At 71.3% G+C, this 57,253-nt stretch carries 46 protein-coding genes (1 of these 46 cut by a window edge); 19 read left to right on the top strand and 27 right to left on the bottom strand.

Annotation, left to right across the window (positions count from 1 at the left end; translation table 11 throughout):
• The 7 genes from ACTOQ3_RS39395 to ACTOQ3_RS39365 form a co-directional block, all read left to right on the top strand.
• Positions 1-954: the 3' portion of an AraC family transcriptional regulator gene (locus ACTOQ3_RS39395; RefSeq protein WP_440088851.1), read on the top strand. It extends 24 nt beyond the left edge of the window; only the last 954 of its 978 coding nucleotides appear in the window; the start codon falls outside the window, past its left edge; the stop codon is at positions 952-954.
• A 192-nt stretch (positions 955-1,146) separates the two neighbouring features.
• Complete coding sequence (gene aroQ / locus ACTOQ3_RS39390) at positions 1,147-1,584, top strand: type II 3-dehydroquinate dehydratase (protein WP_440088849.1); 438 nt, start codon at positions 1,147-1,149, stop codon at positions 1,582-1,584.
• The gene (locus tag ACTOQ3_RS39385) at positions 1,584-2,429 is read left to right on the top strand and encodes a shikimate dehydrogenase (protein ID WP_440088847.1); all 846 of its coding nucleotides are present in this window, start codon (positions 1,584-1,586) and stop codon (positions 2,427-2,429) included. Before aroQ ends, ACTOQ3_RS39385 begins: the two co-directional genes overlap by 1 nt.
• A gap of 81 nt (positions 2,430-2,510) precedes the next feature.
• A complete protein-coding gene (locus ACTOQ3_RS39380) occupies positions 2,511-4,334 on the top strand; it encodes a TIM barrel protein (protein WP_440088846.1) in 1,824 nt (607 codons plus the stop codon).
• Complete coding sequence (locus ACTOQ3_RS39375; protein WP_440088845.1) at positions 4,331-5,011, top strand: TetR family transcriptional regulator; 681 nt, start codon at positions 4,331-4,333, stop codon at positions 5,009-5,011. Before ACTOQ3_RS39380 ends, ACTOQ3_RS39375 begins: the two co-directional genes overlap by 4 nt.
• Positions 5,012-5,180: 169 nt before the next feature.
• The gene (locus ACTOQ3_RS39370; RefSeq protein ID WP_440088844.1) at positions 5,181-6,488 is read left to right on the top strand and encodes an MFS transporter; all 1,308 of its coding nucleotides are present in this window, start codon (positions 5,181-5,183) and stop codon (positions 6,486-6,488) included.
• Positions 6,485-7,261, top strand: a complete 777-nt coding sequence (locus ACTOQ3_RS39365; protein ID WP_440088842.1) for an N-acyl homoserine lactonase family protein — start codon at positions 6,485-6,487, stop codon at positions 7,259-7,261. Before ACTOQ3_RS39370 ends, ACTOQ3_RS39365 begins: the two co-directional genes overlap by 4 nt.
• Before the next feature lie 28 nt (positions 7,262-7,289).
• Here the strand turns inward: ACTOQ3_RS39365 and ACTOQ3_RS39360 are convergent, their stop codons facing one another.
• From ACTOQ3_RS39360 to ACTOQ3_RS39330, 7 genes are all read right to left on the bottom strand, one after another.
• Positions 7,290-9,356 carry an outer membrane protein assembly factor BamB family protein gene (locus tag ACTOQ3_RS39360; protein WP_440088840.1) on the bottom strand — a complete coding sequence of 689 codons (2,067 nt, stop codon included), beginning with the start codon at positions 9,354-9,356 and terminating at the stop codon, positions 7,290-7,292.
• 315 nt (positions 9,357-9,671) lie between these two features.
• Positions 9,672-10,379 (bottom strand): ABC transporter ATP-binding protein, encoded by a 708-nt coding sequence (locus ACTOQ3_RS39355; RefSeq protein WP_440088838.1) that lies wholly within the window; start codon positions 10,377-10,379, stop codon positions 9,672-9,674.
• Positions 10,376-12,208 (bottom strand): branched-chain amino acid ABC transporter ATP-binding protein/permease, encoded by a 1,833-nt coding sequence (locus ACTOQ3_RS39350; protein ID WP_440088837.1) that lies wholly within the window; start codon positions 12,206-12,208, stop codon positions 10,376-10,378. Before ACTOQ3_RS39350 ends, ACTOQ3_RS39355 begins: the two co-directional genes overlap by 4 nt.
• Positions 12,205-13,074: a branched-chain amino acid ABC transporter permease gene (locus ACTOQ3_RS39345; RefSeq protein WP_440088835.1), complete on the bottom strand. Its 870-nt coding sequence runs from the start codon at positions 13,072-13,074 to the stop codon at positions 12,205-12,207. Before ACTOQ3_RS39345 ends, ACTOQ3_RS39350 begins: the two co-directional genes overlap by 4 nt.
• Before the next feature lies 1 nt (position 13,075).
• Positions 13,076-14,206: an ABC transporter substrate-binding protein gene (locus tag ACTOQ3_RS39340; RefSeq protein WP_440088833.1), complete on the bottom strand. Its 1,131-nt coding sequence runs from the start codon at positions 14,204-14,206 to the stop codon at positions 13,076-13,078.
• 153 nt (positions 14,207-14,359) lie between these two features.
• Entirely contained in the window at positions 14,360-16,102 is a 1,743-nt protein-coding gene (locus ACTOQ3_RS39335; protein WP_440088832.1) for a thiamine pyrophosphate-binding protein, read from the bottom strand.
• 50 nt (positions 16,103-16,152) lie between these two features.
• On the bottom strand, positions 16,153-17,601 hold the full coding sequence (locus ACTOQ3_RS39330) for an aldehyde dehydrogenase family protein (RefSeq protein WP_440088831.1): 1,449 nt from the start codon (positions 17,599-17,601) through the stop codon (positions 16,153-16,155).
• Positions 17,602-17,814: 213 nt separating this feature from the next.
• On the opposite strand from ACTOQ3_RS39330, the gene ACTOQ3_RS39325 reads away from it, so the two are divergent.
• The 4 genes from ACTOQ3_RS39325 to ACTOQ3_RS39310 all read left to right on the top strand — a co-directional run bounded on the left by ACTOQ3_RS39325 (position 17,815) and on the right by ACTOQ3_RS39310 (position 21,777).
• The gene (locus ACTOQ3_RS39325) at positions 17,815-18,585 is read left to right on the top strand and encodes an IclR family transcriptional regulator (RefSeq protein WP_440088830.1); all 771 of its coding nucleotides are present in this window, start codon (positions 17,815-17,817) and stop codon (positions 18,583-18,585) included.
• A gap of 15 nt (positions 18,586-18,600) precedes the next feature.
• Positions 18,601-19,758 (top strand): CaiB/BaiF CoA transferase family protein, encoded by a 1,158-nt coding sequence (locus ACTOQ3_RS39320; RefSeq protein ID WP_440088829.1) that lies wholly within the window; start codon positions 18,601-18,603, stop codon positions 19,756-19,758.
• Positions 19,755-20,519, top strand: a complete 765-nt coding sequence (locus tag ACTOQ3_RS39315) for a citryl-CoA lyase (protein ID WP_440088828.1) — start codon at positions 19,755-19,757, stop codon at positions 20,517-20,519. Before ACTOQ3_RS39320 ends, ACTOQ3_RS39315 begins: the two co-directional genes overlap by 4 nt.
• A gap of 247 nt (positions 20,520-20,766) precedes the next feature.
• Complete coding sequence (locus ACTOQ3_RS39310) at positions 20,767-21,777, top strand: ThuA domain-containing protein (RefSeq protein ID WP_440088827.1); 1,011 nt, start codon at positions 20,767-20,769, stop codon at positions 21,775-21,777.
• 144 nt (positions 21,778-21,921) lie between these two features.
• Here the strand turns inward: ACTOQ3_RS39310 and ACTOQ3_RS39305 are convergent, their stop codons facing one another.
• A complete protein-coding gene (locus ACTOQ3_RS39305) occupies positions 21,922-22,557 on the bottom strand; it encodes a TetR/AcrR family transcriptional regulator (RefSeq protein WP_440088826.1) in 636 nt (211 codons plus the stop codon).
• A 177-nt stretch (positions 22,558-22,734) separates the two neighbouring features.
• On the opposite strand from ACTOQ3_RS39305, the gene ACTOQ3_RS39300 reads away from it, so the two are divergent.
• The 3 genes from ACTOQ3_RS39300 to ACTOQ3_RS39290 all read left to right on the top strand — a co-directional run bounded on the left by ACTOQ3_RS39300 (position 22,735) and on the right by ACTOQ3_RS39290 (position 26,671).
• The gene (locus ACTOQ3_RS39300; RefSeq protein ID WP_440088825.1) at positions 22,735-23,946 is read left to right on the top strand and encodes a cytochrome P450; all 1,212 of its coding nucleotides are present in this window, start codon (positions 22,735-22,737) and stop codon (positions 23,944-23,946) included.
• A gap of 40 nt (positions 23,947-23,986) precedes the next feature.
• Entirely contained in the window at positions 23,987-24,187 is a 201-nt protein-coding gene (locus ACTOQ3_RS39295; RefSeq protein WP_440088824.1) for a ferredoxin, read from the top strand.
• A 240-nt stretch (positions 24,188-24,427) separates the two neighbouring features.
• Positions 24,428-26,671, top strand: a complete 2,244-nt coding sequence (locus tag ACTOQ3_RS39290) for a LamG-like jellyroll fold domain-containing protein (RefSeq protein ID WP_440088822.1) — start codon at positions 24,428-24,430, stop codon at positions 26,669-26,671.
• Positions 26,672-26,876: 205 nt separating this feature from the next.
• Here ACTOQ3_RS39290 and ACTOQ3_RS39285 read toward each other — a convergent pair whose 3' ends face one another.
• The 11 genes from ACTOQ3_RS39285 to ACTOQ3_RS39235 all read right to left on the bottom strand — a co-directional run bounded on the left by ACTOQ3_RS39285 (position 26,877) and on the right by ACTOQ3_RS39235 (position 43,604).
• Complete coding sequence (locus ACTOQ3_RS39285; protein ID WP_440088820.1) at positions 26,877-27,377, bottom strand: (2Fe-2S)-binding protein; 501 nt, start codon at positions 27,375-27,377, stop codon at positions 26,877-26,879.
• A complete protein-coding gene (locus ACTOQ3_RS39280; RefSeq protein ID WP_440088819.1) occupies positions 27,374-28,300 on the bottom strand; it encodes an FAD binding domain-containing protein in 927 nt (308 codons plus the stop codon). The genes ACTOQ3_RS39285 and ACTOQ3_RS39280 overlap by 4 nt, the downstream gene beginning before the upstream one ends.
• Positions 28,297-30,612 carry a xanthine dehydrogenase family protein molybdopterin-binding subunit gene (locus ACTOQ3_RS39275; RefSeq protein ID WP_440088818.1) on the bottom strand — a complete coding sequence of 772 codons (2,316 nt, stop codon included), beginning with the start codon at positions 30,610-30,612 and terminating at the stop codon, positions 28,297-28,299. Before ACTOQ3_RS39275 ends, ACTOQ3_RS39280 begins: the two co-directional genes overlap by 4 nt.
• 341 nt (positions 30,613-30,953) lie before the next feature.
• Complete coding sequence (locus ACTOQ3_RS39270; RefSeq protein ID WP_440088817.1) at positions 30,954-32,222, bottom strand: hypothetical protein; 1,269 nt, start codon at positions 32,220-32,222, stop codon at positions 30,954-30,956.
• Between the two features lie 198 nt (positions 32,223-32,420).
• The gene (locus ACTOQ3_RS39265) at positions 32,421-33,836 is read right to left on the bottom strand and encodes a glycoside hydrolase family 43 protein (RefSeq protein ID WP_440088816.1); all 1,416 of its coding nucleotides are present in this window, start codon (positions 33,834-33,836) and stop codon (positions 32,421-32,423) included.
• A 302-nt stretch (positions 33,837-34,138) separates the two neighbouring features.
• Positions 34,139-35,170 (bottom strand): LacI family DNA-binding transcriptional regulator, encoded by a 1,032-nt coding sequence (locus ACTOQ3_RS39260; protein ID WP_440088814.1) that lies wholly within the window; start codon positions 35,168-35,170, stop codon positions 34,139-34,141.
• Between the two features lie 121 nt (positions 35,171-35,291).
• Complete coding sequence (locus ACTOQ3_RS39255; RefSeq protein ID WP_440088811.1) at positions 35,292-38,543, bottom strand: discoidin domain-containing protein; 3,252 nt, start codon at positions 38,541-38,543, stop codon at positions 35,292-35,294.
• 45 nt (positions 38,544-38,588) lie between these two features.
• The gene (locus ACTOQ3_RS39250) at positions 38,589-40,472 is read right to left on the bottom strand and encodes a glycoside hydrolase family 127 protein (protein WP_440088810.1); all 1,884 of its coding nucleotides are present in this window, start codon (positions 40,470-40,472) and stop codon (positions 38,589-38,591) included.
• The gene (locus ACTOQ3_RS39245) at positions 40,465-41,253 is read right to left on the bottom strand and encodes a carbohydrate ABC transporter permease (RefSeq protein ID WP_440088808.1); all 789 of its coding nucleotides are present in this window, start codon (positions 41,251-41,253) and stop codon (positions 40,465-40,467) included. Before ACTOQ3_RS39245 ends, ACTOQ3_RS39250 begins: the two co-directional genes overlap by 8 nt.
• Positions 41,250-42,197: a carbohydrate ABC transporter permease gene (locus tag ACTOQ3_RS39240; protein ID WP_440088805.1), complete on the bottom strand. Its 948-nt coding sequence runs from the start codon at positions 42,195-42,197 to the stop codon at positions 41,250-41,252. The genes ACTOQ3_RS39245 and ACTOQ3_RS39240 overlap by 4 nt, the downstream gene beginning before the upstream one ends.
• Positions 42,198-42,329: 132 nt before the next feature.
• Positions 42,330-43,604 carry an ABC transporter substrate-binding protein gene (locus ACTOQ3_RS39235; RefSeq protein WP_440088803.1) on the bottom strand — a complete coding sequence of 425 codons (1,275 nt, stop codon included), beginning with the start codon at positions 43,602-43,604 and terminating at the stop codon, positions 42,330-42,332.
• Positions 43,605-43,808: 204 nt separating this feature from the next.
• Here ACTOQ3_RS39235 and ACTOQ3_RS39230 point away from each other — a divergent pair, with 204 nt between their 5' ends.
• On the top strand, positions 43,809-44,831 hold the full coding sequence (locus ACTOQ3_RS39230; RefSeq protein ID WP_362688915.1) for a LacI family DNA-binding transcriptional regulator: 1,023 nt from the start codon (positions 43,809-43,811) through the stop codon (positions 44,829-44,831).
• Between the two features lie 49 nt (positions 44,832-44,880).
• Here ACTOQ3_RS39230 and ACTOQ3_RS39225 read toward each other — a convergent pair whose 3' ends face one another.
• On the bottom strand, positions 44,881-45,645 hold the full coding sequence (locus ACTOQ3_RS39225) for an SDR family NAD(P)-dependent oxidoreductase (protein WP_440088802.1): 765 nt from the start codon (positions 45,643-45,645) through the stop codon (positions 44,881-44,883).
• A gap of 268 nt (positions 45,646-45,913) precedes the next feature.
• Positions 45,914-46,474 carry an NADPH-dependent FMN reductase gene (locus ACTOQ3_RS39220; RefSeq protein WP_440088801.1) on the bottom strand — a complete coding sequence of 187 codons (561 nt, stop codon included), beginning with the start codon at positions 46,472-46,474 and terminating at the stop codon, positions 45,914-45,916.
• A gap of 91 nt (positions 46,475-46,565) precedes the next feature.
• On the opposite strand from ACTOQ3_RS39220, the gene ACTOQ3_RS39215 reads away from it, so the two are divergent.
• The 3 genes from ACTOQ3_RS39215 to ACTOQ3_RS39205 all read left to right on the top strand — a co-directional run bounded on the left by ACTOQ3_RS39215 (position 46,566) and on the right by ACTOQ3_RS39205 (position 48,350).
• Positions 46,566-47,024, top strand: a complete 459-nt coding sequence (locus ACTOQ3_RS39215; protein WP_440088800.1) for a MarR family winged helix-turn-helix transcriptional regulator — start codon at positions 46,566-46,568, stop codon at positions 47,022-47,024.
• Positions 47,025-47,161: 137 nt separating this feature from the next.
• Positions 47,162-47,821 carry a DNA alkylation repair protein gene (locus ACTOQ3_RS39210; RefSeq protein ID WP_440088799.1) on the top strand — a complete coding sequence of 220 codons (660 nt, stop codon included), beginning with the start codon at positions 47,162-47,164 and terminating at the stop codon, positions 47,819-47,821.
• Between the two features lie 97 nt (positions 47,822-47,918).
• Entirely contained in the window at positions 47,919-48,350 is a 432-nt protein-coding gene (locus tag ACTOQ3_RS39205) for a VOC family protein (protein ID WP_440088798.1), read from the top strand.
• An 86-nt stretch (positions 48,351-48,436) separates the two neighbouring features.
• Here ACTOQ3_RS39205 and ACTOQ3_RS39200 read toward each other — a convergent pair whose 3' ends face one another.
• From ACTOQ3_RS39200 to ACTOQ3_RS39185, 4 genes are all read right to left on the bottom strand, one after another.
• Positions 48,437-48,961, bottom strand: a complete 525-nt coding sequence (locus ACTOQ3_RS39200) for a GNAT family N-acetyltransferase (protein ID WP_440088797.1) — start codon at positions 48,959-48,961, stop codon at positions 48,437-48,439.
• Between the two features lie 23 nt (positions 48,962-48,984).
• Positions 48,985-49,179, bottom strand: coding sequence for a hypothetical protein (locus ACTOQ3_RS39195; protein WP_440088796.1), 195 nt, complete (start codon positions 49,177-49,179; stop codon positions 48,985-48,987).
• A gap of 95 nt (positions 49,180-49,274) precedes the next feature.
• Positions 49,275-50,030: a response regulator transcription factor gene (locus ACTOQ3_RS39190; RefSeq protein ID WP_440088794.1), complete on the bottom strand. Its 756-nt coding sequence runs from the start codon at positions 50,028-50,030 to the stop codon at positions 49,275-49,277.
• 208 nt (positions 50,031-50,238) lie between these two features.
• Entirely contained in the window at positions 50,239-51,525 is a 1,287-nt protein-coding gene (locus tag ACTOQ3_RS39185; RefSeq protein WP_440088793.1) for a sensor histidine kinase, read from the bottom strand.
• Between the two features lie 259 nt (positions 51,526-51,784).
• Between ACTOQ3_RS39185 and ACTOQ3_RS39180 the strand changes: the two genes are divergently transcribed.
• The gene (locus ACTOQ3_RS39180; RefSeq protein WP_440088792.1) at positions 51,785-52,846 is read left to right on the top strand and encodes a hypothetical protein; all 1,062 of its coding nucleotides are present in this window, start codon (positions 51,785-51,787) and stop codon (positions 52,844-52,846) included.
• Between the two features lie 810 nt (positions 52,847-53,656).
• Here the strand turns inward: ACTOQ3_RS39180 and ACTOQ3_RS39175 are convergent.
• Positions 53,657-55,879, bottom strand: a complete 2,223-nt coding sequence (locus ACTOQ3_RS39175) for a cellulose binding domain-containing protein (protein ID WP_440088791.1) — start codon at positions 55,877-55,879, stop codon at positions 53,657-53,659.
• A 115-nt stretch (positions 55,880-55,994) separates the two neighbouring features.
• Positions 55,995-57,032 (bottom strand): LacI family DNA-binding transcriptional regulator, encoded by a 1,038-nt coding sequence (locus tag ACTOQ3_RS39170; RefSeq protein WP_440088790.1) that lies wholly within the window; start codon positions 57,030-57,032, stop codon positions 55,995-55,997.
• Positions 57,033-57,253: the final 221 nt, after the last annotated feature.

The raw sequence follows: 57,253 nt of genomic DNA, 5'->3' as shown, positions 1-57,253 counted from the left end.
GCCGCGATACGCGCGGGGGATCCCCGCTCGGCACGCGTCCGGTGGTACGCCCCCTGGGGGCAGCGTTTCCCCGCCGTGCGCGGCTCCGCCGGTTTCCAGGTGGTCCTGCAGGGGTCGTGCCGGCTGGTCCCCCCGGACGGTGGCGACCCCATCACGCTGAACGTCGGCGACGTGGTGTTCCTGCCGCACGGAGGTGGCTACGCGCTCGCCGACAGCCCCGCCACCCCGCTGACCGAGCCCGCCTGCGACCCGCTGAACGACTCCCGGTTCGAGGACCGCTACGCCTCCGCGACCGTGGGAGAGGCCGGGCGCGACGGCTCGCAGGCGGTCACCGTGACCCTCTGCGGTGGATACCGGCTCGATCCCGGCCGGGCGCACCCGCTCCTCGGCGACCTGCCGGAGATCGTCCATCTGCCCGCCCGTCTCGGGCACCGCCCCGAGCTGCGCGCCGCCGTCGACCTCCTCGGCGGCGAGCTCGACGCTCCCCGCCTCGGCGTGGACACCATCGTGCCCGCCCTGCTCGACATGCTGCTGCTCTACATCCTGCGGGCCTGGTTCGACGAGCAGTCCGCACGCGGTACGGCCACCGGCTGGGCGGCGGCCCTGGCCGACCCGGCGATCGGCGCCGCGCTGCACGCCCTGCACCGTGACCCCGCGCTCCCGTGGACGGTCGAGACGCTCGGCACCCGGGCGGGACTGTCCAGGGCGGCCTTCTCCCGGCGCTTCACCACCCTGGTCGGCCGGCCGCCCCTCACGTATCTGACCTGGTGGCGGATGACCACCGCCGCCCGGCTGCTCCGCGAGTCCGACGCCTCGCTCGGCGAGGTCGCCACCCGGATCGGCTACACCTCGGAGTTCGCCTTCGCCAACGCCTTCAAACGGGAGTACGGCACCGCGCCGGGCAGATACCGGCGGCAGGGCCGGACCGCGATCCGGAGCGGTGCCCGGGCGTAACACCAGCACGGCCGGCCGGTGGCCGGACGACTGGAAAGCCGGGATGTCATGCGCTATAACGAACTCACTAGTTCGTACATGAGGTGAGACGTGAACGGGAAGGGTGTCCCCGCCGCTGTCCGCGTGGCCGCTCCGGCCCCGTGCCCGCCCCTGTCTAGTCAGCTAACGTACTAGTACGTACATTGGAGGGCGATGCCCAGCGTCCTGGTCCTCAACGGGCCCAACCTCAACCTTCTCGGCCGCCGCGAGCCGCACCTGTACGGCGGCGCGACGCTCGCCGACATCCGGGCGCGCTGCCACGGCACCGGCGCCACGCTCGGGCTCGAGGTGGACTTCCGGCAGAGCAACCACGAGGGCGTGCTGATCGACGCCGTCCACGAGCCGGGCCCGGCCGCGATCGTGATCAACGCGGGCGGCTACACGCACACCTCCGTCGCCCTGCGCGACGCGTTGGCGGCCGTCGCCCTGCCCACCGTCGAGGTCCACCTCACCAACATCCACCGGCGTGAGCCGTACCGGCACACGTCGTTCGTCTCCGAGGCCGCCGACGCCGTGATCTGCGGCGCCGGGGCGCACGGATACGTCCTCGCGCTGACTCACCTGGCGCACCTGCTGAAGAGGGAGAACTGATGGCCTCGTACCTGACCGGGTTGATCGGCTCGGGCATCGGCCCCTCGCTCAGCCCTCCGCTGCACGAGCGCGAGGCCGCCCACCACGGGCTGCGGTACGTCTACCGGCTGCTCGACACCGACAGCCTGGGGCACGACGTGGGGGAGCTGGTCCGTACGGCCCGCCGGTTCGGCTATGACGGGCTCAACATCACCCACCCGTGCAAGCAGGCCGTCATCCCGCACCTGGACGAGCTGTCGGCGGACGCCCGCATGCTGGGCGCCGTCAACACGGTCGTCTTCGACGGCGAGCGGGCCGTCGGCCACAACACCGACTGGACGGGCTTCGCCGAGTCGTTCGACCGCGGTCTGCCGGACGCGCCCACCCGGCGCATCGTCCAGCTCGGCGCGGGAGGCGCGGGAGCGGCGATCGCGCACGCGCTGCTGACCATGGGCGCCGGCGAGGTCACCGTCGTGGACGCCGACCCCGCGCGGGCGACGGCGCTGGCCGCCCGGCTGAGCGACCGCTTCGGGCCGGAACGGGCCCGCCCCGCCACCCGGGACGACCTGCCCGGGCTGCTCGCCCGCGCCGACGGCCTGGCGCACGCCACCCCCACCGGCATGGCGCTCCATCCCGGGCTGCCGCTGCCGGTCGAGCTGCTCCACCCCGGGTTGTGGGTGGCCGACATCGTCTACCGGCCGCTGGAGACCGAGCTGCTCGAACAGGCCCGCGCCCTGGGCTGCCGGACGCTCGACGGCGGGGGCATGGTCGTCTTCCAGGCCGCCCACGCCTTCCGCCTCTTCACCGGCCGCACCCCGGACAGCGAGCGGATGCTCGCTCACCTGACCGACCTGGTCGCGACCTGAGACCTCGCCCACCCGACCGGCCCGGTCGTCACCCGAGACCTCGCTCACCCGAGCGGCCCGGTCATCACCCGAGAAGGAGCCATGCGCACGTCCATCGCCACCGTCTCCGTCAGCGGCATCCTCACCGAGAAGCTCATCGCGATCGCCACCGCCGGATTCGACGGTGTGGAGATATTCGAGAACGACCTGCTCGTCTGCCCGCACCCACCCGAGGAGATCCGCGCCCGCGCCGCCGACCTGGGCCTCGGCATCGACCTCTACCAGCCGTTCCGCGACTTCGAGGCCGTGCCCGCCCCCGCGCTGGCGGCCAACCTGGAGCGGGCCGAGCGCAAGTTCCGGGTGATGGAGCGCCTCGGCGCGGACCTGCTGCTGGTCTGCTCGAACGTCTCGCCCGCCACGATCGGCGACGACGCCCTCGCCGCGGAGCAACTGCGGCGGCTCGCCGAGCGGGCCGCCGAACACGGCATCCGGATCGCCTACGAGGCGCTGGCCTGGGGCCGGCACGTCAACGAGTACCTGCACGCCTGGCGGATCGTCCGGATGGCCGACCACCCCAACCTGGGCACCTGCCTGGACAGCTTCCACATCCTGTCGCGCGGCTCCGACCCGATCGGCATCGAGGCCATCCCCGGTGAGAAGATCTTCTTTCTGCAGCTCGCCGACGCGCCGATGCTGGCCATGGACGTGCTGCAGTGGAGCCGCCACTACCGCTGCTTTCCCGGCCAGGGCACCATGAACGTCGCCGGCCTGGTCCAGCACGTGCTGAACACCGGATACGCCGGGCCGCTGTCGCTGGAGGTGTTCAACGACCACTTCCGCCAGGCCGACACCGGCCGTACCGCCCGGGACGGCATGCGCTCGCTCATCGCCCTGGAACAGACCTTGCACGGCGCCGCGCACCCCGCCGTGCCCACCGGCTTCGCCTTCGCCGAGCTCGCCGACGCGGGCTCCCTGAGCGGCGTGCTGGACGCGCTCGGTTTCACCCGTACCGGCTCCCACGCCGGCAAACCGGTCGAGCTGTGGAGCCAGGGCGGGGCCCGGATGCTGCTCAACGCCACCGGAGCCGACCCCGCCCTGGTCGCCATCGGACTGGACAGTCCCGACCCCGCGCGGGCCGTCAGACACGCCGAGACGCTGCTGGCGCCGGTGCTCCCGCGCGAACGCGCCCCGCAGGACGCCTCGCTGGACGCGATCGCCGCCCCGGACGGCACCGCGCTCTTCTTCTGCGACACCGCCTGGCTCGGCGACTTCGGCGACTCCGGCGCCGTCGAGGCCGTCGAGGCGGTCCCCGGGCAGATCACCCACATCGACCACGTGGCACTCACCCAGCCCTGGCACCACTTCGACGAGGCCGCGCTGTTCTACGGCAGCGTGCTGGGCCTGCACCCGCAGGAGAGCCTGGAGCTGCCCGACCCCTACGGCCTGCTGCGCAGCCGGGCGATGTCCACGACACCGGTGTCCGGCGCGGGCGTCACGGACAAGGTCACAGAGGCTACAGAGGCCGCCGGAGCCGCCGGGGCCGCCGAACAGGTGCGGATGGTGCTCAACATCGCCCAGGTCGGTGCGGGCGACACCCCGTGGCAGCACGTCGCCCTGGCCAGCGACGACCTGCTGGCCGTCGCCCGCAGGCTGCGTGCCGAGCATCCGGAACTGTTGCTGCCCATCCCGGGCAACTACTACGACGACCTGGAGGACCGCCATGACGTCGATCCCGAGCTGCGCCGGCTGGGCGTGCTGTACGACCGGGACGAGCACGGCGAGTTCCTGCACATGTACACGGTCACCGTGGGACGAGTCTTCTTCGAGATCGTCCAGCGTGTCGGCGGCTACCGGGGCTACGGCGCCGTCAACGCCCCGATCCGGCTCGCCGCACAGCACGCGGGCCATCCTAAGATGGGCCAATGACCTCGCAGCCCGCCACCACCGAACGCCAGCGGGACGCTGACCGCACCAAAGCGGAGATCCTCAAGGTCGCCCAGCACGAGTTCGCGCGCCACGGCTACGCCGGTGCGCGGGTCGACGAGATCGCCGCCCGGATGCGCACCACCAAGCGCATGATCTACTACTACTACGGCAGCAAGGAGCGGCTCTACATCGCGGTGCTGGAGAAGGCGTACGCCGAGGTCCGCGCGGCCGAGCGCACGGTCGACGTCGAGCACCTGGCCCCGGTCGAGGCGATCCGCACGCTGGCCGAGCTGACCTTCGACCATCACGACGCGCACCGCGACTTCATCCAGCTCGTCGCCATCGAGAACATCCACCAGGCCGAGCACATCCGCAAGTCGCAGGCGCTGGCGGGCCTCGCGACTCCGGTGCTCGATCTCATCGGACGCATCCTCGACGCGGGCCAGGAGTCCGGCGACTTCGTCACCGAGGCCGACGCCATCGACGTGCACATGATGATCAGCTCGTTCTGCTTCTTCCGGGTGGCCAACCAGCACACGTTCGGCGCGCTGTTCGGCCGCGACATGACCGCGCCCGAGCACCGGGCCAGGCTGCGCCGGATGGTCGGCGAGATGGTCGTCGGCTACCTGCGCGGGGAGGGCGGGGAGGGGCGCCCGGCGCCGGCTTCCTCGGCGTGACGGTGTGACTCCGCGTCCGGCGTGACCCTGCGTCCGGGCGCCGCCGCGGACGAACGCGAGCACGGATCCGGCAGGTAACCGATCGGCAACACCCTTGTAACGTACGAACCAGTGAGTTAGTTTCCTGCCATCGCGCCATCCCCCTGATCTCCCAACGTGAGGAGCGCCCGTGACAGTGCAGGGTAAACCCCGCAAGGCGGCCGCGGCGGCCTGGATCGGCAGTGCCTTGGAGTACTACGACTTCTTCATCTACGGCACCGCGGCCGCGCTGGTCTTCAGCAAGATCTTCTTTCCGGCCTCCTCGCCCGCGACGGGCACGCTCCTGGCGCTGGCCACCTTCGGCGTCGGCTACCTGGCCAGGCCGGTGGGCGCCTTCGTCCTCGGGCACGTGGGTGACAGGTTCGGCCGCAAGAAGGTGCTGGTCGTCACCCTGGTGATGATGGGCGTGTCGACGTTCCTGGTCGGCTGCCTGCCCACCTACGACGAGATCGGCGTGCTCGCGCCGATCCTGCTGGTGCTTCTGCGCCTGCTGCAGGGCTTCTCCGTCTCCGGAGAACAGGCGGGCGCCAACTCCATGACGCTCGAGCACGCCCCCGAGGGACGGCGCGCCTTCTACACCAGCTTCACCCTCAACGGCACCCAGGCCGGGCAGATCATCGCCACCGCCGTCTTCCTGCCGATCGCCGCGCTGCCCGAGGAGCAGCTGCTGAGCTGGGGCTGGCGGGTGCCGTTCTGGCTGAGCATCGTGGTGGCCGTGGTCGGGCTGATCATCCGGCGCACCCTGGAGGAGACGCCCGCGTTCGAGCAGGAGGTCGCCGGCAACACCGTCGCCAAACTCCCGCTGGCCGTGCTCTTCCGCGACCACTGGAAGGACGTGCTGCGGGTGGTCGTGGCCGCGGTCATCGCCTCGGTGAGCACGATCTTCACCGTGCACGCCCTGTCCTACGCGGTCAACACCGTGGGGCTGGAGCGAGGCCCCATGCTGTGGGTGGGCGTCCTGGCCAACGTCGCGGCGGTGATCACCATCCCGCTGTGGGGCATGCTGTCGGACAGGGTCGGCCGCAAGCCGGTCTTCATCGGCGGGTCGCTGGGCTGCGCGGTGCTGATGTTCGCCTACCTGTGGTCGATCTCCACCGGCAGCTACGCCCTGATCTTCGTGCTGGGCATAGCGATGTTCGGTGTCGTGCACAGCGCCACCAGCGCGGTCTGGCCCTCCTTCTACGGCGAGATGTTCACCACCAAGGTGCGGCTGTCCGGCATGGCGGTCGGCACCCAGTTCGGCTTCGCGATCGCCGGCTTCGCGCCGACGGTGGCCACCGCGCTCGCGGGCACGGGCAAGGAGAGCTGGTTCGGCGTGTCGGTCATCGTGGCGGTGCTGTGCCTCGTCAACGTGGCCGCGGTGGCGACCGGCCGGGAGACCTACCGGGTCCCCACCGAGCAGCTCGGCCTCAAGCGCGCGGAGCCGTTGAAGGTATGAACGAGTTCCGCGTCCACGCCCTGCGCTACGCCGTACGCGACGCCCGGCGCGGGGAGCACTTCCACGGCTACGACGCCCGCGCGGGGCAGCCGCACCCCACCTCGTACTACGTGTGGCTCGCGGTCTCCGAGCGGCACACCGTCGTCGTCGACACCGGCATCGGCCGCACGCGCGCCCAGGACGTCGAGGGGCTGGACTACCGCACCTCGCCGGTGGAGGCCGTGGCCGCGCTGGGCGTACCCGCGGACTCCGTCGGCCACGTGGTGCTGACCCACCTGCACTACGACCACACCGGCACCGCGCGCGAGTTCACCTCCGCCCGCTACGTCCTGCAGCGGGCGGAGCTCGACTACTGGACCGGCCCCTGGGCGGACCGCCTCACCAGGGAACGCCGGCTGCTGAACGACGACGACCTGGCCCACCTGCTGGCCGCCCGCGAGGACGGGCGCGTGACGCTGGTGGACGGTGACGCCGACGTCGTGCCCGGCCTGAGCGTCCACCTGGTCGGCGGGCACACCGCGGGCATGCAGGTGGTGCGCGTCAACACCGCGCGCGGCGCCGTCGTCCTGGCCTCCGACGCCGCCCACTTCTACGAGAACCTGGAGGACGACCGCCCCTTCCCGATCCTGCACAGCATGACCGGCATGTACGGCGCCTTCGACAGGATCGGGCAGCTGGCCGGCGGCCCGCATCTCGTGGTCGCCGGCCACGACCCGGAGGTGCTGGAGCGCTTCCCGCAGCTGGGGCCCGACGTCGCGGTGATCTCCGGCTGAGCGGGCCGGCACCCGGCCGCCCGCACGGTCAACGGGGCAGGACCTCGATCTTGCCGGTGGGGCGGGCGCTGAAGGGGTCGTTGAAGAAGAACTCGCCCGGCCGGGTGAAGGTGTACCGGAACGACTCGCCCGGGTTGAGCCTGACGTCGAACAGTCCCTCGAAGAACTGGGTGGCGCCGTGGACGTTGACGTTGTCCGCGGGGTTGACGAAGGTGACCGTGGTGCCGACCGGTACCCGCAGGTGGGTGGGGGCCATCGCGTTCACCGCGGCGGACTCGGTGGCGCCGACCTGGCCGGTGGCGGCGTTGTAGGTGCGGGCGAGCACGACGGTGTCGTTCACGGCGCTCCCGTCGACCGGGCCGCCGGAGACCGGCCGCCGGACCACCGGTGCGGGCGGGGTGGCCGCGGGGGGCACGGTGCCGCCCAGCCTGAAGGCCCACAGGTGGTCGCCCCGGGTTGCCGAGTCGCCGTAGGGGATGCTGGTGCCGCCCGCGTAGACGGCGATGTACTGCTCCCCGTCGATCTCGTAGGAGATCGGGCTGCTGCTGACGGCGGCGCCGGTCTGCCAGCGCCACAGCTCGCGGCCGTCGCGGGCGTCCAGGCAGAGCAGGTTGCCGTCGGGCTGTCCGATGAACAGCAGGTCGGAGGCCGTGGTGAGGATGCCGTTGCCGTGCGCCAGCGAGTACGGCATGTTCCGCTTCCACCGGACCCGGTTGGTGCCCGGGTCCACGGCCACCACCCCGCCGGTCATGTACTCGCCGGGCGGCCGCAGCCCGTTGGACGGCTCGGTCAGCGAGTGCGCCGCCGCGACGTAGCCGAAGCCGGTGTACACCAGCCGGGTGCTGTGGCTGTAGGACTGGTGGTTCCAGTCGGCGCCGCCTCCGTGCCCGGGGATGGTGAGGATCGGCTCGTCCCAGTGCGGGGTGTACAGGGAGCCGATCCGGTAGTTCGGGACGGCGCGGTGCGGGAGTCCGGGGATCTCGGTGCCCAGCGGCTGCCGTGCGGGGGTGAGCTCGGTCCAGCCGCCCTGGCGGGGGAAGGGCTGGGTGGGCCAGGTCTTCTGCCGGGGCTCCTGGGGCACGGGCACCTCGTCGATGCCCAGCGGGGCCGAGCCGTCGGCCCGGTCGAGGATGTAGTACATGCCGGTCTTGCTGCCGTAGACGACGAGCTTGCGGGTCCGGCCGTGGACGCGCGCGTCGAGCAGGACGGGCGCCATGACGTTGTCCATGTCCCAGATGTCGTGGTGGACGGACTGGAAGTGCCAGCGGTGGGCGCCGGTCTTCAGGTCCATCGCCACGATCGAGTTGGCGAACAGGTTCTGGCCGCCGCGCTCCGAGCCGTCCTGGGAGGAGCGGGCGCCCCTGGCGTTGCCGAACGTCCAGTAGACCAGGCGCAGATCCGGGTCGATGGCGCAGTGCATCCACGGGGTGGCGCCGCCGGTCTGCCAGGAGTCGCCCTCCCAGGTGTCGTGGCCGAACTCGCCGGGGCCTGGAGTGCCCCAGAAGTGCCAGACCAGGTCGCCGGTCCCGGCGTCGAAGGCGAGCGCGGCACCGCGCGGGCCGTCGTTGGTGCCGCAGTACAGCATGCCGTCGTGGTAGGTGACCGCGACCTTCTCCAGGTTGCCGTAACCGTTGTGCTGCCGCTCCCAGACCACCTGGCCGGTGCGCTGGTCGAGGGCGATGAGCCAGTTGTCGTTGGCGCAGGTGTAGACCCGGCCGGCGCCGACCGCGACGCCGCGCCGGGTGACCGCCCCGCGGGTCTGCGGGTACTTCCATCTGACGGCGCCGGTGCGGCCGTCCACCGCGGTGACATTGCCCAGGGCCGACTCGATGTAGAGCACGCCGTCCACGGCCACGGCGGTGCTCTGGCTGTTGCCCGCCATGAGGCCGCCCTCGATGTTGTTGACCCAGGCGGCCCGTAACCGTTTGACGTTGCCGCGGTGCAGGTCGCGCAGCCCGCTGTAGTTCTGGTTCGCCAGGTTCCCGCCGATCTTCGGGAAGTCGGTGTCGCGCCGGTGGACGGTCGCGGTGGCCTGGTCTGCCGGGGCGAGCACGGCAGCGGCGGCGGCCATGAGCAGCTCTCTGCGACGGATCATGATCATCCTCTCACTAGTCCACCAGGTGGATTGATAGTTCCGAGTGATGGACGCACGATAGATCTTGCCTGTAGGGGGGGTCAATGCTTCTGGGGCCGGTATGCGGATCATTGGTTCCATCAGACGGACCATGGGTGATGCTTGGGCCGAGCACGCCGATCGGCGGGAGGGCGGAGACGGTCGGGCGAGCGGAGAGGGCCGGCCGGAGGAAGCGGCCGGCCGGGTGGAGACGGCCGGAGGCGGCCGGACGGGGGGAGACGAACGGCAGCCCGAACAGGGCCGCGCCCGTGGCCGGCAGCGCCTCCGGCCGGGCCGTCAGAGGCCCAGGTAGATACGCCGTACCTGGGGATCGTCACGAAGCTCGGCCGAGGTGCCGGTGGCGGCGATCTCCCCGTTCTCCATCACCAGGCAGGTGGTGGTGACGTCGAAGGTGAGCTTGGCGTTCTGCTCGACCAGCAGGATGGCCAGCCCGTCGGCGTTGAGCCGCTTGAGGACGCCGGCGATCTCCGCCACGAGAATCGGCGACAGGCCCATCGAGGGCTCGTCGAGCAGCATCATCTTGGGCCGGCACATGAGCGCCCGGCCGACGGCCAGCATCTGCTGCTGCCCGCCGGACAGCGCGCCGGCCAGCCGGTGGCGCATCTCGGCGAGGACCGGGAACAGCTCGAACACCTCGTCGATGGGCGTGCTCTTCCAGCTACTGGTGTAGGCGCCGAGCAGCAGGTTCTTCTCCACGGTGAGCCCGGGGAAGACATGCCTGCCCTCGGGGACGTAGCCGAGCCCGTGCCGTACCAGGGTGTGCGGCGCGGCGCGCAGCAGGTCGTGCTCGCCGAAACGGATCGCCGTGGCCCGGCGGGGCGCCAGGCCCATCACGGCCTTGAGGGTGGAGGACTTGCCGGCGCCGTTGGCGCCGATGATGCCCAGCGCCTGCCCCGGCCCGACGGTGAAGCTCACGCCGTGGGCGGCGCGGACGCCACCGTAGTGGACCGACAGGTTCTCGACGGTCAGTGTCGGGTTCGTCATCGGGTCGCCTCCTCGACGGCGGACTCGGTGGGTGCGGCCATGGAGTCGCCGAGGTACGCCTGCACGACGGCGGGGGCGACCGCGACCTCGGCGGGGGTGCCGTCGGCGATCACCTTGCCGCCGGACAGCACGGTGACGTGGTCGCACAGCGACATGACCAGTCCCATGTTGTGCTCGATCACCACCACGGTGACGCCGGAGTCCCTGATGGAGCGGACGATGTCGCCGAGCTGGCGGACCTCCTCGCCGTTCAGCCCGGCGGCGGGTTCGTCGAGCAGGAGCAGCGACGGCGACATCGCCATCGCGCGGGCCATCTCGATGCGGCGCTGGATCCCGTACGGCAGCGAGCGCGGGACGGCGGCGGCGTAGTCCGTCAGCCCGAACCTGGCGATGATCTCGTCGGCGCGTGCCCCGAGCGCCCGCTCGTAGCCGAACACCTTCCAGGGCAGCGCCAGGTAGCGCCAGATCCAGGAGGTCCTGGTGCGGTCGAGGCCGAGCAGCACGTTCTCCCGGACGTCGAGGTCCTCGAAGAGGCGCAGGTTCTGGAAGGTGCGGGCGACCCCGCGCTGGGAGAGCCGGTACGGCCTCGCCCCGGTCACGTCGTCCCCGTGCAGGCGCACCGCGCCCGCGCTGGGCGTGTAGAAGCCGCTGACGATGTTGAACAGGGTCGTCTTGCCCGAGCCGTTGGGGCCGACGACGCCGCGGATCTCGCCGGCGGCGACCGCGAGGGAGACGTCGTCGAGGGCGGTCAGCCCCTTGAAGCGCATCGTCACGCCCCGGACCTCCAGCACGCCCGCGCCGGCCGTTCCCTCCGCGCCGGCGGTTCCCCCCGCGCCGTCCGCACTGTCCGCGGCCCGGTCGTAGGGCTGGAAGGGGTGCAGCCGCACCCGCGTTCCCGGGTCGCGGCGCCGCAGCAGGGACCGGAGCCGGCGGGGCAGCCCGGCCAGCCCCGTGGGGGCGAAGACCACCACGAGGACCACCACGACGCCGTAGCCGAGCTGGGCGTAGGCCGAGGCGTCCAGCAGCGCCTCGCGCACCATGGCCAGCGCGACGGCGCCGACGACGCAGCCGAGGATGCTGGCCCGCCCGCCGATGATCACCATCGCGAGCAGCAGGAACATGTTGGCGATGTTGAACGACTCGGGCGCCACGAAGCGGATGAGCCCGGCGTACAGGACCCCGGCCAGGCCGCCGTACAGGCCGGACAGCACGAAGGCCGTCATGCGCAGCAGCGGGATCTCCGCGCCGAGCGCGCCGGCCGCCAGGTCGTCGTCGCGCATCGCGCGCAGCCTGCGGCCGAGCGGCGAGTGCGTGACGAACAGCGCGAACGCCAGCGAGAGGACGAAGACCACCAGCTCGACGTAGTAGAAGAGGTACGCGCTGGACAGGTCGAGCCCGAACAGCACCGGCGCAGGGATGTCGCTGATGCCCTCGGCGCGGCCCGCGATGTGGGCGTTGGTGACCCAGTTGGTGAAGGCCAGCGCCAGGCCGAGGGTGACGATGCCGAGATAGTGCGACTGCATCCGCAGCGCCGGGACGCCCACCAGTACGCCGAAGACCACGGACACGACCAGGGCCAGAGCCGCCGCGCTCCAGAAGCCGAAGCCCGCCCGCGTGCACAGGATGGCGACGGTGTAGGCGCCGACGCCGAAGAAGGCGACCTGGGCCAGGTTGATCTGCCCGGCCACGCCCATGGTCAGGCCCAGGCCGATGGCGAGGATCGCGAAGATGATCGCGACGTTCACCACGTGCATGGAGTAGCCGCCGAGCCCGTACGGCAGCAGCCAGGCGGCCACCGCGAGGGGGACGAGGTATGCCAGACGTCTCATGCGCGGTTCACCGTCGTCTCTCCGAAGATGCCGGTGGGGCGGATCATCACGATGACCGCGAACACCAGGAACGTGACCAGCTCGGAGTACTCCTGGAAGTTGCCGGCCGCGAAGGCGTCCAGCAGCCCGAAGGTCATGCCGCCGACGATCGCGCCGGGCATGCTGCCGAACCCGCCGAGCATGGCCGCGGCGAACCCCTTGATGCCCAGGGTGCCGCCCATGGTCGGGTTGACGTACAGCATCGGCCCGATCAGGCTGCCCGCCAGTGCCGCCAGGCCCGCGCCGATCGCGAAGGCCATCGCGTTGCTGCGGCCGACGTGGATGCCGACCGCGGTGGCCGCCTGGTGGTCCATGGCCACCGCCTGCATGGCCGCGCCGCGCTTGGTGCGCTGCAGGAACAGCGCGAGCAGGCCGGTGGCGGTCGCCGCGACGGCGATCACCAGCAGGCTGTAGGTGGGAATGCGGATCCCGCCCAGGTCCAGCGGCGCGGTAGGGACGGGGGAGGGGACCGCGTGCCCGGTCGCCCCCCAGACGAGCACCGCGCCCGCCTCCAGGACGGCGCCGAAGCCGATCGTGCCGATCAGCATCAGCGTGAAGTCCTTGTTCTCCAGCGGCCGCAGGAAGCGCTCGATGACCAGCCCGATGAGGCCGGTGACCCCGATGGCCACCGCGACCGCGATCGCGAACGGCAGCTGGGTGGCCAGGTAGAACGTGGAGGCGGCGTACGCGCCGATCATCACGACGCTGCCGTGCGCGAAGTTGACCAGCCCCATCGTCCGGTAGACGATCGAGAAGCCCATCGCCACCAGCGCGTATACCGCTCCGAACGTGACCCCGCCGATCAGGGTCTGGAGGAAGACCTGCACGTCAGCTCGCGTCCTCGGGAACGACCGTGCCGCCCTTGACCAGGCCGATCTTGGTGGCGTGGATGCCGACCCCCGACTCGTCGTAGTCGTAGTCGCCCAGCAGCCCGGCGCGCTTCACGCCGCGGATGGCGTCGGCGAGCGGCCGGCCGCCCGCGCCCTTGGTCTGCTTGAGCGCCTCGATCAGGATCGACGCGCCGTCGTAGGCCTTGGCGACGTGCATGCGGGCGTCCTCGTTGTAGGCGGCCTTGTACTTGGCGGCGAACGCCTTGATGGGCTCGCTGGCCTCGTTGCTCAGGTACGGCGAGCTCACGACGGATCCCTCGGCGTTGTCCAGGCCCGCGGTGGTCGCGTACACGTCGGTGCCCATCGGCGCGCCGCCCGCGAACAGCGCCTTCAGGCCCAGCTCGCGCGACTGCTTGGCGATCAGGCCTGACTGGACCTCCTCGGCGCCGATGAACAGCACCTCGGGTTCCTGCTCGCGGATCTTGGCGAGGTTGGCGTTGAAGTCCTTCTGGTCGGGGGTGACGACCTCGTCGGCGATCGCGGTGACGTTCCTGGACTTGAGCGCGGCCAGGAACGCGTCGTGCTCGCCGGCGCCGTACGCGCCGTTGTTGCTGATCAGCGCGATCTTCTTGTAGCCCTTGTCGTCCACCAGGTACTTGGCGAGGGTCTCGTCGAACGTGACGCTGGTCGGCGCGTTCAGGAACAGGAACGGGCTCTTGAGGTCGGCGAGCTTGGGCGACTGCCCCGAGGTGATGTTCGGGATCTCGGCGTCCTTGAGGATCGGGGCCATCGCCAGGGTGACCGCGCTCTCGGCGGTGCCGAGCATCGCGACGTAGCCCTCGCTGGAGATCTTCCTGGCCAGGTTGGTGCCCACCGTGGGGTCGCCCTGGCTGTCGAAGAGGTCGAGCTTGATCTGCCGCCCGTTGACGCCGCCCGCCTTGTTGGCCTCGTCGACGGCGAGCTTGACGCCCTTGTGCTCCCACTGGCCGAGCGGGCTCAGCTGCCCGCTCTGCGCGTTGATGTTGGCGATCTTGATGGGGCCGGTGGCGTCCGCCTCCTGGGCGGCCTGCTGGCCGGGGGCGGAACAGGCGGCGAGCGCCATCAGCGCCGTCAGGGCCGTCAGGGCCACTGCGGAAATGGAAACTCTTGCGGAGAACAAGTGATTCACCTCATTGGGGGGTGGAGGAAAGTGCGGTGATCGACACGGCCCCGTAATGCACGGACTAGTACGTTAGTTATACGGCCTGGCGAAACCCGGGGAAATACCGAACGGGCAACGGTTTCAGTCGGGGAAAACACCCTGATAGATGTCCTTGATGTTCCAGTGGCCGGGGGTCGGCACGGGCTCGTTGACCATCGGCACGTCGATGAGCGCGGGCCGCCGGTTCGCCACCGCCGCCCGCAGGGCCGCCCCGAACTCGTGCGGCGCGGCGACGGTGTGGCCGTCGGCGTCGCACGCGGCGGCCAGCGCCGCGAAGTCGGGACTGTAGGGGAGCCCGGCGGGGTCGGTGAAGTCGCAGCCGTGGCTGCGGCCGAAGTTCGCGGACTGCAGGTCGGAGATGGTGCCGTGCGCCCTGTTGTTCATCACCACGAAGATCACCGGTGCGCCCTGCTCGACGGCGAGTGGCAGGGCGGGCAGCTGGGCCCCCATGCCGCCGTCGCCGATGAGCGCGACCACGACGCCGTCGGGGCGGGCGAGCTGGACGCCGACGGCGGCGGCCGGGCCGAACCCCATGGTGGAGGCGCCGCCGGGGGCGATGAAGCGGCCCTCGGCCGGCAGCTCGTAGCACTGCGCGACGCCGTTCTTGTTCCAGCCCACGTCGGTCACCAGGGTCGCGCCGGGCGGCAGCGCGTCGCGCAGGTCGGCGAGGATGCGCTCGGGCCGCAGCGGGAAGGCGTCGCTGCGGCCCCGCTCCCGGCTCCCGGCGAACAGCTCCGTCCTGGCCTCGCGGATGCGCTCGCGCAGCTCGGGCCGGTCCGCCCGCGGATGTGACGTGACGGCCTCGGCCAGGGCCCGCACCGCGAGCCCGACGTCGGCGACGGCGCCGATCTCGACCGGGTAGTTGCGGCCGATCTCGGCCGGGTCGATGTCGATCTGGATCAGTTTGCCGCGGTCGCCGAGCGTCCAGGTGAAGCGGGGATCCCATGAGCTGGCGTCGGTCTCGGCGAACCGGGTGGCCAGCGCCAGCACCACGTCGGCGTCCCTGGCGTAGGCGTTGGTCAGCTCCAGCCCCCAGAATCCCGGCATGCCGAGCACCAGCGGGTGCGCGTCGGGGACGGTGCCCTTGGCCATCAGCGAGTGCGCGATCGGGATGTCCAGGTGCTCGGCCAGCGACAGCAGCGCCTCGGCGTCCTCGCGCAGGCCGCCGCCGACGTACAGCAGCGGCCGCTCGGCGCCCGCGAGGGCCTCGGCGATCCGCTCCGCCGTCGCGGCGGGCAGGCCGGGCGGCGCGGCGTGGGTGACCGGCGGGTACGGCGCCGCGGGTCGGGAGAGGACGTCCATCGGCACGTTGACCAGCACCGCCCCCGGCCTGCCCGTCGTCGCCGTCCAGAAGGCCCGCTCGACGGACCGGCCCACGTCCTGGGCCCGGCGCACGTTCCAGGCGCGCTTGACGAAGGGCCGGAAGACCGACGCCTGGTCGGCGTCGGCGTGCAGGTTGATCTCCTGGTGCGGGTGGCGGCCGTGGTAGTAGGACGGGATGTCGCCGGAGATCACCACCATCGGCACCGAGTCGAGCGCGGCGGTCATCACCCCGGTGGCGGCGTTGGTCAGGCCGGGACCGACGTGCACGAGCAGCACGCCGGGCCTGCCGGAGGCGCGGGCGTAGCCGTCGGCCGCGTGCGCCGCCGCCTGCTCGTGCCGGGCGATGACGAAGCGGATACGGCTGTCGGCCAGCGCGTCGAGCACGGCGATGTTGGTGTGCCCGCAGGTGCCGAAGACGTACTCGACGCCGAGCTCCTCGAGCTGGGCGACGAGCGCGTGGGCGACGGTGGTCACCGGTCTTCCCAGACGGTCGGCGGTCACTGCTCTCCCCGGATGGTCGGTGGTCACCGGTTTCCCCGGATGGTCGGCGGTCACTGGTCTCCCCAGATGGTCAGCCCGCGAAGGAGCAGGGTCTTGGTCACGGTGAAGTCCTCGATCATCCAGCGGGGCGACTCGCGGCCGATGCCGGAGTCCTTCACGCCGCCGAACGGGAGGTGGTCGAGGCGGAAGTTGGACGAGCCGTTCACGACCAGGCCGCCGACCTCCAGCTCGCGCCAGGCGGTGACGATGCGGCGCACGTCGTGGGTGAACAGCCCGGCCTGCAGGCCGTAGCTGCTGCGGTTGCACTCCCGGACGACCTCGTCGAAGGCGTCGTAGGGAAGCACGGCGACGAGCGCGCCGAAGACCTCCTCACGGACGACCCTCGCGTCGGCGGGCGGCGTGACGACCACGGTCGGTTCCATCACCGCGCCCGTCCGGCCGCCGCCGGTCGTCACGGTCGCGCCGCCGCGCGCCGCCTCCTCGGCCCAGCGCGCCACCCGCTCGGCGGCCTCGTCGTCCACCATCGAGCCGACGTCGGTCGCCGGGTCGAGCGGGTCGCCCACCGTCAGCGCCCGCACCTCGCCGGTCAGGGCACGGGCGAACTCCTCGAACCGGCTGCGCTGCACGTAGACGCGCTGGACGGAGATGCAGCTCTGGCCGGAGTTGCTGTATCCGGTGCGCGCGCAGATACGTGCGGCCTCCGCCACGTCGGCGTCCTCGCAGACGATGGTGGCGGCGTTGCCGCCGAGCTCCAGCAGCACCCGCTTGGGCCCGGCGGCGTGGGCGACGGCGGCACCGGCCCTGACGCCGCCGGTGAAGCTGATCACGGCGATCTCCGGCGCGGCGCACAGCCGCGCGCCCACGTCCCCGCCCCCGTGCAGGACCTGGACGGCCTCCTCCGGCATCCCGGCCTCCAGCAGCAGCCGGACCAGGGCGGCCGAGACGGCCGGGGCCTGCGGCGGCGGCTTGACGACCGTGGTGTTGCCGGCCGCGAAGGAGGCGGCCAGCTTGTGGGCGAGCAGGTTCGCCGGGGCGTTGAACGGCGTGATCGCGAGCACCGGGCCGGCCGGGGCGCGCTGCGTGATCGCGGTGTTGCCCACCCCGCGGGCCCAGCCCGCCACGGGCAGGACCTCGCCGCCGATCGCCCTGGCCTCGGCCGCCGCGACGGCGAACGTGTCGGCCACCCGCAGCATCTCCCCGCGGCCGTCCTTGAGCGGCTTGCCCAGCTCCAGGGCGAGGAGCCGGGCGAACTCCTCGGCGCGGGCGGTGACCGCGGCCGAGGCGCGCTCCAATATCGTCGCGCGGGTGGCCGGGGCGAGCCGCGCGACCGCCCCGGCACTCCGGCGCGCGTAGTCGAGCGCGGTGGCGATGTCGTCGGGACCGGCGAGCCGGGCCCGGCTCACGACCCGCCGCACGTAGGGGCCGACGCGGTCGGAACGGGGGCCCGCACCCAGCCACTTCCCGGCGATCAGGCATTCGGCTTCCTGGACTGCGTCCATGTCATCTCCATAGAGATCCGCTTGGCGGTTCTCAAGAACCGCACTGTGGATTGCCTCACGGTATGAGGAGGGTAAAGGTTCTGGCAAGGGGCAATTGATCCGCATAGTGGTTCATCTGGACCGCTGGGCGGACTGGTGTTAGCGTACGGACCGCATGCGAGAGTGAGCGGAAAAGGTTCACCTTCGACTCACAAGTGAGGACCCGTGCCTTCGATGAACAACCCGGCGGTCTCCGGTGACAGCGGTGGCGGCGTGCGCAGCGTCCAGCGGGCGTTCGACATCCTGTCCCTGCTCACCGACGACCGCCGGACGCTGACGATCCGCGAGGTCGTCGACGAGACGGGGCTGGCCAAGACGACGGCGCTGCGCCTGCTGCAGACCCTGGAGCACATGGGGCTGCTGTGGGCCACGCGCAAGGGCTACGCGGCGGGGCCGGCCCTGTGGCGCTGGGCGCATCTCGCGCGCGACGCCTGGGAGCTGCCCCCGGAGACCGTGCAGCTCATGCGCGAGCTGGGGGAGCGGCACCGGGAGACCGTCAACCTCTACGTCCTGCGGGACGTCCACCGCATCTGCATCGCCCAGCAGGAGAGCCCGCAGCCGCTGCGCCATGTCGTGCGGGTCGGCGACGAGCTGCCCCTGTGGGCGGGCGCCGCCTCGAAGGTCCTGCTCAGGGACGCCCCGGCGAGGCTGCTGTCGAGGGTCTGCCAGCTCTCGCCGTACGGCGAGGAGCACCTGGCGACGTTGCGGGAGTGGATCGCCGGAGTGGCCGGGGACGGCTATGCGGAAAGTCACGGCGAGCGCGAGCCGGGCCTGTCGGCGGTGGCCGCCCCCGTGACGGGCGCGGCGGGCGCGACCGTGGCGGCGCTCTCGCTGAGCGGTCCGACGGTCCGCTTCGGCGAGGAACGTGTCCAGGAGTTCGCCGCGGACCTGCGGGAGGCGGCCAAGCGCATGTCGGACCGCGGCTTCGACCATCCCCTGACCTGACCTTATGGAGCGTGAATGCAGCAGTTGCCACTGGACGGCATCAAGGTCGTGGACCTGACCAACGTTCTGGCCGGGCCGTACTGCAGCTACCAGCTGATGCTGTTCGGCGCGGAGGTGGTCAAGGTCGAGATGCCCGGCGACGGGGATCTCGCCCGCCGTCTCGGCCCGGACCCCGAGCTCAACCGGGAGGGGCTCGGCGCCTCCTTCCTGGCACAGAACGCCGGGAAGAAGTCGGTCGAGATCGACCTGAAGAGCCCGGCGGGCAGGCAGGCGTTCGAGGCCATGGTGGCCGGCGCCGACGTCCTGCTGGAGAACTTCAGGGCCGGGGTCCTGGCCAGGCTCGGTTACGGCTGGGACCGGCTGCGGGAGCTCAACCCCGGTCTGGTCTACTGCGCGATCTCCGGGTTCGGCCAGAGCGGCCCGATGAGCGGGGCGCCCGCCTACGACCAGATCGTCCAGGGGCTGTCCGGCATGATGAGCGTCACCGGCACCCCCGAGACGGTGCCGCTGCGCGTCGGCTTCCCGATCTGCGACTCGATCGGGGGGCTGATGGCCGCACTGGCGATCTCCGCCGCCCTGGCCGGGCGCGCGCGCGGCGGGACCGGCTGCTTCCTGGACCTGTCGATGCTGGAGGCGTCCATCTCCGCGATGGGCTGGACGGCCTCCAACTACCTGGTCAGCGGTGTCGAGCCGGAGCCGATGGGCGACCAGAACGCCACCGCCGCGCCCTCGGGCACCTTCGAGACGGCCGACGGGCCGCTGAACATCGCCGCCAACCAGCAGGTTCAGTTCGAGACGCTGTGCCGCCTCGTCGGGCGGCCGGACCTGCCCGCCGATCCCCGGTTCGCCGCGAGGGAGGCGCGCAAGACCCACCGCCGGGCCCTGAACCACGAGCTCAACCTGGCGTTGCGGACCAGGACGGCGCTGGAGTGGGAGGAGATCCTCTCGCGAGGGGGCGTCCCGGCCGCCCGCATCCTCACCGTGGCCCAGGCGCTGGCGCTCGGCCAGCTCCGCGGGCGCGGCTTCCTCACGGAGCTGCCGTTTCCCGGCGGCGACGAGCGCCGCGTGACGGTCACGGGCAACGGCGTCCTGGTCGACGGCGCCGCGTTGCGCCCGCGCGCTCCGGCTCCCCTCCTCGGCCAGCACAACGTGGAGTTCGGAGTGACGTCATGAGCGGCGTGGGCGACATGAGCGACGCTGCCGACTGGTGGGGAACGGCGGTGTCCCGGATCGAGCCCGACGTCATCGAGCTGCAGGGCCGGCCGGTGCAGGAGCTGATCGGGAAGGTCGGCTTCGCCGAGATGATCTGGCTCATGCTCCGCGGCCGGCTGCCGGACGAGCGGCAGGCCGCGCTGCTGGAGGCGGCGCTGGTCTCCTCGGTGGACCACGGCCCGCACGCCCCGTCGATCGCCGCCGCCCGGATGGCGATCACCTGCGGCGTCGGGCTGAACAACGCCGTCGCCACCGGCGTCAACCTGCTGGGCGACGTGCACGGCGGCGCGGGGGAGCAGTGCGTGGAGATGCTGGAGGAGGTCGTGCGCACCGGTGACGCGGCCGCCACGGTGGCCCGCCGGCGGGCCCGCGACAAGTATCTGCCCGGGTTCGGGCACCGTTTCCACACCCGCGACCCGCGCCGCGACCCGCTGCTCGCCCTGGTGGACGAGGCGGTGGCCGGCGGGGTGGTGGCCGGTGCCCACCTGCGCGCGGCCCGGCAGGTGGAGGAGCTGATCAGCCCGGTGCCGATGAACATCGACGGCGCCACCGCGGTCATCTACGCCGAGCTGGGCTTCCCCGCGCCGCTGGCCCGCGGCCTGTTCGTGCTGAGCCGCAGCGTGGGAATCCTCGCGCACGCCTGGGAGGAGTCGGGCCAGGGCCGGCGCAACAAGGGGCCCATGCCTCCCTCCATCCTGCCCACCGACCTCAGGGCGCGGTGACCGCTCATCTCGCCTGCCGGCCTCAGGCTTCGGGGACCGCCGTGCTGACGGAAAAGCCGCGTCGTTCCGTCGGCGCCATCCTCGCGGCGATCCATCAGGCGGATCGCCGGACCCGGATGACGGACGCACGATAGGCCGGACGCGGCGATGAAGCAAGAGCTTGTTCAGGGCGTCGGCGCTGGATACGCTCGAGACCTCCCAGTGGACCAAGCGATCCATCTAGTGGACCAAAGCACGTGAGGTGCTCATGCGCGTCAGGCGTTCGTCCCTGTCCATCGCCGCCCTCGGCGCGGCGGCACTCCTGCTCACCGTCACCTCCCCCGGTTCCGCGGCCTCTCCCGGTGCCGCGGTCTCCTCCGGCTCCGCGGCCTTCCCCGGCTCCGCGGTCTCGCCCGGCCACGGCAGGGGGGCCGAGAACCTCGGCGACCCCGACTACGGTGTCTGCCGGGGCACCGACCCCCGCTGCTACCACGACTGGGGCAACTTCGACCCCGCCGAGGGCTATCGCCTGCTCGTCTACAGCCGCACCGCCGGACCTCGCCACGCCCATCTGGGGACTCCCCTCGGCCCCGGCCTGAACCCGCCGCTCAACGACGACAACGTCGCGGTCAGGGCCATGGTCGGGCTGGGGGCGGAGAACGGGTTCGCCGTCGACTACACCGAGGACGTCACCCAGCTGTCCTCTGCGGGCAGGCTGCTGTCGTACAACGCCGTGATGTTCCTCAGCACCACGCGCGACACCCTCGACGACGCCGCGCAGACCGCCCTGCGGCAGTACGTCCGCGCCGGCGGCGGCTTCGTCGGCGTCCACAACGCCTTCGGCACCGAGTACAACTGGCCCTGGTACGAGGGCCTGCTCGGCAACGCCAACTTCTACGACCACAGCGCCAACCAGCCCGGAGTCGTCGAGACCGTCGACAGGCGGGACGTCTCAACCCAGGGGTTGCCGAAACGCTGGGCCTTCTCCGACGAGTGGTACAACCTCGTGCCGTTCCCGACCCGGGTCAGGGTGCTGGCCAAGGTGGACGAGAGCACGCTCGCCCGGGGGGTGCGCGGCGGCCTCGGCCACCCCGGGCACGGAGACGACCACCCGGTCAGCTGGTGCCAGTACTACGACGGCGGCAAGGCCTGGCTCACGACCCTCGGCCACGACGTCAAGGCATGGACCGACGAGCCGATGGAGGGCGACCGGTACTTCGTCCAGCACCTGCTCGGCGGGGTGAGATCGGTGCTCGGCATGGCGCCGTTCTGCCGCTGATGCGGGGGCCCGGTCACCGCCGGACACGCCGCTGATCCGAGGGGCCGGGCCGCCGCCGGACGCCACCGGCCGCCGCGGGCGCGCCGGCGGCCCGCATGGGCTCGAAGCTCCCCCGGGAGGACCCCCGGGACGCGGCGGGCGGTCTCAGGTGGGCGTGCCGGTGTCGACGCGGTAGAGCGCGCTGAAGAGCGGCCAGGTCAGGGTGGCCATCTCGGCGGGGGGTCGCGGGCATCCGCGCTGGAGCCAGTCCGCGGCCACGCCGATGAGCGCTCCCGCGGTGAACGCGGCCGGGACGTCGTGCGGGATGTCCGACGGAGGGCCGGAGTATCCCACCGGATCATCGGCGGTGATCTGGTGGAGGCGCTCGTGGACGGCCGCGGCGATGCGGCGGCGGATGTGGTCGACGACGCGTGCGCTGCCCTGCGGCCCCAGCAGGGTGCGGTAGAGCCCGGCGTGCTCGGCGAGGCTGGCGAAGAACGCCTCCAGCGACTGGGTCGCCTCCGGCGCCGGGTCCGCCGTCTCCGGGCCGGGGCCGGGCAGGGACTCGATCAGCCCGTCGATCATCGCGGTGCAGGCGGCCTCGGCGAGTTCGTGGACGTCGCGGTAGTGGTCGTAGAAGGTCGAGCGGCTCACGCCGGCGCGTTCGGCGACGTCGGCGACGGTGATCCGGGAGAGGTCCCGCTCCTCGACGAGCTCGATCAGCGCGCGTGCCAGGGCCGTGTGGGTGCGGCGCACGCGCCGGTCACCGGAGGGGGAGTCGCTGTTCTTGGTCGTGGCCACGTTCTTACTTTACCGTCAACCTACATCTGTAGGTTTCCCGACATCTGTAGGGTAGCGTGAGGGTGCATTCGTCACCCGGCGTGCGGCTCCTCCTCTCACGCCCGCGTGACAGCGGAGCACGGTACAGGCACGCACCACACGGCCCGCCCGATCCATCCGTTCGCAAGGAGATGACGCATGAGTGCCGACGAGCAGGTCCTGCGCTACCCGATCCCCAACGACAGGGCTCTGGAGCCGCCCGCGGAATGGGCCGAGCTGCGCGGCACGTGCCCGGTGGCGCACGTGGAGCTGCCCAGCGGTGACCGGGCGACGCTGCTGACCCGCTACGCCGACGTCAGGCAGGTGCTCGCCGACCCGCGCTTCACCCGCCAGCTCACCGCCCCCGACGCGGCGCGGCTGTCGGCGGAGGGCGGCGGAGTCTTCAGCAGCGAGATGGCGCAGATCATCCCCGACGGGGGCGAGGAGCACCTGCACTGGCGGCGCCTGGTCGGCAAGTGGTTCACCGCCAAGCGGATGGCCGCCCTGCGGCCCTCGATGGCCCGGATCGCCGAGGAGCTCATCGACGACATGGTCAAGCGCGGCGCCCCCGGTGACCTCAGGGCGGACCTGGGCTTCCCGCTGCCGGTGTACGTCATCTGCGACATGCTCGGCGTGCCGGCCGCCGACCGGGACCGGTTCTCGTACTGGTCCGACACCCTGCTCAACCTCACCCGCTACACCAAGGCCGAGACCGAGGCCGCCCAGGTGGAGTTCTTCCAGTACATGTCCGAGCACGTCGCCGCCAAGCGCGCCGAGCCGGGCGAGGACCTGCTGAGCGAGCTGATCGCGGCCGGCGGCCCCGAGGACGGCGGGCTGTCCGACATCCAGATCCTGGTCACCGGCATGGGCCTGCTGGTCGCCGGGCACGAGACCACCGCCAACATGATCGGCAAGATGGTCTCCATGCTGCTGGCCGACCGCGGCCGGTGGGAGCGGCTGCTCGCCGACCCCTCGCTGGTGCGCACGGCGGTGGAGGAGACGCTGCGGCTCGACGCCAACTCCGGCTTCGGCCTGCCGCGCTACCTGCCCGTGGAGACCGAGGTGAGCGGTACGGCCCTGCCCCGCGGCACCACCGTGGTGTGCAGCATGGCCGCGGCCAACCGGGACGAGAGCGTCTTCGAGGCCGCCGCCGAGATGGACCTGAGCCGCAGCCCGAACCCGCACCTGGCCTTCGGCGCGGGCGCCCACTCCTGCCTGGGTCAGTCACTGGCGCGCACCGAGCTGCAGGTCGTGCTCGAGGTGCTGCTGCGCAGGCTTCCGTCCCTGGAACTGGCCGTCCCGGTGGAGGAGCTGGAACGAGTCGAGGGGCTGGCCGTCGGCGGCCTGCGCACGGTACCGGTCCGCTGGTGACCGGGCACCGCCCCACCCGACAGGCAGAGAGGAACCCGGTATGAAGGTCACCGTGGACGAGGACAAGTGCTGCGGCGCCGGCCAGTGCGTGCTGATCGCGCCCGAGGTGTTCGACCAGCGCGACGACGACGGCATCGTCGTCCTGCTCGAACCCGAGCCCGGCGCGGACCGGCACACCCTGGTCCGTGAGGCCGCCGCGGTCTGCCCCGCCGCCGCGATCGCGCTGAGCGAGCAGGACTGAGCGCCGGACGCGCTCGTTCCCCGTTGTGGCCGGGTGGAGCCGTGGGCCGCTGCCGCGTCTCCTCCCCGGCCTCACGTACAGGTCGGTGAGACGGCGTTCGGTCAGGGCGCGGCCGATCGCCTCCACATCAGAATAATGTTCTTATGTCGTGATTTCTCTATATAAAAAGGCGCATACTGCGATCGGTAACGGCGGCTGCGGGGGCCGTCGCAACGGTTTTCCGACCGCTACGGGGAGTTCATGGCAAGGCTGTCTCGCTTCCGCATGTCAATCGTCTTCACGATCACCGTGTGCGCGAATCTCGTCGCGCCCGCCACCGCACACGCCGTGGTGCCCGAACCAGGTCTCGTCGCCGCGTACGGACTGAACGAGGGGACCGGAACAGTCGTCGGCGACGCGTCCGGCAACACGAACAACGGCACGGCCACCGGTACCTCGTGGGTGCCGGGCAGGTACGGCAGGGCGCTCGCCTTCGACGGCGCGTCGAGCCTGGTCACGATCGCCTCCTCGGCGAGCCTGCGTCCCACCGCCGCGCTGACGGTCGAGGCGTGGATCAACCCTTCAGGCACCGGCCGGCACCCGGTGCTGGTCAAGGACGCCGACGGCCGGCCGGGCTACGCGCTGTCGGAGTCCGACGGCGCGGAGTACGGCGACAGACCTCCTTCGGCATCGGTGAACACGGGCACGGTCCGCACGGTGAAGGCGCGGCGGGGCCTCTCGCTGAACGGCTGGCACCACCTCGCCACCACCTACGACGGCAGCCGGCTGCGCCTCTACATCGACGGCGAACTCGACCGGTCCGTGCCGGTGGCCGGTGCCGTGCGAGCGGGGGACGGCCCCCTCCACATCGGCGGCCATCCGGCGTGGGGCGCGTACTTCAAGGGTGCGATCGACGAGGTGCGCGTCTACAACGTGGCCAGGACGCGGGCGCAGATACAGCTGGACATGAACAATCCCGTCACCGGGACCGACGCGCCGCCGACGACCCCGACCGGTCTGACCGCGTCCGCGTACCAGGCCAATGTGGGCCTGGAGTGGACGGGGTCGACCGACGACAAGGGCGTGCGCAGGTATGACGTCCACCGCTCGACCGTCTCGGGGTTCACCCCGTCGGACGACACCTGGATCGGTTCGCCCACGTTCGACTACGCGACGTTCCTCGGGGACGCGGGCGCCCCGTCCGGGGTGTACTACTACCGCGTCGTCGCGATCGACACCGCCTCCCAGGCGAGCCCTCCGTCGGCACAGGTCCGGGTGACGGTCACCGCCCCGGGCAACCCGCCCTCGGCCCCGGGACCGCTCATCGGCGGCGGCCGTGCCGACCGGGCCGAACTGAGGTTCACCTTCGCCGACGGCCACTGGGGCGTCGGCGCCTACCAGGTGCATCGCTCGACGACGGCCGGGTTCACGCCCACCGCCCGGACCAGGATCGCGGGCATCCAGACGGCCCTCTACACCGATCATCCCCTGGACGAGGGGATCTACTACTACCGGGTGATCGCGGTCGACGGTGCGGGACAGTTCGGGCCCGCGTCCAACGAGTTGCGGGCCCGGATCCCCGATCTGCCGCCGAGCACGCCGACGGCGGTCGCGCAGGGCGGCGCCGGCCAGGCCGTCGTCACCTGGACCGCGGCCACCGACGACGACGCCGTGAGCGGCTACGAGGTCTACCGGTCGACCTCCTGGAACGCCCAGTTGGACAGCGGAACGATACTGGTGGCCAGAACCGGCGCGTCCACGCTTTCCGCGGTCGACACCGGCCTGTCGCCAGGGCACTACTACTACCGGGTCCGGGCGATCGACAACGCGGATCAGCCGGGTGAACTGTCCGAGTCGGCCCCCGCCGATCCCACCACCTGCGCTCCCGCCGACTGTCTCGTGGCAGCGTACGGGATGAACGAGGGCGCGGGCACGACGGTGGGGGACTCGTCGGGGGCGGGCAACACCGGGACCGCCGCCGAGACGACCTGGGCCACCGGCAGGTTCGGCAAGGCCCTGTCGTTCGGCGGTTCCCACACGGGTGGGGTGCGGGTTCCCGACTCGGTGTCCCTGCGCGCGGACACGGCGCTCACCATGGAGGCGTGGGTCTACCCGACCGGCGCCGGGTCCGCGGCCGGCCAGAGCATCCTTCTGAAGAGCCCTCCCTGGGGCTCCGGCGAGTACGGTCTCTCGATGGGTCCCTCGGATCCGCAGCAGGGGCCGTACGCGTCAGTGGCGTCCAACACCACCCTGAACAGGCCGCCGCTCCCGCTGAACACCTGGGTGCATCTGGCGGGGACGTTCGACGGTGACGTCATCCGGCTGTACGTGAACGGGACACCGGTCGCCGAGAGCTACCCGGGAGTCGGCCCCGTCAGGGCGGACGTCTTCAGCCCCCTGTTCATCGGGCACAGCGGTTTCACGGGACTGATCGACGAGGTCCGCGTCTACACCACCGCGCTCACCGCGGCACAGATCCAGGCCGACATGAACACACCCCTCTGACCCGACCGCGTCCGATCACCCGTACCCGCGGCACGCCGGCGCCGGGGACCTTCGACGGGCCCGCTCACCCAGCGGGATCGCGAACCGTCTCCGGCGCCCAGGCCGGGGGCGGGACTCCAGCCTCGGGAAGGCGCGCCCGTGGCCGGCGTGTGGACGGGGAGGGCGACGGACGGGGTCGGCACCCGCCGCTCCCGCCGAGGTGACCTCAGGATCGGAGGTCACCTCGGGACGGGCTCTCCGGCCGTTCGCCCGCGGCCCGCGCGATCGCGCGCCGGATGGGTTCGTAACCGGTGCACCGGCAGATGTTGGAGCCGACCAGGGCGGCGACGCGCTCCGGGTCGTCGCCGAGGGCCGGGTCCGACTCCAGCGCCCCGGCGGCCACCATCAAAAAGCCCGGCGTGCAGAAACCGCACTGCAGGGCGTGCTCGGCGGAGAAGGCCCGCTGCAGCGGATGGGGCTCGCCGCCGGGGCCGGACAGCCCTTCGACGGTACGCACCGAGCCGCCGTCGCACTGCACGGCCAGCATGAGGCACGACCGGACGGCCTCGCCGTCGACCAGCACCGTGCAGGCCCCGCAGACGCCGTGCTCGCAGCCCAGGTGCGTGCCCGTGAGGCGGCAGTCCTCGCGCAGCACGTCGGCCAGAACGCGCCGGGGCTCCACGTCGAGCGCGCGCTCCTCGCCGTTCACCGTGATGGTGATCCTCATCGGTGGCCTCCTCGGGACGTGCCGGCCCGCGACAGCCGATCCCTCGCCGCCTCGCACAGGGTCCTGCCGACCAGGACGGCGACGGCCTGGCGCCGGTACTCCACGTCGGCGTACGGTTCGGGCAGGGGCGCGGCGTCCTGCTCGGCGGCGACGCGGCCCGCGCGGGCGAACGGGTGGTCGCCGGGCACCCGGCGTCCGGTCGGGGGCGTGATCTCGGCGCCGATCAGCGCCTGCTCGGCGGCACGGGCCCGTACCGGCCGGTCGGCGCAGTTGACGAGCCCGATCCTCGCCTCGGTGATCACCCCGTCGGGCGCGGTGAGCGTCGCCGCCACGGCCACCTGGGCGAAGCAGAAGTGCGTGCGCCGGTGCTCGACGAAGCCGACGCCGGTGTCGTCCGCGAGCAGCGGGAACCGTACGGCGGTGATGAGCTCGTCCGGCGTGCGCGAGGTCAGGAACGGCCCGAGGAAGTAGTCGCGAGCCGCGATCTCGCGTGGGCCGCCGGCGCCGTGCACCTCGACGGCGGCGTCGAGGGCGAGGGCGAGGGCGCACCACTCCGCGGCCGGGTGCGCCCAGGCGAGGCTGCCCACCAGGGTGCCGCGGGAGCGGATGGGCGGATGGGCGACGTTGACGACGGCGCGGGAGAACAGGGTGCCGAGCGGGCCCGGCACGGCCCGTTCCCGCTCGAAGGCGGCGTGGCGGATCAGGGCGCCGACCCGCAACGTGCCGTCGTCGACGCTCATGTGGTCGAGCTCGGCGACGCGGTTGATGTCGACCACCAGCTCGGGGCGGATGCGCTGCAGGCGCATCTCCAGGACGAGGCTCTGGCCGCCGGCGAGGACCCGGGCGTCCCGCCCGGAACCGAGGGCGTCGACGGCCTCGCGCACCGTGCGCGGCACGACGTAGTCGAAGGCGGCGGGTTTCACCGGACCTCCTCCGGGAGTTTCGGGGCGCGGGCCGCCCGCCACACCACGTCCGGGGTGAGCGGCATCTGCAGCAGGCCGGGGTCGGCCAGCCGCAGCGCGTCGGCCACCGCGTTGACGATCGCGGCCGGAGTGCCGATGCAGCCCGACTCTCCCGCCCCCTTGGCGCCCAGCGGCGTGCTGGGGCTCGGCGTGCGGGTGTCCCTGAGCTCGATGGGCGGGATCTCGGCGGACGTCGGCAGCAGGTAGTCCAGCAGCGCCTCGGCGAGCAGGGGCACGCCGTTCTCCCCGAAGGGGATGCCCTCGTACAGCGCCTGGCCGACCCCCTGCACGGCCGACCCGAAGGCCTGCCCGCGCACCATGGCCGGGTCGAGCACCACCCCGCAGTCGTCCACCGCCACCAGCCGCAGCACGCGCACGGTGCCGAGCTCCGGATCGACCTCCGCCACCGCCGCGTGGGCGCCGAACGGGAACGCCATGCCCGACTCGAACCGGCCGCCCACCCGCATCGGCCCGGTCGCCTTCACCAGCTCGGCCAGGTCCATCGCCGCCGAGCCGCCGTGGACGGTGTGCACGGTGCCGCCGGACCACGCCACCTCCTCCTCCGGCACCTCCCACAGAGCCGCGGCCCGCGCCCGCGCCTCCTCGACGAGGAGCGTGGCGGCGTTCCGCAGCGCCGCGCCGGCCACCTGCGCCGACCGGCTGGCGAAGGAGCCCACCCCGTCCGGCTGCTCGTCGGTGTCGCCCTCGACCAGCCGGACCCGCGCCCCGTCCACACCGAGGGTCTCGGCGACCAGCGCCGGGAAGACCGTCTCGTGGCCCTGGCCGCTGGAGGCCGTGCCGCAGCGGGCGGTGACCGTGCCGTCCTCGTGCGCCTCGACGCCGGCGAACTCGTGCAGCCCCCCGGGTTCGCCACCGGAGCGTTCCACGTAGCAGGACAGGCCGATCCCCAGGGGGAGGGACTCCGGGTCCGTCCGGCGGCGGGCCTGCTCGGCCCGCCATCCGTCGTGGTCGAGGGTCTCCAGCGCCAGGTCGAGCGCGGCGGCGTAGTTCCCGCTGTCGTAGCGCCGCCCGGTGGGCGTCTCGTAGGGGAAGTCCTCGGGCGGGATGAAGTTGCGCCGCCGCAGTTCCGCCGGGTCCATTCCCAGCCGGCGGGCCAGCGTGTCGATCGACCGCTCCAGCGCGATCGCCGCCTCGGGGCGCCCCGCGCCTCGATAGGGGTAGGTCACCATGGTGTTGGTGAGCACCGAGCGGACGGTGGCGTGCACCCTCGGGGTGGTGTACGGACCCGTCGCCATCCAGGCGGTCTGCATGGGCAGCCCGACCCCGATGTGGGGGTAGGCGCCGACGTCGGCGTCGATGTTCAGCTCGTACGCGAGCAGGCGTCCGTCGGCGTCGGCGGCGAGCCGGACCCTCTGGTCCTGGCCCCGGCCCCGGGTGGCGACCATCATGGACTCCAGCCGGTCCTCGATCCACCGGACGGGACGTCCGAGCTCCACCGCCAGGAAGGCGACCGCGATGAACTCCGGGAAGGTCGCGCTCTTCGACCCGAACGCGCCCCCGGTGTCCGGCACCACCACGCGCACCCGCTCGACCCGCGGGCCCAGCAGCGCGGCCAGCTCCCGGCGCAACCGGTGCGGTGCCTGATGGCCCGACCACACCGTCAGCAGGTCTCCCTCGGGCACGGCGAGGATCGTCCTGCACTCCATGGGGGTGGGCATCAGCAACTGCTGGCGGTACCGGCCCTCCACCACGACCGCCGCCTCCCGCCACACCGACTCCTCGATCGGCTTTCCGGCCTCCCCCAGCAGGGCGACGTTGCTCAGCCCGTCGAACAGGCGGACGGAGTCGTCCGCGGCGGCGGACGGCGTCACCACCGCGGGCAGCGGATCGATCCGGAAGGTGACCTCGGCGGCCCCGTCCTCGGCCCGGTAGCGGTCCTCGCCCAGGACCACCGCCAGCGCCTCGCCCGGGTAGCGCACCCGGTCCCTCACCAGCACCGGCCACTCCCGGCCGGCCACGGTCTCCTCCGTGGACAGCTGGGCGAGCATCGCGTACGGAACCGGGGGCAGGTCCTGCAGCGCGGCGGCCGACCGCGCGCACGGCGGCATCTCGGAGAGATTCGCGGCGGACCAGGCTCCCACCACTCCCGGCACCTCGCGGGCGGCGGAGCAGTCCACCTCGCGCAGTACGCCGTGCGCGACGTCGCTTCTCACGAACACGGCGTCCAGGCAACCCGGCACGTCCATGTCGGCGACATAGCGGCCCTCACCGGTGAGCAGCCGTTCGTCCTCACGCCTTGACCATTGCTCCACAACCAAAACCTCCGCGCCGCGCAAGTCATCGCATGGTCCGGTCAATTTCCAGTGGGATGCGTGGGGGGCGACGGACATTCGTGGTGAGCCACCAGTGGCAATTGGCGCGAATCGTTTGTGGACACATCGGGTGCGCGAATGAGACGCACTGAATCAACGATACATGTGTATTTGATGGGGTTTTGCTGGGCTTGGAGGGAATTTTGAGATGATTTTTCCCGGGTTCCGTTGGCCGGGGATTTTCCGGTCACCGATCACCTCCGCGGGGAGGGTGCAGGGGGAGGGGCCGGGGGAGCAGGGCGGCTCTCCCCGGCCCTGCCGGTCGGGGCCGGTCGGGAGCGTCAGTAGCCGTAGCGGCCCTTGAGGTGACGCCACCAGTCGCGGAACATCCAGGCGTCGAAGTCGGTGATCTGGCTCGCGCTGCCGGCCTTCATGAGGAATCCGCCGACCCCGGAGGGCGTCCAGTCGTAGAAGTCGTCCAGCCCGAAACTGTGCCCGATCTCGTGGAGCAGGATGTGGATGTTGTCGGAGTCGAGCGCGCCGACGAAGTACTCGCTGCCTATGCGCTGGCCCCAGTCACCGCCCGCGCCGCCGCCCATCCCGGCGGTGAGCCACAGGGACATGTCGTAGTGGCGCGCCGCTCCACCCGGGCAGTTCGGGTACTGGCCGTTCTGGTTGAAGAAGCGCCCGCACGGCTCGGCGCACTGCGGGGCGCCCTCGCGGATGTTGTTGACGTAGACGTCGACGGAGTTGTCGCTCCACTGCAGCGTGGCGCGGTCGCGCACGGCCCACCCGACGACCTTGACGGGGACGTTGGTGTACGGCCAGCCGTTGTGGCCGGCCATCAGGTCGGTCCACTTCTTGACCTGGCGGGCCAGGGAGGCGTGGATCCGGTCGCGTAGCGCGGCGGAGACCGGCGCGCTCGACTCCCAGCGCACGCAGTAGTTGAGGCTGCCGCCGTTGGCCATGACCTGGTCCCACCCGTAGTTCCTGAAGGTGTTCAAATGCGGGTAGGTGCTCTCGTAGTGCTGCCACACCTGGTTGAGCGGGTTGACCAGGTTGGTCGGCGGGTTCCATCCCGTGCCGCCGCCGGGCACGGTGCCGTTGGCCTTGACCTCCAGCAGGCCGACCGACGAGCTGCCGGTGAGCAGCACCCGCAGCCTGGTCGTGGTGACGGGGGTGAAGGTGACGTGGTTGTACTGGTCGAGCGCCCGGTTGTAGGCGCTCGCCCCGGTCAGGTCGACGTAGGCGCTGCCGTTCCAGGACTGCAGCCGCCACGACGCCGGAACGCGCACGCCGCCGTTGTCGTCGAAGAAGTAGACGTCGGCCGAGGTCAGAGTCCGTGCGGAGGACCAGGTGAGCAGCGCCCACTGCTCGCCGGTGTTGGGCCAGGTGCCCCAGCGCCGGTTGACGGTGTCGTTGGAGGAGGGCGGGTCGATGCCGTCGTTGACCGCCGCGACGCTCTCCCAGGCGGAGGTGTGGGACGCCGACGCGGTCGCCGAGGGCGCCAGGTTGGCGTCCGCCGCCGCCGCGGCGGGCACCGTGCCGCCGGGGGACAGGAGCAGGCCGAGCACCAGGGCGGGAACCGCTGCCGCCCACCATCGTTTCATCGGGAACCTCCGTGTGTCGTCGTTGTCGCGTCGCCGGGCTGACCGGGGGCCGCCGTGCGGCGGCCCCCGTGCCCCGGTTCACCCGCCGGTCAGGTCGGCGGGTCTCGACGTGGTGCTGAGGACGTGGTGCTGAGGACGTGGTGCCGGAGATGTCGTGCTGGAGAAGCGTTGTCGGAGATGTCGTGCCGGGGACCGGTGCTAGAGCGCCATCCACTCCAGGACGCCGGTGGAGTAGCCCGTCCTGGAGGTGATGTTCAGCCGCAGCCGCGTCGTGGAGATCTGGTCGAAGGTGGTGACGTTGTAGGTGTTCGCGCCGACGCCGCAGGCGGACTGGCCGGGCACGTTCACGTAGGCGCTGCCGTTCCAGTACTGGACCTGGCAGGACGCGGGCAGGTCGATGCCCTGGTCGTCGTCGAACCAGTAGGTCGCGACCTTGCTGAGGTCGCGCGCGGCCGGCCACCGGTACTCGATCCACTCGGTGCCCTGGTGGTTCCAGTTGCCGTAGGCGCCGTGGCCGTGGTCGGCCGAGCCGGAGGGGACGAACCCGTCCTTGATCGCGCCGAGTGTCTCCCACGGGGAGACGTAGGAGGTGGACGCGGTCGCCGTCAGCGCGTGGTTGGTGCCGGCCGGGGGCTGGCCGCCGCCCCCGCCGCCGATCGGGGTCGTGGTCTGCACGACCTTCCGCATGGTGCCGTCGGCGTTCCAGTACAGCTTGTCCAGGGTGACCGAGCGGCGGAAGTCGCCACCGCCCGGGGCTCCGGCGTTGTGGTAGACCATGTACCACTGGCCGTTGAACTCGATGATCGCCGGGTGGTTGGTGGTCGAGGTGACCTGGTCGAGCACGACGCCACGCTGGGTCCACGGCCCCATCGGGTTGCTCGCCGTGGCGTAGCGGATGCAGGCGTAGCCGGGCTGGGAGCACCCGGGGTCGTTGGCGGCGTAGGCGAGATAGTAGGTGCCGTTGCGCTTGAACATCCAGGGGGCCTCCCAGAAGTTGCTCACCCCCGCCGGGGTGACGACCGGGCCGTCCAGGTTGATCATGTCGGGCTTGAGCTTGGCCGCGCGGACGCCGTAGTAGGAGCCCCAGTAGATGTACGCCTGGCCGTCGTCGTCGGTGAAGACGGTCGGATCGATGTTCAAGGGGGAGGAGTTCGGGGTGCTGTCGCTGATCAGCGGCCCGCCCTTGGCGTCGGTGAACGGGCCGAGCGGGGAGTCGCCGACCGCGACGCCGATGTTCATCCACCCGGGGCCGTTGCCGTTGATCGAGGTGTACCAGTAGTACTTGCCGTTGCGCGGTTCGACCTCACTCGCCCAGGCGTCGCCGCCGGCCCACGGGAAGCCGGCAATCGAGAGCTTCGCCCCCTGGTCGGTGAAGGTGGAGGCGTCGGTGGAGGTGTAGACGTGCCAGTCGCGCATGACGAAGTTGGTGCCTCCGGCGGGGGCCTCGTCATGGCCGGTGTAGAGGTAGAGGGTGTTCCCCACGACCAGCGCGGCGGGGTCGGCCGTGTAGATCGCGGTCGTGATCGGGGTCGCGGCCCTGGCGGGCACGGTGGTGGAGGGGACGAGTGCGATCGCGACGATCGCGGCGAGGATGGCGGTCCATCGTCGTCTCATGCGGCGCTCCTGGGGGGTCGGGGGAGTTTCGCGCTACATTTGTTTGCGTTAACATAATTTTTGTGAACGTGCCTTTGAATTCCCTCGGTGGCGGATGGCGCGTTTCGAACGGGGTTTCCCGAGTGTTTTCCACAACGCAAAGGCTGTCAAGTCCCCACTTGGCTTATTCCGTACGCGTTCTGTGAGCTCCGTGCGAACCGAGAGAACAGCGAAAAAGGCACGCCGAAGACGGCGGCGCACCGGCTGAAAAATACATTGTCGGAAATGCCGCGCGGACCGCTTCATTGTCATCTCGCGATCATTCAAAAAGCTCTGGGCGCCCTCCCGGTGCTCTCCCTGACGACCAGTTCCGTTCCGATGACCTCGACGGTTTTCCCGATTTCTCCCTCCATCCGCTGGAGCAGCAGGCGGAAGGCGTGGTCGCCGAGGGCGCGGAAGTCCTGGCGGACCGTGGTCAGCGACGGCCGCAGGTAGCCGGTCTCGGGGACGTCGTCGAAGCCGGCCACGCTCACGTCCTCGGGGACGCGCCTCCCCGCCTCGCGCAGTGCGCGCAGCACCCCCAGGGCCATCTGGTCGTTGGCCACGAAGATCGCCGTGACGTGCGGGCACTCCGCCAGCCGCCTGCCCAGCCGGTGGCCCGACTGCGGGCTCCAGTCGCCGGACAGCACCTCGGGCACCGGACGTCCCGCGGCCTCCAGTGCCGAACGCCACCCCTGGACGCGCTCCCGCGTGGCCGTCCAGCCGGCCGGTCCCGAGATGTGCCACACCGTCTCGTGGCCCAGGTCCAGCAGGTGCCCGGTGGCGGTGGCCGCGCCGCCGGCCTGGTCGGTCATGACGACCGGGACGGGCATGCCCGTTCCGGCGTCCACCGCGACCAGGGCGAGGCCGGGGTGGAGGTCGCGCACGACGCCGGCGGCCGCCTCGTGCGGCACCACGACGATGACGCCGTCGACCTCCTGGGAGCGCAGCCCGCGCACCCCCTCGCCGATCGAGCCGAGATCGGCCGAGTCGAGGCAGGCGATGCTGATCGCGTAGCCGTGCCGCCTGGCGGCCCGCTCGATGGCGTACAGCGTGGCGGACGGGCCGTGCAGGGTGATGTCGAAGCCCACCACCCCCAGCACGCCCGAGCGGCCGGTGGCCAGCCGGCGGGCGGCCTGGTTGGGCCGGTAGCCGAGGCGCTTCACCGCCGCCAGGACCCGCGCCCGGGTGTCCGGGCGCACCCGCTCGGGGGCGTTGAGCGTACGCGACACCGTCATGGCCGACACCCCGGCCAGCGCCGCCACGTCGCGCAGCACCGCCGGTCTGATCCGTGTCCGGCCGCGGTCCGGTGCCATCCGGTCCCTCCCGTCGTGTCGTCGGCCGCGCCGGCACCCGGGGCGGGAGACCGGCGCGGCCGGGGGGCGTGCCGTGCCGGCCCTTCCCCGCCCGTGGGGGTCTGCGCCCCCACGGGCGGGGTCAGGTTCCGTAGGCCCTGACCTCGAGGAGGCCGACGGAGCTGGTTCCGGTGGCGGTGAGCAGGACGCGCAGGCGGGTGGTGGACAGGGCGGGGAAGGTGACGGTGTTGTACTGGTTCTTGGCCAGGCCGTGGGAGCTCGCTCCGGGGACGTCGGCGTAGGCGGTGCCGTTCCAGTACTGCAGTTTCCAGGAGGCGGGCATGTCGATGCCGTCCTCGTCGTCGAAGAAGTAGACGTCGGCGCGGTTGAGGGTTCTGGCCGTGGTCCAGGTGAGGTCGGCCCACTGCTGGCCGGTCTGTGGCCAGGTGCCCCAGCGGGGGTTGACGGTGTCGTTGGAGGAGGGCGGGTCGATGCCGTCGTTGAGGGCGGCGACGCTCTCCCAGGCGGAGGTGTGGGACGCCGACGCGGTCGCCGAGGTCGCGAGGTTGGCCGGTGGCTGCACGCCGCCCCGGTTGTAGATCTTGATCTCGGTGAGCCCGGTCTTGGCGCCGGAGGCGTTGGTGGCCAGGACCCGCACCCGCTGCGCGCTGACCGGGGAGAAGCGCACCACGTTGTAGTTGGCCCGCGGCGCCGCCGGGGTCTTGACCTGGCCCGGCGCGCTCACCCAGGAGCTGCCGTTGTGGTACTGGACGTCGTAGGCGGACGGCGCCCGGTAGGTGCCGCCGGCCGGGCGGCTGTCCTTGAAGTGCAGCCGGATCTCGTTGAGCGTCTTGGCGGAGCCGAGGTTCAGCTCGTACCAGTCCTGGGCGTTGGGGGAGCCGCCCGCCCCCCAGAACGGCTCGTTGGTGGGAAGGCCGTCGATCGCGCCGGCCAGGTTGCTTCCGGAGCCGGTGTGCGAGGCCGAGGCGGTCGCCCCGGCGGCGAGGTTGGCCAGGTTGGCCGTCAGGTCGACGCCCGCCTTGGCGAGCATGTCCACCATCCGGGCGCCGCTCTGCGCCACCTGGCCGGGGGCCTGCAGGCCGGGGGCGGCGGCGCTGTGGGTGACCGTGCCGCCGGTGGTGACGTCGCCGGTGGCCGGGTCCCAGGTGAAGGGCACCAGGGAGCCGACGGTGGCGGTCCGGGTGCCGTTGACGTAGATGGAGTAGCCCTCGGGCACGCCCGGGTAGCGCACCACCCCGTCGGCCGGGTCGTCCCAGACGATGGTCAGGTCGGCGTTGCGGTAGCGCAGGTTGTCGACGGTGAAGTGGGTCCAGCCGATGTTGATCGGCGACAGCTCCACCTTCGCGTCGTTACGCGGGCGCAGGCCGGCGACGTCCTCGATCACCGTCCAGTTGCTGCTGCCCAGGATGTTGTGGTGGATCCAGGAGCGGTAGTTGACCGAGGAGCCGTTCCAGTCGGCCCAGAACTCGTTGGCGTCGGGCCAGGAGGTGTTGCCGTTGACGTACTGGGCCCAGGTGTTCCAGTACAGCAGCTTCTTGTAGTCGGTCGCGTTCATCCACGCGTTGGGGTAGTTGCGCAGCACCGACGAGTACAGCCGGAACTGCACGGTGGAGTTGATGGTGGAGAAGTTGTTCGAGCCCGGGTTGCCCGCCGCGGCCGCCGCCGCCTTGTCCACCTGGTTGGCCGTGTAGAAGGGGAAGATCGGGTACTCGGCGGGGTTGTCGTACAGGCGCAGGGCCTGCCGGTAGGTGGCGGTGTTGGGGACGGCGCCGACCGCGAACGGGTAGTAGTTGTTGATCTCCTTCCAGGGCACCCACTCGTTCGTCGACTTCAGCCGGTGCTCGAAGAGCTGCCGGTTCGGGTTCCACAGCACGTTGACGATGGCGTTCTGGATCTGCGTGGCGAGCGTGCGCATCTCGCCGGCCTTGGCCGTGTTGCCGATCGCCTCGTAGGCCTGGGCCGCGGCGAGCGCGCCGCTGTACTGGTACGCCGACTCGGCGCGGTCCATGTCGCCGTTCTTCCAGTGGAAGGAGACGGCGTCGGCGTCGTTGCCGGTCAGGGCGCCCCAGTCGTACTCGATGAGCTTGTTGTCGTCGTGGTCGTAGTAGGCGAGCTGGCCCTTGACGTCCTGCTCGGCGTAGCGGGCGAGGTTGGCCGCGATGCCGCTCTGGCCGCCGTGGATCTGGTAGCTGCGCCAGGCCGCCTCGGAGATGTACTGCGTGTAGCTGTTGGACCAGTTCTCCGGGTCGCCGGGGTTGTCGAGAAAGCGGCCGTTCTTGGAGGTCTGGCCGACGCTGAGCCAGTTGCCGTAGGAGTAGATCGGGTCGCGCAGATACTTGAGGTCGTCGATGTGCATGGGCTGGGTGAGCGCGATGGCGTTGTTGTAGCCCAGCACGCCCTCGGTCGAGGTGGGGAACTGGAAGGTCTGGCCGGGGATGTCGGCGTCGAGGTGGTTGAAGCGCATCAGCCACCAGCGGTAGTAGACGTTCTTCTTGATCGCCGGCTCGGCCACGTCGATGTAGGGCACGTTCTGCGCCCACCACAGGTTGTAGGCGCGCACGTGGGTCGCGAACGCGGTGGCGTTGGAGTACCCCCTGTAGGCGTTGTACTCCGTCAGCGACTCGGGGATCTCGTTGGCGACGAAGCCCATCACGACCTTGGCGGTCACGGTCGCCCCGGCCGCGACGGTGACGGACCTGTTGAGCCCGCCGCCCGAGACGCTGAAGCCGTCGCCGCTGAGCCTCGGGTAGAGGGTGGTGAGGTTGTTGCGGGCGTTGACCTGCCCGGTCAGCTCACTGCCCGAGCCGGAGGTGGCGTAGGGCGAGGTCGCCCGCAGCTGCAGGGTGGCGGAGCCGCTGCCGCCGTTGGTGATCGACAGGTTCGTCACGGCGACGTTGTTGTCGGTGACGAACTTCGTCTGGGTCACCGTGACCGAGCCGCTGGTGTGCACGCTCCGCCAGTGGCTGGGCACCTGCCGCCGCTGGCTCACCTGCTCGGTGAAGGTGCCGGGGGTGACGGCGACGGTGTACGCGTTGTTGTCGCTGATGCTCTCCCAGTACGCCACCTGGCCGCCGAAGCCGAGCACCGCGGGGTTGTGGGTCTTCATGAAGACCGCGCGGCCCCTGCTCATCAGCCAGGTGCCCGCCGGGTCGTTGCCGGTGCGGGCCAGCAGCCGGTCCATCCAGAAGTCGGTGCCGGAGCTCTCGGCGTTGTAGATGGACTGCATCATGTTGCCGGGGGTGTACGAGACCGGCGGGGCCGGGATCGCCGGGCCGCTGAAGGTGGGGAATCCGATGGTCTGGTCGGCGTGCGCGGGAGAGGCGGCGGCGAGTGAGCCCGCTAAGAGAAGCAGGGCCATGACGATTCTTCTCATCGCTTGGTGATCCGATCGGGTTGGGGGGTGGGATCGGGGGTGCGCTCAGCCGGCGGGAAGCCAGACGCGCATGGTGGCGGGGCCGTGGTTGCCCCATCGGTGGTAGGGCACGAGCCGTAGCGTGAGTTCCTCCTCTCGCGGCGTGTCGCCGGCCTCTGCGTACGGCCGGCCGTTGTCACCTTCCGGTCGTCGCGACGCGCGGACCTCCACCCGGACCACGCCGTCGTGGAGCGGACCGTCGTGGGCCGGGGCGTCGCCGGGCGCGCCGCTCCGGGGCTCGCCGCCGGTGCGCTCGACGGGGGGCCGTGAGGAGTCGACGACCACCTCGGCCAGCCGCACCTCGTCCCGGGGCGACTCGGCGCAGTAGACGAGGGGGCCGCGCTCGACGGCCACGCAGCCGCGCACCGCGTCCACCCGCGGGTCGGGACGCACCCAGCGCGCCTCCATGGGCAGCTCGGCCGCGACCACCTCGCCGGGTGCCCAGACCCGCTCGCCGAACACGAGCGCCGACCCTCGCCGTACGGGCGTCAGGTCCTCCGGCCCCCGCGAGACGGTGTCTCCGGGGCGCGGGGCACCGGCGGCCCACGGGGGGAGGCGGAGCGAGACGTGGCGGGGGCCGGCCGGAGCCTCCACGACGCGGACGGCGACGGAGCCGGACCAGGGGTAGCGGGTCTCCACGCGCACGGTGAGGCCGTCGTGGCTGATCTCGCAGGCCGTGGGGTGGTGGATCTGGATCCCGCCCGGGGTGGCGGTGGCGACGTAGGCGGGCAGGGAGGCGAACGTGCGGGCCAGGTTGGTCGGGCAGCAGGAGACCTGGAACCAGGGAGCGCGCGACGCGCTCTCCGCGCGGGGGCTGACGTCCTCGGTGACCCGGCCCGGGGTACGGACGTGCAGCGGGTTGGCGTAGAAGAAGGAGCGGCCGTCCAGGGCGGGGGAGGCGGCCACGAGGTTGTAGAGGGTTCGCTCGGCCTGGTCGGCGTAGCGGGAGCGGCCGGTGGCCAGCAGCAGCCGGTGCGCCAGCATGACCGAGCCGATCCCCGCGCAGGTCTCGGCGTAGGCACGGTCGGGCGGCAGCTCGAAGTCCTCGCCGAAGGACTCGCCGGTGTGCCGGGAGCCCATGCCGCCGGTCAGGTGGGTGCGCCGGGCGACGGTGTGCTCCCACTGCGCCTCGATCGCGGCGAGCAGTTCCGCGTCCCCCGTCTCCACGGCCACGTCGGCCGCGCCGCAGGCCAGGTACATCGCCCGGACGGCGTGCCCGCCGAAGGCGGCGGCCCGCCGCACCGGGACGTCGTCCTGGAAGTAGGCGCGGCCGAGCTCGATGTCGGCCAGGGCCGGCCGGCCGCGCCGCTCGACGAAGCGGCGGGCCATCTCCAGGTAGCGTTCGGTGCCGGTGAGCCGGTACAGCTCGACCAGCGCCATCTCGATCTCCGGATGGCCGCACACCTCGTGGCCCTCCATGAAACGCCGGCAGACCTGGTCGGCGGCGAGCCGGACGGCGTCGGTCAGCGGGTGCTCTCCCGCCGTCCGCCAGCGGGCGACGCCCGCCTGGATGAGGTGGCCCGCGCAGTACAGCTCGTGGCCCCACTCGAGGTCGCGGTAGCGGTCGCCGCTCCAGCGGGTGTTGAGGTAGCCGTCGGGCTCCTGGGCCGCGACCACGGTCGCGGCCAGTTCGTCGAAGCGCCGGTCGCCGGCCCAGGCCATCGCCTCCAGCAGCTTGTAGACCTCGGAGTCGGCGAACTCCCTGCCCCGGCGCGGCTCGCCGCGGAAGTTGCCGATCCAGCCGAGCTTGTCCATCCACTCCAGGCAGTGGCCGATGATCACGTCCTGGTCGAGTGTCCGGCGGTCCCCCCAGAAGCCGGGATCCAGCCGTACGGCATCGAGCCCGAGCGGGGTGAGCACGCCGGAGGACGGGACGACGGGGTTAGCCACGCAGTGCTCCTGACATGAATCCGCGCACGTAGTAACGCTGGAGGAGGAGGAAGAGGGCGAGGCAGGGCAGCGCCATGAACACCACGCCCGCCTGCATGGTCGGGAAGTCGACCGCGCCGAAGTCGTGCAGCCGCATGTTGACCACCGCGACCGGCAGGGTGAACCTGTCGTTGGAGCTGATCAGGATCAGCGGGGCCACGTAGTCGTTCCAGGAGGCCAGGAAGGCGAACAGGCCGACCGTGACGAGCCCGGGGGCGACCGCGGGCAGCAGCACCCGGACCAGCGCCCCGAAACTGCCGCAGCCGTCTATCATCGCGGCCTCGTCCAGCGCGCGGGGCACCGACTCGAACGCGTTGCGCATCATGAACACCGCGAACGGCAGCTGGAACATGATCATCACGAGGGCGAGGCCGGCCAGCGAGTCCTGCAGTCCCAGCCAGCCGAGCAGCACGTAGAGCGGGATGAGAATGGTGGGGTAGGGGACCATGAGGATGGCCAGGATGAGCACGAACAGCACGCCCCTGCCGGGGAAGCGGTGGCGCGCGAAGGCGTAGCCGGCGAGCGTGGCGACCACCAGCGTCCCGGCCACGGTGAGCGTGACGAGGACGACGGTGTTGACCACGTAGGTGCCCAGGCCCTCCCCGTAGGAGGCGAGCCGCCGGTAGCTGTCGAGGCTGAAGGCGTCGCCCAGGCGGATCGAGGACCAGCCGCTCCACACGAGCGGATAGACGAAGAACAGGGACAGGATTCCCGCGGTGAGATAGTGGGCGGCTCGTTTCACGGGTTCCTCTTTCGGATGAAGGCGAGCTGGAGCCCGTTGAGGAGGACGAGCGCGAGCAGGATGAGGACGGACATGGCGGCCGCCGACCCCAGGTCGAACCGGATGAACGCCTCGCGGACGATGACCATGACCACCGAGGTCGTGCTGTTGCCGGGACCGCCCCTGGTGAGGATGTAGAACTGCTCGAAGCCGAGCATCGAACCGGTGACCATCAGGCACAGCACCAGCGCGATGGTCGGCCGCATGAGCGGCAGCGTGATGCGGCGGAACGCCTGCCACGCCGTGGCGCCGTCCACCCTCGCGGCCTCGTAGAGCTCGGTGGGGATGGCCTGCAGACCGGTGAGCAGGATGAGCATGTTGAACCCGGCCCAGCGCCAGATGACCAGCGTGACCGTGGAGCCGAAGGCGACGGAGGGGTCTCCGGCCGTCCACGAAACGGGCTCGTCGATGAGGCCGACGGCCGTCAGGATGTCGTTCAGCGGGCCGATCTGGTCGCTGAGCAGGCCGAAGAACAGCAGGGTCGCGGTGGCCCAGCCGACGGCGGCCGGCAGGAAGAAGGCGCCCCTGAACAGGCCCGCCCCCCTGCGCCGGTTCTGGACCAGCAGGGCCAGGCCGAAGGAGATCGCGAACAGCAGGACCGTGACGACGGCGGTGTACCTGAGGGTGAAAACCACCGCGTCGGCGACCAGCGCGTTGTCGGCGACACGCGTGTAGTTGCCGGGCGCGTTGAACGTCGGAGGAGCCAGCAGCGGCCACTTGTTCAGTGACATCCAGACCACGAGGCCGAGCGGGAGCAGGAAGAACAGCCCGACGACGAGGGCGGCCGGGGCCGCGTAGGCGAGCCCGACCAGGCCGGGCGAACGCCCCCGGGGACGGCGGCGAGGGCGGCGGGTCAGGGAGAGGCGCTCGCGCGGGACGGCGCGGGTTTCGAGGAGATCTGGCATGTTCTCTCCAGCCGGTGTCCCGGCCGCCGATCCGGCCAGGACACCGTGCTTGCTCGTACTGGACCGGTGGTCAGTGCCCGGAGGGCGTCGGGACCGGTGTGCCCCTGCCGGATACCGGCCGGGACCGGTGTGTCACTGCTGGTTCAGAGAGGCGGTGATGGCGGTGGCGCCCTCCTTGAGCGCCCCGGCCGGGTCGGTTCCGAACAGCGCGGCGCGGAGCGTCTTGAGCCAGGGGCTCTGGAGGTCGTTGTAGGACTCGTTGAACTTCAGCGCGTAGGGCGTCCGGCCGGTGGCCATGATCTCGTTCATCGCCTGGACCCTGGGGTCGGTGGCCGTGAGGTCGGTGCGGGCGACGGTCGACTTGCTCTTGGCCTGCAGGTCGGCCTGGACCTTGTCCGACAGGGTGAAGGACAGGAACTCCCAGGCCGCCTCCGCCCGCTCGCTGGTCGCGCTGACCCCGATGACGTCGCCGCCCACGAAGGTGGACGTGCCGCCGTCGACGCCGGGGATGGGCGCGACGCCGACGTCGACGCCCTTCTCCTCCAGCATTCCGAGCCACACCGAGGGCCCGGGGGCGACGCCGATGGTGCCGGCCTGCAGGGCGCCGAGCCAGGTCGTGCCGTTCTCGTCCTTGGAGCCGGGGGCGGCCACGCCGTCGGCGTAGAGCTTGGCGTAGACGTCGAAGACCGCTGCCATCTGCGGGTCGTCGACCGTGCTCCGGGTGCCCTCGGGGTTCATCACCTCGCCGCCGCCCGCCCAGACCGACGGCCAGAAGGTGAACACGTCGCAGCCGCCGCAGTTGCCGCCGAAGTAGGTGCCGTAGGTCTTGCCTCCGAGCTTGGTACGGATCGTGGTGGCCTGCTCGGCGAACTCCTTGAGCGTCGCCGGGGCCTCGTCCGGGTCGAGCCCGGCCTTCTTGTACAGGTCCTTGTTGACGAACAGCACGGAGATGTCCACGGTGTGCGGCACCGCGTAGATCTTGCCGTCCTGCGTGGCGGCCTTGATGTGCGCGGGCGCCACCTTGTCCTTGAACGGCAGGGCGCCGAACCTGTCGGTCACGTCCTGCCACAGCCCCTGCGAGATGTAGTTGGGCGCGAACACCACGTCGGAGGCGAACAGGTCGGGCAGGTTCCTGCCGCCCGCGGCGGTGGCGATCTTGGCCGGGTACTCCTCGTTGGGGTAGGCGGTCACCTTGACCTTGTTCGTGTGGGAGGCGTTGTAGGCGTCGGCCAGAGCCTTGGTGTGGGACTCGGTCGCCGCCCTGGTCCACACGGTGATGGTGACGGCGGCCGGCTGCGACGGGTCGGCCGCCGGCTGTGCCTGGCCGCACGCGGCCGACAGGACGGCGGTGCACAGTACGGCGAGCGCCGCTTTACCTCTGCGGCGTCGGGGTATCCCGCTTTCCATGATCTTCTCCTCTGCATCCCCCGAGACGCACCGAAACCTACCTAAAAGGTTTTCGGAAACGTAAGCGCAACATGAAAGGCTGTCAATAGTCGCGATGAGCTCGGCGGCTTGCCCTGAGGTGCCCCTCGGGGCTATTTTCTGCAGAAACCAACTGACGTGTGCCTAGGTAACAATTTCATCTCGAACGAAAAGGTTTTCGTAGTGATGAGTTCTCAGCAGTCGCGCGCGGCCACGATCACCGACGTGGCCGCGCTGGCCGGCGTGTCGATCGCGACCGTCTCCAAGGCGCTCAACGGGCGTGCCCAGGTCCGCGAGGAGACCCGGCAACGGGTGCTGCGAGCGGCCGAGAAGCTGGCCTTCCAGCCGAACGCGCTGGCCCGCGGCCTGATATCCGGCCAGACCCGCACCGTGGGCCTGCTCACCAGCGACAGCGTCGGTCGTTTCGGCATCCCGGTGCTCCTGGGCGCCGAGGACGCCTTCGGCGCGGGCGAGATGTCCGTTCTGCTCTGCGACGCCCGCGGCGACGCCATCCGCGAGCAGCACCATCTGCGCACCCTGCTCGCCCGCCGGGTCGACGGCCTCATCGTGGTGGGGCAGAGCACCGACCCGCGCCCGTCGATCAGCCGCGACCTGCCGCTGCCCGTGGTCTACGCCTACGCGCCGTCCGAGGACCCGCAGGACGTCTCGTTCGTCCCCGACGACGTGGAGGGAGCCCGCACCGCCGTGCGGCACATGGTGACGATCGGCCGCCGGCGCATCGCGCACATCACCGGACCCACCCACTACCAGGCCGCCAGGGACCGGGCCGAGGGCGTCCTCTCGGCTCTGGAGGAGGCCGGGCTGTCCCTGGCCTGCGGGCAGGTGCTGAGCGGGGAGTGGTCGCAGCGCTGGGGGCGGCAGGCCGCCGAGATCGCGTTGCGGGCCGATCCGGAGCTGGACGCCGTGGTGTGCGGCAGCGACCAGATCGCCGCCGGGTTCGTCGAGGCGGCCCGCGAGCGCGGGCGCCGCGTCCCGGACGACGTGGCGGTCGTCGGCTACGACAACTGGGAGGTCCTGGCCACCGAGACCAGGCCCCCGCTGACCACGATCGACATGAACCTGGAGAGCCTGGGCCGCACCGCCGCCCAGCACCTGTTCGCCGCGATCGACGGCCGGGCCACCCCCGGCGTGCACCGCATGCCCTGCCGCCTGATCATCCGTGGCTCCACCGCGTCCTCGGGCGACTGAGCGCGGATCCCGCGGCGTGCCTCCTTCTCCGGGCGAGGGTCCCGCGGCGCTACCAGGCGGTCGCGCCGCCGTCGACCGGGTAGTTGGCGCCGGTGATGTACGACGCCCGGTCGGAGGCGAGGAAGGCCGCCACCTCGACGATCTCCTCGGGCCGGGCGAACCGCTTGAGGAGCGTCTTGCCGGTTACCGCGTCCCGGGCCGCCTGGTCGTCGCCGAGATCGCGGTCACTGGCCGGGGTCAGGACGGGCCCGGGGCTGATCGCCACCGCGCGGATCCCGTGGCGCGCGCCTTCGAGCGCGAGCTGCCGCGTCATGCCGATGACGCCGGCGTTCGCCGCGGTGTGCGCGATCATCGGAGGGACCTCACCGGCGATCATTCCGGCCATGGACGCGATGTTGATGATGACGCCGCCACCGCGCCGGACCAGGTGCGGCCATGCGAACTTCGACACGAAGAAGGGGATGTCGAGTTCGCCGGCTATGGCCACCCGCCAGTCGTCGACCGAGAAATCCGGCATCGGGCCGAAACGTTGCAGGGCCGCGTTGTTGTAGACCACGTCGAGGCCGCCGTAGGCGGTCACGGCGTCCTCGACGACCTGCCGCGCCTGCTCCGGGTCGGTGAGATCGACCGGCGCGATGCCCGTCATCTCACCGCCGTCGCGACGTACGAGTTCGACCGTCTCGTCGTTGGCGTCGGCCTGGATGTCGCACCCGACGACCATCGCGCCCTCTCTTGCGAAGATCAGCGACGCGACGCGACCCTGACCTCCCGCGGTGCCGGTGATCAGCACTACCTTTCCGTCCAGCGTTCCCATGGAGATCCTCCTGATTCGTGGTTCATCCGGGTGATGACCGCGTGAGCCGGCCGGGACGGACGGCCTCCGTCACGATCGGCCCCGCGGATGCCCGCTGCCGGTGGCACTCCGCCGTCACCGGGGTCGCGACACCCCTGAACCGGCCCCGGTCGCGGTTCATGGGTGCCGTCGCGGAGAGGTTCGCGATGTCCGTGCCGCCCGACGCGGACGGCTCGCACGCGTCGGTCGCGATGTCCGTCCTCGTCGGATCGGTTCGCGGGGGCGGTGTTCAGCGAACGCGCATCGGTGCGAGCGCCGTGCTCCATGCCACGACCTGACCCAGCATCGCGGTGAGCGACTCGCGCTGGAAGTCGTTGGGCCTGAACACGCTGAAGTTCTCGAAGTCGGTGAAGAGCGACAGCGCCACCTGGTTCCGCACGTCGGCCATCTGGAGCTCGGCCGCGATCAGGCGCAGATGTTCCACGGCGCGGGTGCCGCCGGCCGAGCCGTAGCTGACGAACCCGACGGCCTTGTTGTTCCACTCGCCGTACAGGAAGTCGATGGCGTTCTTCAGCGCGCCTGACGTCGAGTGGTTGTACTCGGGCGTCACGATGACGAACCCGTCGAACGAGGCGATCTTGTTCGCCCACCTCAGGGTGTGCGGCTGGGCGTACTGGCCCATCGACGGCGGCATCGCCTCGTCGAGGTGCGGGAGGTTGTAGTCGAGCAGGTCGACGAGTTCGAACTCCGCGTCGGTCCGCTGGGCGGCGACCTGGTGCACCCAGCGGGCGACGGACTCTCCGTTGCGTCCGGGGCGGGTGCTGCCAAGGATGATCCCGATCTTGGTCATCGGTGTACTCCACTTCTCTGACGGTAGATGGTTGCTTCGTCAAGAAAGGAAAGTACTAGTGCTTGCTGCGTGAAGCAAATAGGATGTGTCCATGACCACAACGCGGCCGTTGCAGCCCCTGACTCCCGATGAGGAAGCTCTGATCCGTGCGCTGCCTCGCCTGATGTACGCGCTGCCCCGCGCGATCGACGCCGACATGACCCGCGAGCAGCAGTTGCCGCTCATCGAGTGGACGGCCCTGATGCGGTTGTCCGAAACGCCGCAGAAGCAGATGCGGATGGGCGAGCTCGCGGTCGCCTGTGAACTCTCGCTGAGCGGGATGACCCGCGTGGTCACCCGCCTGGAGGGTCAGGGCATGATCGAACGGGTCAGGTGCGACAACGACGCCCGCGGGTGGAGCGCCGTTCTCACCGAAGCCGGCCTCGCCCGCCTGGAGCGGGCGTGGCCGAGCAACCTTGCCAGCGTGCGCCGGCACTTTCTCGACCACCTCGAAGGCGTCGATCTCGCCCGGCTCGCCCGCGCGCTTCAGCGTGTCCCGATCAGCGACTGACACGGGTGCCGGGAACCGCCGCGGATCTGCGAGGGCGCGGGATCTCCTGCCGGTGGCCGCCGCCGGACCGGCGGATACGGCGGGAGGCCGGCTTCCGCCGTAGGCTGGGTCTCGCACACGATGGACAGAAGGCTGAGGTGGCCGAGACGATGGTGGCCGAGGTGATGGCCGAGCTGGCCGAGCTCGCGGATCCGCGGATACGCGAGGTGAACGAGAAACACGGCGACGATCACGGTGTGAACCTCGGCAAGCTGCGCGCGCTCGCGAAGCGGCTGAAGACGCAGCAGGAACTCGCGTGCCGGCTCTGGGAGACGGGTGACAGCGCGGCGAGACTGCTGGCGATCCTGATCTGCCGCCCGAAGGCGTTCGAGCGTGACGAGCTGGACGCCATGGTGCGCGAGGCGCGCACGCCCAAGGTGCACGACTGGCTCGTGAACTACGTGGTGAAGAAGAACCCGCACTCCGAAGAGCTGCGCCTGGCCTGGTCGGCCGATCCGGATCCGGTGGTCGAGAGTGCCGGCTGGGCGCTGACCACCGAACGCGTGGCGAGGAAGCCCGAGGTCCTCGACCTCGCGGGACTGCTCGACGTCATCGAGGCGGAGATGAAGGACGCCCCGGATCGCCTGCAGTGGGCGATGAACCACTGCCTGGCGCAGATCGGGATCGAGCACGCCGAGCACCGCGCCCGCGCCATCGACATCGGTGAGCGCCTGGAGGTGCTCAAGGACTACCCGACCTCCCCGGGTTGCACGTCTCCGTTCGCGCCCATCTGGATCACCGAGATGGTGCGCCGGTAGCGCGGCAGGAAGACGAGACCCATCGAGGCCGGCGGTTACTTTTCGATTTCCGGCCCGGTGGTCCACCGGCCCGCGTCCAGGAAGGCAGCCCACGCCCATGACCGTTCTCGATTCCCCGATCCCCAGGTTCCATCTGGCCGTGCCGGTCGACGACCTGCCCGCCGCGCGCCACTTCTACGGCGAGGTGCTGGGCCTGGAGCAGGGCCGCAGCGCGGACACCTGGGTGGACTGGAACCTGCGCGGTCACCAGTTCGTCACGCACCTGGCACCCGGCCGCGCGCGGCGCGTGCACAACCCCGTCGACGGCCATGACGTCCCGGTGCCGCACTTCGGCCTGATCCTGACGATCCCGGAGTTCCGTGCGCTCGCCGACCGGCTGCGCACGGCCGGTACCGAATTCGTCATCGAGCCCTATGTCCGCTTCGAGGGGCAGACCGGCGAGCAGTGGACGATGTTCCTGCTCGACCCGGCGGGAAACGCCCTGGAGTTCAAGGCATTCGCCGACGACTCCCAGATCTTCGCCTTCTGACGGCGAACACCGGGGAGCCGGCGCGGGCGTCCACGCCGTGACCGGCCGTGGACAGCCCCCGCCCTGGCGGGAGGGCCGTCCGGAGGCTAGACGCCGAACGCCGCCGGGTAGCGGATGACGCCTGCGGGGACCGGGCGCTCGGGATCGAAGACGAGCGCCATCATGTGCTCGTCGGAGACGTCGAACGGCGCCCGGATGGCATGACCCGAGGCCGGGGTGAAGCCGAAGCGGGGATAGTACTCGGCGTGGCCGAGGACGAGCACGAGGTTCTCGCCCTGGTCACGGGCGGCTCGCAGGGCGGCGCGGATGGCGGCCGAACCGGCACCCCGCCTTTGGTGATCGGGCAAGACGGCGCACGGCCCCAGGGCGAGGGCGGGGACATCGCCGACATGGCACCGGGTGAGCAGCGCGAATCCGGCGACGGTCCCGTCGGGGGCCTGGGCGAGCCAGGACAGGCAGGGAAGCCACGCTGCGGGGTCGGCACGCAGAGCCTCCACCAGGTCGGCCTCTTCCGGGGTGGGAAAGGCGGCGAGGTTGACCGCGCGGATCGCGGCGAGGTCGGCGTCGGTCTCGGTTCGAGTGATCCAGGTGGCGTTCGTGGCGGTGGTCATGTCAGTGCTTCCTGACGATCGGCTCAGCGGGCTCGGCGGTGGTGGACGGTGATCGCCCCGTGGGGCCTGGCGGTGGACGACACCGGCGACCAGCCGGAGGAGACCCCCTCGGGCGGGAACCGGTGCCCGCCGCCAAGGAGGACGGGGACCGCTGAAAGCCGCAGGTCCGCGGCGAGGAGGAACCGGACGACGGTCGCGCTGTCGAGCATCAGGATCATATCGGCAACCGATGCGTGCGACAGCGGATCTTCCTGCGGCACGCACCGATGATCGGGAGAAGAGCCGACGCCATCCGGGGAGGGCGGGCAGGGGATCACCGTCGTCCAGGAGACGGACCGCCCTCCGCGCCGGGGTCGTCCACCAGGCCGGCCTCGTGCGCGAGCAGCACCGCGTTGGCCCGGTTGGCCAGGCCGAGCTTGGCCAACAGCCTGGAGACGTAGCTCTTGACCGTCGTCTCGGAGAGGAAGCGGTCCGCGGCGATCTCCCGGTTCGTCAGGCCCCGCCCGACCAGGCTCAACAGCCGGCGCTCCCGATCGTTCAGCACGGCGATCCTGTTTCGCGCGGCGTCCCGGTCGTCCGCCGCGCGGGCCGACCGGTCCAGCAGGCGTCGCGCGGCGCCGGGCGACAGCACGCTGTGCCCGCTCGCGGCGACCTTGATCAGGCCGAGCAGGTCTTCGGGGGGCGTCGTCTTCGACAGGAAGCCGATCGCGCCCGCTTCCAGCGCGCCCAGCACATGGGCGTCCGAGTCGAAGGTGGTCAGCGCCACGACGGCGGGCGGGCCGGGCAACCGGCTGATCTCCTTGGTGGCGGTGACACCGTCGACACCGGGCATCCTGATGTCCATCAGCACCACGTCGGGGCGGGTGCGCAGCACCCCTTCGACGGCCTCGGCGCCGTCGTACGCCACGCCGACGACGTCGATCTCCGTGGTCGAGCCCAGGATGGTCCGCAGATGGCCGAGGACCATCGGGTCGTCGTCGACGAGCAGGACCCTGATCGCCGACGACGGGCCGGTGCCGCCGGCCTGACCGACGTCGTTCGGCGGTTCGGTCCACCGGGGGGTGGTCATGTCCCAAGCGTATACATCCGCACTGGTCGCCGCGCTGGACGCGACGAGGCGGGCCCGGCCGAGCCCGTCGCCCGGGCGGGGGTCCGTGGCAGAGGTGCGCCCGCGGGAACCCGTCGTTCAGGCGAGGACCGCGACGCACGTGAGCCCGCGGGAACCCGTCGCTCGGGCGGGAGCCCGCGGCGCGAGTGGTCGTGCGGGAACCTGTCGTTCACGCGGGGGCTCGCGGCGAAGGCGGGTCCGAAGGAGCCGGTCGTTCACGGTGGTCCTCGGCCGGGACGGACGCCGGGAGGCTCGCCGTGACCAGATACCCGCCCTGCTCGGTGGGCCCGCTCCGCAGGGTGCCGCCGAGCAGGTCCACCCGGCGGCGCAGGCCGGCCAGCCCCACCCGCGATCCGCTGGCCACCAGTGACGGGTCGGTGGGCGCGGTGGGCGCGGTGTTGAGGATTTCGATGCTCACCGCCTCGGGACGGTATCGCAGGTCGACGGTCGCGCGGGCGCCCGGGGCGTGTTTGCGGACGTTGGTCAGCGCCTCCTGCACCACCCGGTACGCGGCACGTGAGATCACGGGGGACGCCGTGCCGGGATCGCCGCCGACGCGCAGCGACGCCCCGGCGGTGGCGGTCAGCTCGGCCAGGTCGCCGCCGCGGTCGTCCGTGCTCCGTGGTGCCGTCCGACGGCCGTCCTGGTCGTCCGTCCTCCACGCCGGTGTGACCCGCTCGCCGCTCCGCATGACGCCGAGGAGATCCCGCAGCTCGACCATGGTCCGGGAGCCGAGATCCCCGATCCGCCGTGCCGCGGCCTTGACGGCCTCGTCCTCGGTGGACGTCCGCAGGGCCCCGGCGTGCAGGACGATCTCGGTGACGTGATGGGTGACGACGTCGTGCATCTCGGCGGCCAGGTGCCGGCGTTCGGCCGCGATGGCCCTCTCGTTGAGCAGATGCCTTTCACGTTCGGCGATCTCGACCCGCTCGCGCAGCGAGTGCAGCAGTCGCGCCCGCGCCCGCAGGTACATCGCGACCACGGCGGGCAGCACGGTGTAGACCGCACCGACGTAGAGGCCCGTCCAGGTCGGTGCCCACGGCTGGACGTTCAGCAGTGCCAGCGCGCCGACGCAGGCGAACGCCGTAGGCGTGGGCCGCAGGTAGGCCAGGATCCACACCGCGACGGGCGTCGCCAGCGGCACCGGGCCCGCGAAGAGCGCGTCGGTGGCGGTCAGCAGCCCGGGTGCGGCCAGAGCGGCGACCTGCGCGATCACCGCGCCGAGGACGACGAGAACGCCGACCGTCCGCGGGCGGCTCGGCATGAGCAGCAGGAGCCCGTCGACGACGAGGTTGAACACCAGCTCGGCCGCCGGTCCCAGCGCTCCCGAGGTCCGTTGCGCCCCGGCGTAGAGCAGCACCTGCAGGCACGCGTAGGCGACGACGACGGCGAACACCACGGCGTGCCCTGCCCGCCCGGGATCCCGGTCGCGGGCGAGTGCCGATCGTGACGTCATGACCGCGCACCTTCCCCGTCAGGAGACGCCGTCACCTCGTGGCGGCGGCCGGGAGCCGGGCCGTCGAACAGACAACATCGGCGACGTACAACGCAACCCGGTTGCCGGGGCCGGAGGGCTGCCGGCCGATAGATTGTTCATCGTCCGTACGGCGATTCGGCAGGTCAACGTGCCGATGCCGGTGGCCTCCGGTCGCGGTCGCGCGCAGGTTGAGCCGCCGTCTTCATTGCCGTGAACCTCCCCTCACAAGGACATCGGCATGTGGAAGAACACGCACCCGTCCGATCCCGTCCCGCACCCCGGACCCGCCGGAGACCGGCCGGAGTCGAGGTGGCGGCGATGGGCACCCATCGTCTCCCTGCTGCTGCTCGCGCCGTTCGTGGCGGAGTTGCTGCTCGGCGACGTCGCGTTGCCCAGCGTGGGCATCGTGGCGGTCTTCGTCCCGCTGTACGGCTGCGGGGCACTGCTCGTCCGTGAGCTCGCGCGGCGCACCGGCCGGGGCTGGCCCGCCATCGCGTTGCTGGCCGGGGCCTACGGCGTGCTGGAAGAGGGCTTCGCCACGATGTCCCTGTTCAACCCGGACTTCGCCGGACACCGCCTGCTCGACGAATCACCCCTGCCCTTCCTGGGCATGGGGGCGAAATGGACGGTCTACGTGCTGTCGCTGCACGTCATCTGGAGCGTCTGCGCGCCGATCGCGCTCGCCGAGACCCTGTTCCCGAGCCGGGCGCGGGTGCCGTGGCTGCGCACTCGCGGCCTGGTCGTCACGTCCGTCGTGTTCCTGCTCACCGTCGCGCTCTACTGGGCCGGGGCGTTCTACGCGGCGGGGACGACCCCCGGGGCGCCGGTGTTCCGGCCCTCCGCGCACCAGATGACCGCGACGGCGGTCGCCGCCGTGGTGCTCGTCGTCGCCGCCTTCGCCATCCGGCCGGACGCCACGTCCTCTGGCCTGCCCGGCTCCGTCCCGTCGCCCCTGCTCGTCTTCACCGGCTCGCTGGTGGTGACGAGCGTCGTCCGGCAGAGCGCTCATCACCTGCACGGCTGGGTGAGCGTCGTCGTCTGCCTGTCGGCCGAGATCGTGGCGGTGGCCGCGCTCTGGTGGTACGGCCGGCGACGAGAGTGGGGACCGTCACAGGTCTTCGCCGCCGCGTCGGGGGCCGTCGTCGCCTACGCGTGGGCGAGCTTCTTCCTGACGCCCATCGTCGGCACGACCGATCCGGTCATCGCCCGTGTCGGCAACGCGGTGTTCACGCTGATCGCCGTCGTGATCCTCGCCCTCGCCGCACGGCGCCTGCGCGGGACCAGGACGGCCCGACCGTGACGGGACGCGTCGTCCGCCACCACGCCGGCCCTCCGCGCTCCCGCGCGGCGCCCCGTACGCCGGCCTCGCGCCCGCACGTTGCCGAAGAACAGGACGCGGGTCACGGCACCGGCTGCCGGTGCGTGCGACGGTTTCCCGTCTCCTGGAGGTGCGGGGAGGAAGACGCTCGCTCGTCAAGTCTCCAAACCGGGGATCTTCCGCCCGGCCCGGGGCTCGAACCGTGCGGGCGGCCAGGTGCCACACCCGCCGTTCGTTGAAACGTTCTTCTTTCCGGCGGCGGCCCGGCGTCGCCCGTGCCGGCGTCAGCGCGGGCCCGCGGCATGCGACGGCCGGCCCGCGGCCCTTGCCGCCCGCATTGAAAAACACCTCCGCCGAAGCTTTCCGCGGGTGGTCATGTGAGCGCTGTCAATCGCTCAACGAGGCCTGGGACACCACGTTCTGGTTCCAGCGCTGCAGCGAGAACCGACCCATCAGTACCCCCCACCGTCATGGGATGGAGGAAAGCGCTTACCTACTGGAGGCGAAATGCGCATCCGCAAGGTCTTGGCCGCCACGCTCGCGACCGGCCTCCTGGCCGCCGTCACCGCGTCTCACCTTGCTGTCGGAGTCGCTCCTGCTGGGCGTGCTGCGCTGCCCCTGGTCACCGCGTTCACCGCGCTGACCGCCGGGTGCGCTGCTGCGCGACAGGGAGGACGTCTCGGTCGGCCTGCGGCCCTACGCCCGCCGTTTCGGGCGCCCCCTCTCCACCGGGAGGGGGCGCCCGTCGGACGGCGCCGGGAAGATCAGGCCTGAATTTCCCGGTGCCGGTTCCTACCGGAGGTAGACCTTGGGCTGGGGCGGGGTGGCCATGCCGTCGCCGATGAAGAAGCTCGGGTGGGGCGGCTGGTTGTAGGCGGTGTTCTGCCAGGCCAGGGCCACCCGGTACTGCGGGTCGTGCAGCAGCGTGTGGATCTTCGTGGTGGTCGCGGTCGGCGTGGAGTAGATCCGCAGGGCCCGGTTGTCGGTGGTGGGCCAGATGACCTCCTCGCGCCAGTCGCCGAGGATGTCGCCCGACAGGGACGGGGTGGCCTTGGTGCCGTTGTTGGAGTGCACCCCGGAGGCGGTCAGCAACCGGGTCTCGCCGCCGGTGCCGTACTTGTCGATCCGGGTCTGGTCCAGCAGCTCGCGGACCGGGTCGGCGTCCCACCAGGCCAGGAAGTTGGCCGAGGAGGGCTGGCGGCCGACGACCGTGCCCGCGGTGTTGCGCAGGCCGTTCTGGCCGGCGCCCGCCGCCCAGGACTCGGCGCCGGGGCTGCCCGCGTAGATGTCGGCGGACACCCCGCGCCCGGGGCCCTCGCCGTCCGAGCCCGAGCCCGAGCCGGTCTGCCACAGCCTCGCCCCGTTGCGGGCGTCGACCATGTACAGGCCGGGGCGCCCGGCCGATTCGGAGATCTTCACGTACTCCATGCCTGGCCGGCTCGGGACGAGATCACCCAGGTGGGCGGCGTCGCCGTGGCCCCAGCCGACGTTCCACAGGCCGCGGCCGTTGTCGTCGATGGCGGCGGCGCCGTACAGGATCTCGTCCCTGCCGTCGGCGTCGACGTCGCCCACGGTCAGGGAGTGGTTGCCCTGACCGGCGTAGGAGCCGTTGCCGGAGGCGTTGGAGTCGAAGGTCCACCGCTTGGTGAGGGAGCCGTTGCGGAAGTCCCAGGCCGCGATGACCGCGCGGGTGTAGTAGCCGCGGGCCATGATCAGGCTGGGCCGCTGGCCGTCCAGGTAGGCGGTGCCGGCCAGGAACCGGTCGACGCGGTTGCCGTAGGTGTCGCCCCAGGAGCCGACGTTGCCGCGCGGCGGGTCGTAGTTCACCGTGGACATCGCGGCGCCGGTCTGGCCGTTGAACATGGTCAGGTACTCCGGCCCGGTGAGGATGTAGCCGCCGGAGTTGCGGTGGTCGGCGCTCGCGCTGCCGATCACGGTGCCGCGGCCGTCGACGGTGCCGTCGGCGGTCTTCATCGCGACCTCGGCCTTGCCGTCGCCGTCGTAGTCGTAGGCCTGGAACTGGGTGTAGTGCGCCCCGGCCCGGATGTTACGACCCAGGTTGATCCGCCACAGCCGGGTGCCGTCCAGCTTGACGCCGTCGATGTAGACCGGGTCGGTGGTGCCGGACTGGGAGTTGTCCTTGGAGTTGTTGGCCTCCCACTTCAGCACGATGTCCATGCGGCCGTCGCCGTCCAGGTCGGCGGGGGCGGCGTCGCTGGCGTGGTGGCCGGAGGACGGCGGGGTGATCGGCACGTCCAGGTAGCCGCTGCCGAACCGCAGCGAGGTCTCCGAAGCCGGGCCCTCGCCGCCGCCGCCGCCGACCGCCCGCACCGTGTAGGAGGCGTCCGCCGCGGCCCCGCTGTCGAGGTGGTTGGTGGAGTCGGTGACCGTCGCGATCCGGGTCGCCCCCCGGTACAGGTTGAACGTCGTTGAACGGGCCTCGGTCCCGAGCAGCCGCCACGACACCAGGTTGCCGCCGCCGGACCGGACGCTGATGACGCCGCGGTCGAGGTCCTCGACCTGCTTGGCGTCACCGGGGATCACCGTCGGTGTCGGTGTCGGTGTCGGTGTGGGTGTCGGTGTGGGTGTCGGTGTGGGAGTGGGTGTGGGCCCGGTGCCCGTGCAGGTCGTCCCGTTCAACACGAATGACGAGGGGACCGGGTTGTCGCCGGCCCACGAACCGTTGAAACCGAACGTCGCGGTGCCGCCGGGCGGGATCGCCGCGTTGTGGCCGGCGTCTGTCGCCGTCACGTTCGAGCCGCTCGCGGTGACCGTGGCATTCCACGCCTGGGTGACGGTCTGCCCGACGCCGAACGACCACGTCAGCCGCCAGCCGTTCACGGCGTCGCCGAGGTTGTTGATCGTCACGTTGGCGCCGAAGCCGCCCTGCCACTGGTTGGTGATCGCATAGTCGACCCGGCACGCCACCGCCGCCGAAGCGGACGAGGCCAGGACGGATGTCCCGGCTAGTCCGACCGCGCCTAAGACCGCCAGCAGGCGGGTTAAACGTTTCATCAGCCGTCCAATCAAAGGGGGTTGGGGGGCGACCGAACGGTAAAAACAGCGAGGTAGAACTGTCAAACACCTACGACGTGGAAATTGTTACGTTTCACGTCAAAGGCCATCTGACCTATGAAAGTTTCGGACTCGCCGTCGATGAACGCACGACCAGGCGGGGACGGTAGACCAGGCGCCGGTGCCGGTGTCCCGGGCGCGTCTCGTCCAGCAGCAACCCGGCCGCGGTGTGCCCCAGTTCCCGCTTGGGCTGCCAGACCGTGGTCAGCGACGGTGTCATCTGCGCGGCGAAGACCAGGTCGTCGTAGCCCACGACGGAGATGTCCCCCGGCACGTCGACGCCCCGTTCACGCAGGCCGCCCACCACGGCCATGGCGGCCAGGTCGGTCAGGCACAGGATCGCCGTCGGCGGCACCGGGTCGGCCAGCACGTCGTCGAGCACGGTCTCGGCCGTCGTCATGTCGGGTGCCGGCACCCGTACGTCCAGGACCACCTTGTCGGGGTCGCACCCGGCGGCGGCGCAGGCCTCCCGGACGCCGGATCGCCGGTCGATCGTCTGCTGCACATCGACGGACGCGGACAGCACCACGATCCGTCGATGTCCCAGCCTGAGCAGGTGGTCGGCGGCCAGCCGTCCGCCCATCACATTGTCCATGGACACCGAACAGAGTTTCCCCTGGTCGGCTCGGTGGTCCACCAGCACGATCGGGACTCCGCGCCGGGCCATCGCCAGGAGCGGCCGCAGGCTCAGGTCGACCGGGGTGACCAGCACGCCGCGGACGCCGTGTTTCTCCAGCTCGCGCAGATAGTGCTGTTCGCGCCCCGGCTGCATGTCGGTGCTGCACATCATGAGCATGCAGTCGTCCTGCAGCAGCCGGTCCTCGATGCCGCGGCAGACCTCGGTGAAGAACGGGTTGGTCATGTCGAGCGTGACAGCGCCGACCAGCGAACTCGGCACTCCGCGCAACCGGCGGGCGGCGTTGTTGGGCACATAACCCAGCCGGTCCATCGCGGCCTGCACCCGCTGCTGGGTCTCCTTGGCCACGAGGTCGGGGCTGTTCAACACATTGCTCACCGTTGCCAGTGAGACCCCGGCCTCCTCGGCGACCAACCGCATCCCGCGGCGCCTGGGCGCCTTTTCCCCCTCGACCACCGGGAAACCATATCGAGATCGATACCCCTGATGCGCTGATCCTTTCCCAAAAAGGGCAATTCCACTTCGCGGGATGAAACGTTCAAACTGCCGAGTCCCCGACACCGGCTGGACGGCGCCCCGGAAGAGGACCGAAACAGGGGCCGAAAGAGGGGTGCGTCGCCGTCACCCCTCTTTCTCATGTCCGCGTTCTCCGTCCGGGTCTCATTCGAGGACGAAGC

It is taken from the genome of Streptosporangium sp. LJ11 (genome assembly GCF_051918945.1).
In the GTDB taxonomy this organism is placed as follows: Bacteria; Actinomycetota; Actinomycetes; order Streptosporangiales; family Streptosporangiaceae; genus Streptosporangium.
The sequence above is the reverse complement of the archived record's forward strand: the minus strand, read 5'-3'. Positions and strand labels throughout refer to the sequence as shown.

Excerpts from the sequence above, each read along its gene's own strand:
- aroQ (WP_440088849.1), top strand. The coding sequence starts at position 1,147 with ATGCCCAGCGTCCTGGTCCTCAACGGGCCCAACCTCAACCTTCTCGGC.
- ACTOQ3_RS39385 (WP_440088847.1), top strand. The coding sequence starts at position 1,584 with ATGGCCTCGTACCTGACCGGGTTGATCGGCTCGGGCATCGGCCCCTCG.
- ACTOQ3_RS39380 (WP_440088846.1), top strand. The coding sequence starts at position 2,511 with ATGCGCACGTCCATCGCCACCGTCTCCGTCAGCGGCATCCTCACCGAG.
- ACTOQ3_RS39375 (WP_440088845.1), top strand. The coding sequence starts at position 4,331 with ATGACCTCGCAGCCCGCCACCACCGAACGCCAGCGGGACGCTGACCGC.
- ACTOQ3_RS39365 (WP_440088842.1), top strand. The coding sequence starts at position 6,485 with ATGAACGAGTTCCGCGTCCACGCCCTGCGCTACGCCGTACGCGACGCC.
- ACTOQ3_RS39360 (WP_440088840.1), bottom strand. The coding sequence starts at position 9,356 with ATGATCCGTCGCAGAGAGCTGCTCATGGCCGCCGCCGCTGCCGTGCTC.
- ACTOQ3_RS39355 (WP_440088838.1), bottom strand. The coding sequence starts at position 10,379 with ATGACGAACCCGACACTGACCGTCGAGAACCTGTCGGTCCACTACGGT.
- ACTOQ3_RS39350 (WP_440088837.1), bottom strand. The coding sequence starts at position 12,208 with ATGAGACGTCTGGCATACCTCGTCCCCCTCGCGGTGGCCGCCTGGCTG.
- ACTOQ3_RS39330 (WP_440088831.1), bottom strand. The coding sequence starts at position 17,601 with ATGGACGCAGTCCAGGAAGCCGAATGCCTGATCGCCGGGAAGTGGCTG.
- ACTOQ3_RS39325 (WP_440088830.1), top strand. The coding sequence starts at position 17,815 with ATGAACAACCCGGCGGTCTCCGGTGACAGCGGTGGCGGCGTGCGCAGC.
- ACTOQ3_RS39320 (WP_440088829.1), top strand. The coding sequence starts at position 18,601 with ATGCAGCAGTTGCCACTGGACGGCATCAAGGTCGTGGACCTGACCAAC.
- ACTOQ3_RS39315 (WP_440088828.1), top strand. The coding sequence starts at position 19,755 with ATGAGCGGCGTGGGCGACATGAGCGACGCTGCCGACTGGTGGGGAACG.
- ACTOQ3_RS39310 (WP_440088827.1), top strand. The coding sequence starts at position 20,767 with ATGCGCGTCAGGCGTTCGTCCCTGTCCATCGCCGCCCTCGGCGCGGCG.
- ACTOQ3_RS39300 (WP_440088825.1), top strand. The coding sequence starts at position 22,735 with ATGAGTGCCGACGAGCAGGTCCTGCGCTACCCGATCCCCAACGACAGG.
- ACTOQ3_RS39295 (WP_440088824.1), top strand. The coding sequence starts at position 23,987 with ATGAAGGTCACCGTGGACGAGGACAAGTGCTGCGGCGCCGGCCAGTGC.
- ACTOQ3_RS39290 (WP_440088822.1), top strand. The coding sequence starts at position 24,428 with ATGGCAAGGCTGTCTCGCTTCCGCATGTCAATCGTCTTCACGATCACC.
- ACTOQ3_RS39285 (WP_440088820.1), bottom strand. The coding sequence starts at position 27,377 with ATGAGGATCACCATCACGGTGAACGGCGAGGAGCGCGCGCTCGACGTG.
- ACTOQ3_RS39270 (WP_440088817.1), bottom strand. The coding sequence starts at position 32,222 with ATGAAACGATGGTGGGCGGCAGCGGTTCCCGCCCTGGTGCTCGGCCTG.
- ACTOQ3_RS39265 (WP_440088816.1), bottom strand. The coding sequence starts at position 33,836 with ATGAGACGACGATGGACCGCCATCCTCGCCGCGATCGTCGCGATCGCA.
- ACTOQ3_RS39260 (WP_440088814.1), bottom strand. The coding sequence starts at position 35,170 with ATGGCACCGGACCGCGGCCGGACACGGATCAGACCGGCGGTGCTGCGC.
- ACTOQ3_RS39255 (WP_440088811.1), bottom strand. The coding sequence starts at position 38,543 with ATGAGAAGAATCGTCATGGCCCTGCTTCTCTTAGCGGGCTCACTCGCC.
- ACTOQ3_RS39240 (WP_440088805.1), bottom strand. The coding sequence starts at position 42,197 with ATGCCAGATCTCCTCGAAACCCGCGCCGTCCCGCGCGAGCGCCTCTCC.
- ACTOQ3_RS39235 (WP_440088803.1), bottom strand. The coding sequence starts at position 43,604 with ATGGAAAGCGGGATACCCCGACGCCGCAGAGGTAAAGCGGCGCTCGCC.
- ACTOQ3_RS39230 (WP_362688915.1), top strand. The coding sequence starts at position 43,809 with ATGAGTTCTCAGCAGTCGCGCGCGGCCACGATCACCGACGTGGCCGCG.
- ACTOQ3_RS39225 (WP_440088802.1), bottom strand. The coding sequence starts at position 45,645 with ATGGGAACGCTGGACGGAAAGGTAGTGCTGATCACCGGCACCGCGGGA.
- ACTOQ3_RS39220 (WP_440088801.1), bottom strand. The coding sequence starts at position 46,474 with ATGACCAAGATCGGGATCATCCTTGGCAGCACCCGCCCCGGACGCAAC.
- ACTOQ3_RS39215 (WP_440088800.1), top strand. The coding sequence starts at position 46,566 with ATGACCACAACGCGGCCGTTGCAGCCCCTGACTCCCGATGAGGAAGCT.
- ACTOQ3_RS39205 (WP_440088798.1), top strand. The coding sequence starts at position 47,919 with ATGACCGTTCTCGATTCCCCGATCCCCAGGTTCCATCTGGCCGTGCCG.
- ACTOQ3_RS39200 (WP_440088797.1), bottom strand. The coding sequence starts at position 48,961 with ATGACCACCGCCACGAACGCCACCTGGATCACTCGAACCGAGACCGAC.
- ACTOQ3_RS39195 (WP_440088796.1), bottom strand. The coding sequence starts at position 49,179 with ATGATCCTGATGCTCGACAGCGCGACCGTCGTCCGGTTCCTCCTCGCC.
- ACTOQ3_RS39190 (WP_440088794.1), bottom strand. The coding sequence starts at position 50,030 with ATGACCACCCCCCGGTGGACCGAACCGCCGAACGACGTCGGTCAGGCC.
- ACTOQ3_RS39185 (WP_440088793.1), bottom strand. The coding sequence starts at position 51,525 with ATGACGTCACGATCGGCACTCGCCCGCGACCGGGATCCCGGGCGGGCA.
- ACTOQ3_RS39180 (WP_440088792.1), top strand. The coding sequence starts at position 51,785 with ATGTGGAAGAACACGCACCCGTCCGATCCCGTCCCGCACCCCGGACCC.
- ACTOQ3_RS39175 (WP_440088791.1), bottom strand. The coding sequence starts at position 55,879 with ATGAAACGTTTAACCCGCCTGCTGGCGGTCTTAGGCGCGGTCGGACTA.